The following is a 55,897-nucleotide window of genomic DNA, read 5'->3' on the forward strand; positions in this document are numbered from 1 at the left end:
GCCGGTGATCGAGGCGCGAAGCGACAGCTTGCCTCCGATCTTCGGCGCGGACAGGCCCTTCATGCCCTTCTCCAGCACGAAGCCGCGGATCTGGTTGTCGTGCTCGGCCGACTTGGCCCAGACCACGAACACGTCGGCGATCGGCGCGTTCGAGATCCACATCTTGCTGCCGGTCAGGCGGTAGCCGTCCGAGACCTTCTCGGCGCGGGTCTTCATGCCGGCCGGATCGGAGCCGGCATCGGGCTCGGTCAGCCCGAAGCAGCCGACCCACTCGCCGCTGGCAAGCTTCGGCAGGTACTTCTTGCGCTGGTTCTCGTCGCCATAGGCGTAGATCGGGTACATCACCAGCGAGGACTGCACCGAGTTCATCGAACGATAGCCGGAGTCCACCCGCTCGATCTCGCGCGCGACCAGGCCGTAGGCCACGTAGCTCGCGTTGGCGCAGCCATATTCCTCCGGCAGCGTGATGCCGATCAGGCCGAGCTCGCCCATCTCGTTGAAGATCTCGCGATCGGTCTTCTCTTCGAGATAGGCCTTGGTGACGCGCGGCAGCAGCTTGTCCTGGGCGTAGGCGCGGGCGGTGTCGCGCACCATGCGCTCGTCTTCGGTCAGCTGCTCGTCGAGCAGGAACGGATCGTCCCACTGGAAGGAAGCCGCAGCCGGCTTGTCCTTGGTCTGAGGGCGCACGCTCATGAAACGTCCTTTCGGGTCTGGTTCCGTCAAAAATTGCCCGACAAACTAAAGCGCCGCGGCAACAAGTGCAATTGCGTTGCAGATGCTCTGATCTGCGTGAATCCCGGGGACGCCGCGCAGCGCGCCCCAGCGTGACAGCGCTAGCTTTCCAGCTGCTCGTTGGCGACGATCTCGATGCCGAAGCCCGACAGACCCTTATAGTCGTGTACCGACGAGGTGAGATGCCGGATCGAGGTGACGCCGAGGTCGCGCAGAATCTGCGCGCCGACACCGACCTCGCGCCACTGGCGATTGCGGTCGGCTTCCGTCGCCGTCTCGTCCGGCAGCGGCGATACGGGGACGCCGGCCGCGCCGTCGCGCAAATAGACCAGCACGCCGCGGCCGGATTTCTTGAACTGCTCGAGCACGGCCGCCATACGCTTGTGGCCGGTAAACGTGTCCTTGACGATGTTCGGCTTGTGGAAGCGCGTCAGCACGTTCTTGCCGTCGCCGACGCCGTTGTAGACGAAGGCGACGTGGGCGATGGAATCGAACGGCGAGCGATAGGCATAGCCCTGAAGCGGCCCGATCGGACTCTCGGTGACGAAGGTCGAGACCCGCTCGATCAGCTTCTCGCGCGCCTGGCGGTAGGCGATCATGTCCGCGATGGTGACGTGCTTCAGCTTGTGCTGGGCGGCGAAGCGGGCAACCTGCTCGCCTTTCATGACGCTGCCGTCGTCGTTCATCAGCTCGCTGATGACGCCGACCGGCGGGAGCCCTGAGAGCTTGCAGAGATCGACCGCGGCCTCGGTGTGGCCGGAGCGCAGCAGCACGCCGCCGTCCTTGGCGATCAGCGGGAAGATGTGCCCGGGCCGGGCAAAATCGTTGGCGCCGGCGTTGGGATTGGACAGCGCACGGCAGCACGAGGCGCGCTCCTCGGCCGAGATGCCGGTGCCGCCGTCGGGCTTGTAGTCGATCGAGACGGTGAAGGCCGTGGTGTGGGCGGAGTCGTTATGGGCGACCATCGGGTCGAGCCGCAGCCGGCGTGCATCCTCGGTGGTGATCGGCGCGCAGACGATGCCGGAGGTGTGGCGGATGATGAAGGCCATCTTCTCGGCGGTGCAGAACGAGGCCGCAACGATGAGATCCCCCTCGCCCTCGCGGTCGTCGTCATCGGTCACGACGACGAGCTCGCCGCGGGCAAAGGCCTGCAAAACTTCCTGAACGGTATCGGGCATTTCCCAATCTCTATCGGTTATGGGCCGGAGGCTTAGCCGGAGTTGGGCCCAAGCGCTAGTGTCCTGGATGCAACCGCATATTCCGGGTCGCGGACCTGTCAACGGGTTCAGGCTTGCACCAGGGATACCAGCGATATAGGCGCGCCCGGGCCGGACGGAAGGTGGGCGGAGCATCTCGCGCCGCCGAATGGACCTATGCAGAACCCGGCGATAAGGTAGGCCACGATCAGCAGTTGCCGTGAGAGATGGGCGAGCAGGCCCAACATCCAGGCCAACGGAATGCAGGGAGTGATGACGCGGATGAGTTCGTGCATGCCGGATCGGTTCGTCTTGCCGCACCCCGGAGATCGCGTGCAGCGCGCCACGAGAGCGGTTCGCGGAGTGCGGATCGCGCTCTCGCTGATAGCCCTCCTCAGTCCGTTCGGGTGCGCTTTCCCGACACTCGCGCAGCCCAACACGACTATCGAGCAGACCTTCGCCGATTCGCTCACCGCGCTGCCGAAGGAGGACCTCGGCGTCTCCGGCGGCTTCTACGTGCCGGCCTATTCCAGCGTCGCGATGAGCCAGGGCAAGCTGCGGGTCGATTTCTCGGTGACGCTGAGCGTCCACAATGCCTCGGAGACGCAGCCGCTTGTCGTCAGGCGCATCGCCTATTTCGACACGGCGGGCAAGCAGCTGGAGAGCTATCTGAAGGCGCCGGTGGCGCTGAAGCCGCTCGCCACCGTCTCGATCTTCATCCCGACCGACGACGTCCGCGGCGGGACCGGAGCCAACTTCCTCGTCGACTGGGCCGCCACAGGCGAGATCGCCGAGCCGGTGGTCGAGGCCCTGATGGTTGGCGGCGTCGCCAATGCGCATTACGCTTTCATCAGCCAGGGCCGTCCGACCAGGACCGTCAGCAAGAAGTAAAGCAGGTTGAGGCGGCCCGGATCGGGGACGTCGATCGGCCGCTGCTTCGAGCGCGTGCTGTCGCGACCGCAGATTGAAAACACGAAAACACGAAAACAACCCCATGCACAGTAGCCGCGCCAGCAAAATCAATGTCTTATTGGCACCCGCGATGAAGATGCGGATTTTACGAATTTTGTTTGCCTCGTCGGGCAAAACACTGGCATGATGACATCATCGTAATCGCGGTGCCCGGTCGGCACCAAGCCGGCCGCTCAACAAAAAGAAACACGAGGAACGCTCCCATGCCATCCAGCTTCGATTTTGCGCCCCTGTTTCCCGCAGGGCTGCCGGCCCCTTCTGCGCGCTGGACGGGCCTCGCCAAATACAGCTTTGTCGGCGGCAATAACGACTCCGAGCAGGTACCACTCGACGGCTTGATCGAGGCCGCCAATCAGGCCCTGCAACGCGAGGGTCGCTCGCTCGCCACCTACGGGCTGGCGCACGGCCCGCAGGGCTACTTGCCCCTGCGCGAATTCCTGGTGACAAAACTGAAGCGCGATGCCGGCATCAGCTGCTCGGTCGACGATCTCATGATCGTCTCCGGCTCGCTCCAGGCACTCGACCTCGTCAACAACACGCTGCTGGCGCGCGGTGACACCGTGATCGTCGAGCAGGAAACGTATCAGGGATCGCTGCAGCGGCTGACGCGGCTGGGCATCAACACCATCGGCATTCCACTCGACGACGACGGCATGCGCATGGACGTGCTGGCCTCGACACTGGCCGACCTGAAGAGCCGCGGCATCCGGCCGAAATACATCTACACCATCCCGACCGTACAGAACCCGACTGGCAGCATCATGCCGGAGAGCCGGCGCGCCGAACTCTTGCGACTTTCGGCCGACTACGGCGTGCCGATCTTCGAGGACGATTGCTACGCCGACCTGGTCTGGTCAGGACAACGCCCGCCGGCGATTTACGCGATGAGCCAAAATGGCGGCGTGATTCATATCGGCTCGTTCTCGAAATCGATCGCACCGGCGCTGCGCGTCGGCTTCATCGTCGCGCCCTGGGACGTGATGTCGCGAATGCTGGCGCTGAAGACGGATGCGGGGTCCGGCGCACTGGAGCAGATGGTGCTTGCGACCTATTGCCGGCCGCATTTCGCGAGCCACGTGCCGGCGCTGACCATGGCGCTGCGCGCCAAGCTCGACACGCTGATGGAGGCGCTGAACGAGCAGTTCGGCACCGCCGCCGAGTTCGAAGAGCCGAAAGGCGGCATCTTCCTCTGGGTCAAGCTGCCCGACCAGGTCGATACGCTCAAGCTCTATCAGGCAGCGCTTGCCGCCGGCGTCTCGATCAATCCGGGACCGGAATGGTCGACCAACAAGGGCCATTCCGGCTCGCGCCTGCGGCTGTGCTTTGCGAGCCCCTCGCATCAGCAGATCCGCGAGGGCGTTGCCGTGCTCGCCGACGTCTGCCGCAAGGAGTTCGGCGTGCCGACCCGCAGCGGCAACATGGAGAAGGCGCGGGCCTAGTTTTTTACGCTGCCTGGGGCTGGCTGCCGTGGATGGCGGAGGCCAGCCGCAGCAACAGCACGATCGAGACGTTGCCCTTGCCGGTCTCGATCTGGGCGATATAACGCTCCGAAATCCCCGAACGGCGGGCGAGCTCGCGGCGCGACAGGTCACAGCGCATCCGCGCGGACCGCAGGCGTTCGCCGAGCTCGGCCAGAAACGCGGCCTCGGAATAAGGCGGCGCCACGCAGCTGCCCGGCAGCACCTCGCCTGCGAAATCCATCACTTGATCCAGCATCGCTCTCACCAATTTCGGCTTCCGGAAACGCCATTCTACCGGGGAAACGGCCGGCCTCATTGACGCGGATCAAATTCGTGCGTGATTGGCGGGCTGTGGTGGACGATCGCAGACGGGATGCTACAGTTTGAAATTCTTCGAGGCGGGGTCTTTCCGAACATGATGCGTTGTCCGAGCCGCCGGATCACGGCTGCGCTGCTGTGGTTTGCATTCCCGTCCGTGGCCCACGCCGAGACTCTCGCAGCAACCGTCGAGCGATGGGGTCTGCTCGGCTCATGGGCCGTGGATTGCGCGGCTCGTCCCGACCGCGACAAGGGCGCGCGGCTGACCTACGAGATCAGCAAGGACGGCCGCGTCATGTACCGGCGCAATTTCGGCGAGGCCACGGACGAGAGCGAGGTGGTCTCCGCAGCGGTCAACGCCGAAGGCCTGCTCAATTTGATGGTGTACTTCCCATCGCTGCATCAGACCCGCGAATTCGGATTGCTGCTTGCAACGGATGGCGGCCTGCGCGCGATCTACAACCGCAGCGAACGCGGCGCATATACGATCAAGGACGGCAAATACGTCAAGACCGGCGCGCCGACACCGCCGCAGCAACGCTGCGATTAACGATAGTTCTGATCCTGAATATCCATTCAGAATTCTCTTCCCGTTCCTCCGGAACGTTCACGCGAATGCGCGGTTTAAATTTGCATTCGATTGGAGGAGGACATCATGAAGAAGCTTGGTTATGTCGTTGCCGCTCTCGGTGCGCTCGCGGTTGCGGCGCCGACGCTGGCAAGTGCTGAGACTGTGATCGTCAAGCATGGCCATCACGGCCCGTACGGCGCCCGCGCCGAATTCCGCGAGCATCGCGACAATGGCTGGCATCGCGGCTGGCGCCATCACGACCGCGTCGTGGTGGTCAGGCACGGCCATCACCACATGGACTAATGCGCAACGCAAACTGGAAATGGCCCCTCACGGGGCCATTTCTACGCGTTCAAATCGGCGGAGACGACGACGGCATGTCCTCATCGATCCGCTACGTCCGCTCTACCTCCATTAGCGGCCAAACAGCGGACCTCGATCTACTTCGGCTATGGGCCAAAAAGGCGACATTGCGTTGCCGGGCTTCAGTCGCGTTGCCTGCCGTGTCTACGCAAGTCTTCGATCCAGCGAGCACGTTGCTTGTTGCCAGCAAGCGAGCGGCCAAAAGTGGTCCGTTCGCGATTTATAACTGTTTCAGGAATTCCAGGAGCGCATTGTTCACGTCTTTGGCGCGCTCTTGCTGAGTCCAATGACCGCAACCTTTCAAGACTATTGTCTCGCGCAGCGAGGGCACGAACTGTTTCAGGCCAGGGATGAGTTGGTTCCAATTCGGAGATCTGTAAACCCCGTCTCGGTCACCGACGACATAGAGTGCCGGGACCTGAACCTTTGCGCCCGACCATGGTGCGAGCAACTCCCAATTCCAATCAATGTTGCGATACCAATTCAAACCTCCTCTAAAGCCGGTGCGCTTGAACTCCTCGACATAAAATTCGAGGTCATTGTCCGTGAGCCACGCCGGCAATGATTGGGTTGTAGGCTTCCCATCAAGCCAACCACCGTCACTAGGAAGCATCGTGAGCGACGCTGGATTTTCAACCGCCGCATCGCCAGATAGGGCGAACAATGTTGTCTTGATTGCGTTGTGAACGTCCTTTTCGAGTTCCGCCTCGGCAACGCCCGGCGTCTGGAAATACAGTTGATAGAAGCGCTGCTTTTCGGTCCTCGGCATGACGGTGCTTGGTCGGTTGGGACCACGGGGCTGAAACGGTACGCTCAAGCCAACGACGGCCCTAAATCGATCCGGTCTAAACAGAGCGCAGCGCCAAGCGACCGGCGCTCCCCAATCATGTCCGACAATGACTGCTTGATCCGTGCCGATCGCGTCGAGCAAGCCAACCATGTCTCCGGTCAGATGCAATAGAGTATATTGATCGATCGCATCCGGTTTGTCCGTCTGCCCGTAACCACGCATGTCGGGCGCGATGGCGCGATATCCGGCGGCAGCGAGTGCTTCCAATTGGTGCCGCCACGAATACCAGCACTCAGGAAAGCCATGGCAGAGAAGCACGGTGGGGCCGTCCCCTGCTTCGGCCAGGTGCATTCGAATGCCATTTGTCTCGATAAATCGATGCGAGATCGTCATTGCCAACCTCCGTAAGATCCAGTCACATTGTGAGCTCCAGCCACAACCGAAGTGGCTCCGCCGACACCCAGTCGAACGGCGGACCGCCAAAACGACATGCTCTACGAATTTATTTTCGAGCCCGCACCGCGCCTTCGGCAGCATCAGCGCAAGGTCAGCCTCGGGTCACAAGCAGTAATGCTCCGATGAAGCATAGGATTTCTGCTTGCCCCGGAAAGCCGATATCGGCGCCTTCATGAGTACACGTTCTAGTCCCAGGCCGGCGCGAAGCCGGGATTGACGCAGCGCTTGTCCTTCGGCAGCGCGGCGATTGTCTTGCGATCGGCATCGTCGAGCGTGATCTTCAACGCGTCGAGATTGGCCTGCTGGCTCTCACGACGTGAGGCCTTCGGGATCGCGCCGACGCCGTTCTGGTCGAGCAGCCATTTCAGCGCGACCTGCGCGGCGCTGGCGTTGTGCTTGGCGCCGATCTCGGCGAGGACCGGATCGGTGGCGACGCGTCCCTGCGCGAGCGGGCAGTAAGCAACCAGCGGGATCGACTTCGCCCTGAGATAAGCCAGCACCTTCGATTGATCGAGCATCGCGTGATATTCGATCTGGTTGCAGGCGATCGGCGCCTTGACGTCCTCGACCGCGATCTTGAGCAGCGCCGTGGTGAAATTGGCAACGCCGATCGCCCGCGTCCGCCCCTCCTCCTTCAGCTTGATCAGGGTCTCGAATACCGCCCCCCAATTCGCCGATTTCGACGGCCAGTGCACGAGGTAGAGATCGACATGGTCGAGCCTCAGCTTCTTCAGGCTGGTGTCGAAGGCGCGGCGGATCGCATCTGGGCTGAGATTCTCGTGCCAGACTTTTGTCGTGACGTGCAGCTCGCCGCGCGGCACGCGGGCCGCGGCCAGCGCTGCGCCAATCGCGTCCTCGTTGGCGTACATCTCGGCGCTGTCGATGTGGCGATAGCCGATCGACAGCGCGCTCTCGACCGCGGCGCGGCAGGTATCGCCCTGCATGCGGAAGGTGCCGAGGCCGAGCTTGGGCATGCTGATGCCCTGTGTGTTCAGATTGTCCATGAAACAGGCTCCTGACGTATTTCAGCCCGCCGGATTCGCGCGGCGACGCCGCGTGAGCAGACTTTTCAGTGATGGAAAAGAGGTGGCGGGGACGCCCAATATAGCGCGGCAGGCGCGCGGCGGCCAATCACGAATGCTGTGCCACCACGGCCGGGCGTGCCTGCGGCTGCGGCGCGAGGTTGACGGACCAGAGGTCGCGATTATCGACGTCCTTCAAGGTCACGGTCATGACACCATCGCGGCCATCGATGTCGACGCGGCCGAAGAACTGCAAGCCGAAGCACGGCGCGAGGTTCTCGCCTTGCGCCGCGCTACAGCCGTTCTGGTACAGCGCAACCGGGCCAAAGGTGTTGTCGAGCTCGCCCGGGCCCCAGCTGCCGGCATGCAAGGGACCCGAGACGAACTCCCAGAACGGCTCGAAATCGCTGAACTCCGCCTTGTTCGGATCGTAGTAATGCGCGGCGGTGTAGTGCATGTCGGCGGTGAGCCAGACGATGTTGCGCACACCGGCGCGCTTGATCGATGCGAGAAGATCGGCAATCTCGTGCTCACGCCTGTCGGGCGGGCCGTCGCCGAGCGCGACCGCGTCCAGGCTGACCAGGCCGATCGGCAGATCGGCCGCGATCACCTTCCAGGTCGCGCGCGAGGCGGCGAGCTCGCGCTTCAGCCAGGCCAGCTGCTCCGCACCCAGAATCCAGCCGCGATGATCGTCGCCCTTGTTCCAGCTGTCGTCGCGATAGCTGCGCATGTCGATCATGAAGACGTCGAGCAGCGGCCCGTAAGCGATCTTGCGATAGACCCGGCCCTGGCGCGCGCCGACATCCCGGATTGGCATGAAGTCGAAGAAGGCGCGGCGGGCGCGCGCGACCAGCCGCGGCGTGCCGTCGTCCTCATAACCAGCCTCGTCGTAGCTGCCGGTGGGCGACCAGTCGTTGGTGACCTCGTGGTCGTCCCACTGCGCGAACATCGGCACCTCCGCGTGGAACGCGCGGAAATGCTCGTCGAGGTGATTGTATTTGTAGTTGCCGCGGAACTGCGCCAGCGTATGCGCGACCTCCGCCTTGTCCTCGGTCACCAGGTTGCGCCAGATCTCGCCGTTCGGCAGCTTCTGCTCGGACGGGATCGTGCAGTCGGCGTAGATGTGATCGCCGGAGTGGATGAAGAAATCGGGGCGGTTGTCGCGCATGGTGCGGTAGCTGCGATAACCGCCGCGCGAGATGTCGATGCCCCAGCCCTGCCCTGCGACGTCACCGGACCATACGAATGAGATCGACTGGCCCTTGACCGGCGCAGTGCGGAAATGGCCGACGCGGCTTTCGCCGGCGACGCCGCTCGCGATGTCGTCGAACCGCACGCGATAGAAGATGTCCTGCCCCGGCGGCAGATCGTCGAGCTGTAGCTGCGCGGTGAAGTCTGCGTCCGGCCGAGCGTCGCGCGATGCCGACGCGACGATGGTCTTGAAGCTTTCAACGGTCGAGCACTCCACCTGCATCCGCGCCGGCCGGTCGGCGCGCGCCCAGATCACGGCCGAGCCATCCGAGACGTCGCCGGACTGGAGGCCGCCCGCGATCCGCGGGCGATCGGCGGCACGGCTGATGGAGGGCTTTGCGACTGCGGCAATGGCGAGGCTGGAGGCGGAGCGGACCAGGAACCGTCGTCGGGTCCATGCGCGCGAGGCGCGGAGCGTTGCCATTCAGGAAACCTTCGTCGAATCGCGACGGAAGGTGCCTGCGCCGTTTGACTCCCGGCTTACGGTTTCTTGACTCTGGGCCTACGGTTTTACGACGCGAAGATGACGCGTTTGGATCGCCCTAGCGCTGCCAGTTGCAAATGCCGCCGGAGCGACATGGCCAGGTCTGGATGCGGGTATCCCTCGCCTGCGCATCCAGCGGATTGCCATGGCGATGGGCAAGCTTCGAACGGGCTGCGCCGCGCGGCTGCGTGCTCTTAGCCTGAGCAACCTTCGGCTCCGATACATGCACGCGCTCGGCTGCAACCTTCTTCGGCACGTCGACCGGCTCGACGCGCGCTTGCGCCTCATTGCCGCCCTTCGCCTCCAGCGCGACCGGCGCGAATTGCGTCTCGGGTCCGAGCCGCTTCGGCGACAGCACAGCCTTGGAGAGATCGAGGCCGAGATATTCGTCAGGCTTGTAGTCGTCAGCGCGCACGATGCTGCCGCCCGCGATCACGAGGGCAATGGCAACGGCACAAGGAACGCTTTTCAGGACCACGGACGCCTCCTGAAATTGATTTTTAAAGGGCTAATTTACCCCTATTTAGGAGGCGTCGCGCGCAATTCCAGCGGTCAATTGCCGCCGTGGTTAAGAAGTTTGGCGGTGTCAGGCGACCTTTCGCGTCGCACCCGTCCCATCCAGGAACCCCATCAGGCGGCCGCGGATGATCTGTTCCGCCTCGCTCATGATGCGATCGACGAGTTCCTTGCAGGTGGGGATGTCGTGGATCAGCCCTGCGACCATGCCGCAGCTCCAGGCACCGGCATCCATCTGGCCTTCCAGCATGATCCTGGGATAGACGCCCGCGACCTGGTCGTGGATGTCGTCGATCGTGAGCTGGTCGCCCTTGGCGTGCTCGATCTCGAGCAGACGCTCGACATTGGCGTTCTTGAGCACGCGCTCGGTGTTGCGCAAGCGCCGCATGATCAGGCGGGTGTCGAGCTCGGTCGCCGCGACCAGCGCATTCTTCACGTTCTGATGCACCGGCGCTTCCTTGGTCGCAATGAAGCGCGTGCCCATGTTCATGCCGGCCGCGCCCAGCGACAGCGCCGCGACCAGGCTGCGCCCGTCGGCCATGCCGCCGGAGGCGACGAACGGAATCTTCAATTCCTCCGCCGCGCGCGGCAGCAGGATCATGTTGGGGATGTCGTCCTCGCCGGGATGACCGCCGCACTCAAAGCCGTCGACGCTGACGGCGTCGCAACCGATGCGTTCGGCTTTCAGCGAGTGCCGCACCGAGGTGCATTTGTGGATCACCTTGATGCCGGCGGCCTTCAGCGCCGGCATGTAGGCTTCCGGGCTGCGGCCCGCGGTCTCAACCGCCTTGATGCCACCCTCGACGATGGCCGCGATGTATTCGGGATAAGGCGGTGCCGAGAAGGTCGGCAGGAAGGTGAGGTTCACGCCGAACGGCTTGTCGGTGATGTCGCGGCAGCGCGCGATCTCTTTCGCCAGCAGCTCCGGCGTTTTCTGCGTGAGACCGGTGATGATGCCGAGGCCGCCGGCATTGGAGACGGCGGCGGCCAACTCGGCGAAGCCGACGAAATGCATGCCGCCCTGGATGATGGGGTGCTCGATGCCGAACAGTTCGGTGATCGCGGTCTTCACTTCATTCGCCTCCCGGAATTTTGCCTAGGTTGGGATCAGTCTAGCCGGAGTTTTGCGCCGCGGTCACCATTTCTCTCCGAACGGGCGGATCTCCATCTCGAAGGTCCAGGCGCTCTTCGGCTGCTGATAAAGCTGCCAATAGGCGTCCGCCACCGACGACGGCGGCATCAGGAGATCGGGATTGTCGAGCGCCTCCTTGCCCCAGAGCTGCTCTCGGCGCTCCCGCACCCAGGCCGTATCGACCCCGGAGTCGATGATCAGATGGGCGACATGGATGTTCTTCGGCCCAAGCTCGCGCGCCATCGCCTGCGCCACCGCACGCAGGCCGAACTTGGCGCTGGCAAACGCCGCGAAGCCGCTGCCGCCACGCAGGGATGCGGTCGCACCGGTGAAGAAGATCTTGCCGCCACCGCGCGGCAGCATCAGCCGCGCCGCTTCACGGCCCGCAAGGAAGCCGGAATAGCAGGCCATCTCCCAAACCTTGCGAAACACGCGCTCGGTGGTGTCGAGGATCGGGAAGTTGACGTTGGCGCCGACGTTGAAGATGCAGACTTCAAGCGGCGCATGCTTGTCGGCGTCGTTGAGGAAGGCGATGACCTCTTCCTCCTTGCGCGCATCGAGCGAGCGGGCATGGATCTCGCCGCCGGCCGCCTCGATATCCTTCACCAGCGGCGCCAGCTTCTCGCCGTTGCGGCGGCCGGCGAAGATCGAAAATCCCTCGGCGGCGAATTTCTTCGCAATCTCGGAGCCGATGAAATCGCCGGCTCCGATCACAGCCGCTGTCGCGTTTCGCCTGGGCAAGATCGCCTCCTCCGGTTGAAGATGTGATTGAGCCGGAGGCTATAGTTCCGGAATAGAACGGTCAAATCCCCGCGAATTCAGTGGCCCCGCGGCGGCGCGCCGAGATTGATCGGGCGCAGCACCGCGGCAGTCGGAATCATCAGCACGGCGATGATTGCAAGCGTCCAGAACACGTCGATATAGGCCAGGAAGTCGACCTGCTGCTGCAAGGTTTGGCCGACCCAGGCCACCGCCTGCGCGGCCGCATCGCTCGCGTTCGAGCCTTGCGCCTGGAAAAAGCGCGTCATTGTATCGATGGTCTGCTGGTAGCCGAGATCGGACGGCGCGGCGTGCTCGATCAGGCGGCTCTGGTGGAATTGCTGGCGCTGAGCCAGGACCGTCTGCGCCAGCGCCACGCCCATGGAGCCGCCGATGTTGCGGGCGACGTTGATCAGCGCCGAGGCCTGGTTGGTCTTGTCGGGCGGAATACCGTCATAGGACGCGGTCGTCACCGGCAAGAACAGGAACGGAAGACCGATCGCCAGGAAGATGCGCGACAGCGCCGCATAGCCGTAGCTGATGTCGCCGGTCAATCCCGTCAGATGCCACATCGAGAACGCCACGACAGTGGCGCCGAACATGATGAGATATTTCGGCTGCACCGTACCGACGAGGCGGCCCACGACCGGCATCAGCACCAGCGTCGCGACGCCGCCCGGCGACAATGCGAGGCCGGCGAGCAGCGCCGTATAGTTCAGCTCGGTCTGGAGCAATTGCGGCAGAAGCTGCGTGGTCGAGATCAGCACCGCGCCGGTACCGAGCATGACCAGGAAGCAGGCGGCGAACTGGCGGCGGCCGAGCAGCCGGAGATCGATGATGGGCTCTTCGCGCGTCAGCTCCCACGGGATCAGCGCGAGCAATGATGCGGCAGAAAGCACCGCGAAGGTCACGATCAGGTTCGAACCGAACCAGTCGTTGCGCTGGCCTTCGTCGAGCACGTATTCGAGCGAGCCGAGCCCGATCGCGACCAGTGCGAAACCGACATAGTCGACACGCAGGCCCTTGCTCAGCAGCGCCGCCCTCTCCTCCTCCGCCCCCGACGGCTCCTTGACCAGCGTGCCGACCAGGACCAATGACAGGAGTCCCATCGGCACGTTGATCAGGAACACCCAGTGCCACGAATAGGTATCGGTGATCCAGCCTCCCAGCGTCGGACCGATCACGGGCGCGACCACGACAGCCACGCCGTAGATCGCAAAAGCCTGGCCGCGCTTATGCGGCGGAAAGGAATCCGCCAGGATCGCCTGCTCGCTGGTCGCCATGCCGCCGCCACCAAGGCCTTGCAGAATGCGGAACAGCACCAGCGACTGCAAATTCCAGGCAAAGCCGCACAGCAGCGACGCCACGGTGAAGGTCGCCACGCACATCATGTAGAAACGTTTGCGTCCGATCACCGTCGAGAGCCAGCCCGAGATCGACAGCACGATGGCATTGGCGACGAGATAGCTGGTAATGACGTAGGTGCTCTCGTCGATGCCGACCGCGAGCCCGCCGGCGATGTGGCGCAGCGCGACGTTGGCGATGGTGGTGTCAAGCACCTCCATGAAGGTCGCGATCGAGACCACGAAGGCAATGAGGTAAGGATTGTGTCCGCCGGCCGCCGAACGCTCCGGCGACCAGCCTCCGGCCGACGCGCCACCCTGCGCGACGTCCGTCATCGCACCCTGGTCCAGGGCACGACCGACATGCCGGGACCGATCGGCAGATCGGCCGGCCAGTTGTCGACCACGATCTTCACCGGCACGCGCTGCACCACCTTGACGTAATTGCCCGTGGCATTCTCTGCCGGCAGCAGGCTAAAGGCGGTGCCGGAGCCCGGCTGCACGGAATCGACATGGCCGGTCAGCTTGCGGCCCGGATAGGCATCGATGCGGATCTCGACCGGTTGACCCGGCCGCATATCGCTGAGCTGCGTTTCCTTGTAGTTGGCGACGATCCAGACGTCGTCGGGCACGAACATCATCAGACTCTGCCCGGCCGTCACAAAGGTGCCCTTGGAACCGCTCAGCTTGACGACGCGGCCCGATTGCGCGGCAACAACACTGGTGTACTGCAAGTTCAGCTTCGCCTGGTCGAGCTGCGCTTGCGACTGCTCAACCTGCGCCCTCGCACCTTCGAGCTGCGCTTGCAACGTCTTGATACCGACCTGCGCGGCCCTCACCGCAGTCTTGGCGCGCTCGGTATTGGCCTGCTGCGCCTGAAGATCGGAGCGGGTCTGCTGCTGGCGCTGCACGGTGCCGGCGCCCTTCTCGACCAGATCTTCCGCGCGATTGAACTCTTCCTGCGAGAATTGAAGCTGAGCTTGCGCCTGTTCGAGCTGCGCCTGGGCCTGCTTGATCTGCTCCTGCTGGGAATCGATCTGCGCCTCGATATTGGCGATATTGGCCTTGGAGACCTCGACCTGCGCCGCGGCCTGATCGACGGCGATGCGATAGTCGCGCTCGTCGATCCTGGCGAGGAGATCGCCGGCGTTGACATGCTGGTTGTCCGTGACCGGAATGTCGGTGACGTAGCCGCCGACTTTCGAGGCCACCGAAAAGCTGCGCGCCGCCACAAAGGCGTCGTCGGTGGATTCGTAGTGACGCATCTCGAGCCAGTAGAGCAGACCCCCGACCAGCGCGGCGATCAGCACGATCGCACCCACGGTCGCAAGCAGCCAATGCTCGCGAAACCGCTCGCGCAGCGACGGCTTGTCCGGCCGCCCCTTGGCGTCATGCGTCCGATCAGGAGACGTCCCTGGAGCGTCCTTCGCCCTTTGCGGCTGCTCCGCGGACGGCTCGCGCTTCCGGATTTGAGCATCCACGGTGCACACCTCTCTGGGGATTGGGCCGGCAGCACGCAACTTGAGCCGAACGTCGGTGACGCAGGCGTAACCTGCAGCACCAAGGCATCGTTCCGGACTTCGGGAGCACCGCTGCTATTCGGGAACGCGCGGCTCAAGAAAAGAAGCGCGGCGCTGTACGTACCGCGCTCGTCGGGTCGCTGCCGGCCAGCGCGTTTTCGTCATTTGCCCCTTTTCAAGGTTGCGTGAAGCTCCTACGCGAAGGGAACGCCGTAATAGGCGTTGATACCGCGTACGGCCGCGTCGTCACCCCAATTCCACTCGCTCTGCTCGCCATATTTCGGCGCGCTTTGCAGCTCCCTGGCGGTGATTCCTGTGACATAGCCACCGAGTTCGGTGTCGTATTTCAGCGACTGCCAGGGCAACGGATAGTGGTCGTTGCCGACGCCCAGAAATCCGCCGAAGCCGAGCACGGCGTAGGACACCTTGCCGCTGACCTTGTCGATCATCACGCGTTCGATCGAGCCGATCCTGTTGCGATCGGCGCCATAGACCGACGTTCCCTCGACCTTGTCGCTGCCGATCAGCCGGCCCATCTCGTTTCGGTCAAGCTCGCCTTGATTCATCATCTCTGCTCTCCACTCAGCCGATGCGTGGACCAACCGGGCCCGGAAATGATCGTTCCAAAGCGCGCTCCGGAGCGCCGCGCTAATGCGCCGCGCGCGACGACTCCTGTGGCATCAGGAATTCATACATTTCGGCGGCAGCCTGCAACTGCTCGATCCGCGCAGCGACGGACTCGCGCCGATGATCGTCCGGCAGGCTCGCAAGCTCATGCTCGAGGCGCAGCCTCTGCGCATCGAGACGTTGCTCGAAAGTGTGGGGTTCAGACCGTCTTCGCATCATCTGTCCTCGGGGGTTGCAGCCCCGGGCTGTTGGCCCAGCGCTCGATTTGATCGATCACCTTCTGGTGGCTCGGGCGCACCGGCTTGGGCGCCTCGGGCTCATCGGAAAGCTTGCGGGGCAACCTGACCTTGTCCGTCATGACCCATCTCCCTTTCCAACAAGATGCCTCCCTTTCCAATAAAATGCGCCACTCCAGGAATGGTTCAAGAAAATAACTTATTGATTTTACTTTACTTTTTTGATCACTTGGAGTTTTTGCCGACTCTTGTGGAACTCGCGCCAAATTCGGTCGTTGAGCAAACTACTCAAATTACTCAATTTGATTTGTGTGATCGACCATGAATGATCTTCGCGCCGAGCGCCTTCAGGTCATGCTCTCGCCAGAAGAGCTGGCCGCCGTTGACGATTTCCGGTTCAAGCATCGCATGCCGACGCGCGCCGCAGCGGTGCGCGAACTCCTCAAGTTCGGGCTCGCGGCGGCGGATGTTGATGCAGCCGCCGGCGTGAAGTCGAGCAGCTTCGGCGTGTTCGGCCGCGGACCTGAGGGGCACACGCAAGGTGACCCCGAAGGCGGCAACGAAAACTGATTCAAACCCGCTGATTCAAACCCGCTTGGGCTCACAGCAAAACGACCCCGGCACAGTGGGGTGCCAGGGCCGTCCTTGGAGATTGCTTCCGGAGCACCGGGGGCATGACAGCCGGAAGCAATCTGTCGACTCGTCGCGCGGGGATTCGTTCCTCGCGGGACATGTTCCCTGCTGCGCTAGCTATGTGCCGCGTGTACGGCCACTGATGCATTTTCCAGATGCACCTGCCGGACCGTCGTCACCGTCGCGAACGCGACTGAAACGCCAAAAGCGAGAATGAGCGAGAGAAGTGCCAGACGTGGAGCCATCGCAGAACCTCCTTCTGGATTCATGAAATCAACGCGATCGACTATTCCTGGATCATTGCTGATTGGCGCCGCCCATTCCGTGAGCAGCCTCACACGCCGACTTAATGACAACGAAAAGCAGCTACGCACCCTCCTTTTGGCGGATGCGGGTCGTCACGGGCGGGACCTCGCCGTCAAGCCAGTCCTGCTCCTTGGCCAAGGCCGTCCAGGCATCCGCCATGCGCGAATAGCGATTATAGGCGGGCCGCCCTTCCGCACGCTCGGCCAGCTGGAGGCAGTTGTCGGCGTTATCCCTGAAGATGTCAGACTGTTTCATGGTTAAGACGTGGGCACGGAACCCCCGTCCCGCAACCGCCCTTACCGGATCGTAACCCTGGCGGAAACTCCTCCGCCGATTGAAAGATTCCCGGAAACGACATGGAACCAATCGTTCCCCGCGCCGTTGGTTTGGCCGGGCTGAGCAAAGCAGGTTCCATTTTCACGCGCCGCAACCTTGGCGCTTGATTTGCGATTCAGCTGACGGTCTAGTTTGGTCAATGCGTCTCGCTGAGGATTCGGCGAGGCACCTGCGGGGGAATCATATGAGCGACCTCGATCCCGGAACTGCGTCGCGCTCCGGTCGTCGCGTCCCAAAGCCCAAAATCAACGGTACGTCAGAGCCGGACTCCCGGCAGGAATTGCTGCTCGCGCTGCAAGCCATGCGCAGCGGCGATTTCTCCGTTCGGATGAGCGGAGATTATCTCGGCATCGACGGCAAGATCGCCGACACCTTTAACGAGATCATCGCGGCCAACCAGCGCATGGCGCAGCAGCTCGAGCTGGTCGGCCAGGTGGTCGGACGCGAAGGCAAGACCCGCCAGCGCGTCAAATTCGGTCTCGCCTCGGGCTCCTGGGCCGACATGGAAGGCTCGGTCAACACGCTGATCGACGATCTGCTGTGGCCGACCCGCGAGGTGACGCGCGCGGTCGCGGCCGTGGCGCAAGGCGACTTGCTGCAAACCGTCAAGCTCGACGTCGACGGCCGCCCGCTGCGCGGTGAATTTTTGCAGTCGGCCAACATCGTCAACACCATGATCAAGCAGCTCGGCGTGTTCACCTCCGAGGTGACGCGCGTCGCGCGCGAGGTCGGCACCGAAGGCAAGCTCGGCGGCCAGGCTCAGGTGCCGGAAGTGACCGGCGTCTGGAAGGATCTGACCGAGAGCGTCAACTCGATGGCGAACAACCTGACCAACCAGGTTCGCAACATCGCCGAGGTGACGATCGCGGTCGCCAACGGCGACCTCTCGAAGAAGATCACCGTCGACGTCCGCGGCGAAATCCTCCAGCTCAAGGAAGCCATCAACACGATGGTGGACCAGCTGCGCTCCTTCGCCTCGGAAGTGACACGCGTGGCGCGCGAGGTCGGCACCGACGGCAAGCTCGGCGGCCAGGCCATCGTGCCCGGCGTCGCCGGCACCTGGAAGGACCTGACCGACTCCGTCAACGCGATGTGCGGCAACCTCACCGCCCAGGTTCGCAACATCGCCAACGTCACCACAGCCGTTGCGCGCGGCGACCTGTCGCGCAAGATCACCGTGGACGTGCGCGGCGAAATCCTGGAGCTCAAGGACACCATCAACACGATGGTGGACCAGCTCAACTCCTTCGCCTCCGAGGTGACGCGCGTGGCGCGCGAGGTCGGCACCGAAGGCAAGCTCGGCGGCCAGGCCCAGGTGCCGGGCGTCGCCGGCACCTGGAAGGATCTCACCGACAACGTCAACTTCATGGCGTCGAACCTGACCGCGCAGGTCCGCAACATCGCCGACGTTGCGACCGCGATCGCCGGCGGCGACCTCTCGAAGAAGATCACGGTGAACGTCTCGGGCGAGATCCTTCAGCTGAAGGAAACGCTCAACACCATGGTGGACCAGCTCAACGCCTTCGCCGGCGAAGTGACCCGCGTCGCCCGCGAGGTCGGCACCGAGGGACGGTTGGGTGGCCAGGCCAACGTGCTCGGCGTCGCCGGCACCTGGAAGGACCTGACCGAGAGCGTCAACTCCATGGCGTCGAACCTGACCGCACAGGTTCGCAACATCGCCGAGGTGACGACGGCGGTCGCCGGCGGCGACCTCTCGAAGAAGATCACCGTGGACGTGCGCGGCGAAATCCTGGAGCTCAAGGACACCATCAACACCATGGTGGACCAGCTCAACGCCTTCGCCGGCGAAGTCACGCGCGTGGCGCGCGAGGTCGGCACCGAAGGCAAGCTGGGCGGTCAGGCCGTGGTGCGCGGCGTCGGCGGCACCTGGAAGGATTTGACGGACTCCGTGAACTCGATGGCCTCGAACCTCACCGGTCAGGTCCGCAACATCGCCGAAGTCGCGACCGCGGTCGCCAAGGGCGATTTGTCGAAGAAGATCACCGTGAACGTGTCGGGCGAGATCCTTCAGCTGAAGGAGACGCTCAACACCATGGTCGACCAGCTCAATGCGTTCGCCGGCGAAGTGACGCGCGTCGCCCGCGAGGTCGGCACCGACGGCAAGCTCGGCGGCCAGGCCGACGTGCCCGGCGTCGCCGGCACCTGGAAGGATTTGACGGACTCCGTGAACTCGATGGCGGGCAACCTCACCGCCCAGGTCCGCAACATCGCGGAAGTCGCAACGGCGATCGCGGGCGGTGACCTGTCGCGCAAGATCACGGTGGACGTCCGCGGCGAAATCCTTCAGCTGAAGGACACGCTCAACACGATGGTCGACCAGCTCAACCGCTTCGCGGGCGAGGTGACGCGCGTGGCACGCGAGGTCGGCACCGAAGGCCGTCTCGGCGGCCAGGCCAACGTGCCCGGCGTCGCCGGCACCTGGAAGGATTTGACGGACTCCGTCAATTCGATGGCGGGCAACCTCACCGCCCAGGTCCGCAACATCGCCGAAGTCACCACCGCCGTGGCACGCGGCGACTTGTCCCGCAAGATCACCGTGGACGTGAAGGGCGAAATCCTCGAGCTGAAGAACACCATCAACACCATGGTGGACCAGCTCAACGCGTTCGCCGGCGAAGTCACGCGCGTCGCGCGCGAAGTCGGCACCGAAGGCAAGCTCGGCGGCCAGGCCGAGGTGCAAGGCGTCGCCGGCACCTGGAAGGATCTCACCGACAACGTCAATTTCATGGCCTCGAACCTGACGGCCCAGGTCCGCAACATCGCCGAGGTCGCGACCGCGATCGCCGGCGGCGACCTCTCGAAGAAGATCACGGTGGACGTGCGCGGCGAGATCCTTCTGTTGAAGGACACGCTCAACACCATGGTCGAGCAGCTCCGCTCCTTCGCCGCCGAAGTCACGCGCGTGGCGCGCGAGGTCGGCACCGAGGGCCGGCTCGGCGGCCAGGCCGTCGTGCCCGGCGTCGGCGGCACCTGGAAGGACCTCACCGACAACGTCAACCTCTTGGCCGCGAACCTCACCACGCAGGTCCGCAACATCGCCGAGGTGACCACGGCGGTGGCGCGCGGCGACCTGTCCCGCAAGATCACCGTGGACGTGAAGGGCGAAATCCTCGAGCTGAAAAACACCATCAACACCATGGTGGACCAGCTCAACGCCTTCGCCGGCGAGGTCACGCGCGTGGCGCGCGAGGTCGGCACCGAAGGCGAGCTCGGCGGCCAGGCCCAGGTGCCTGGCGTGGCCGGCACCTGGAAGGATCTCACCGACACCGTCAACTTCATGGCGGCGAACCTGACCGAGCAGGTCCGCGGCATCGTCAAGGTGGTGACCGCGGTCGCGAACGGCGACCTCAAGCAGAACCTCACCGTGAAGTCGAAGGGCGAGGTCGCCGCGCTTGCCGACACCATCAACAACATGACCGAGACGCTCGCGACCTTCGCCGATCAGGTGTCGTCGGTGGCGCGCGAGGTCGGCGTCGAAGGCCGATTGGGCGGTCAGGCCGACGTGCCCGGCGCGGCCGGCACCTGGAAGGACCTCACCGGCAACGTCAACTTGCTCGCGGCCAACCTCACCTCGCAGGTGCGCGCGATCGCGGAAGTTGCGACCGCCGTGACCAAGGGCGACCTCACCCCGTCGATCCAGGTCGATGCCCGCGGCGAGCTCGCCGAACTCAAAGACAACATCAACACGATGATCACGAATCTCCGTCTGACGACGGACGTGAACACCGAGCAGGACTGGCTGAAGACCAACCTCGCAAAGTTCACCAACATGCTTCAGGGCCAGCGCGACCTCGCCACCGTTGGCCGGCTGCTGCTGACCGAGCTGTCGCCGCTGGTGAACGCGCATACCGGCGTGATCTACCAGGTCGAGAGCGAGGACAATCCGCAGCTGCTGCTGCTCGCATCCTATGCCGGCGACGGTGTTTATCCCTACCAGCGCGTGCTGCAATTCGGCGAGGGGCTGGTCGGCCAGTGCGCGCTCGACAGGCGGCCGCGCGTGGTCGCCGAGATTCCGTCCGACGTGGTGCCGATCAACTCGGCGCTGATCCGCGTCGCGCCGAAGAACCTCGTGGTGCTGCCGGTGCTGTTCGAGGGCCAGGTCAAGGCGGTGATCGAGCTTGCTTCGCTTGCCTCGTTCACGACCTCGCAGATGACATTTTTGGAGCAGCTCACCGATTCCATCGGCATCGTGCTCAACTCGATCGAGGCGACGATGCAGACCGAAGGCCTGCTCAAGCAGTCGCAGCAGCTCGCCGGTGAGCTCCAGACCCAGCAACGCGAATTGCAGCAGACCAACGACCAGCTCGAGCAGAAGGCGCAGCAGCTCGCAGAACGCAACGTCGAGGTCGAGCGCAAGAACCAGGAGATCGAGCAGGCCCGCCGCGCGCTGGAGGAAAAGGCCACCGAGCTGGCGCTGACCTCGAAATACAAGTCCGAATTCCTCGCCAATATGAGTCACGAGCTGCGCACGCCGCTGAACTCGATCCTGATCCTCGGCCAGCAGCTCACCGACAACCCGGACGGCAACCTCTCGGCCAAGCAGGTCGAATTCGCCCGCACCATCCACGGCGCCGGCACCGACCTGTTGAACCTCATCAGCGACATTCTCGATCTCTCCAAGATCGAGTCCGGCACGGTGACGGTCGACGCCGAGGAAATCCTCACCGCCAATTTGCTCGAGACCGTCGGACGGCCGTTCCGGCACGAGGCGGAGAACCGCAATCTCTCCTTCAAGATCGACGTCGATCCGAACCTCGCACGCAGCATCGTCACCGACTCCAAGCGCCTCCAGCAGGTCCTGAAGAACCTGCTCTCCAACGCCTTCAAGTTCACCGGCGAAGGCGAAGTGCGGCTGAAGGTGGCCGGCGCGCTCGGCGGCTGGGGCACCGATCACCCGGTGCTGAACTCCGCGCCTGTCGTGATTGCGTTCGAGGTGTCCGATACCGGCATCGGCATTCCGCTGGAGAAGCAGAAGCTGATCTTCGAGGCATTCCAGCAAGCGGATGCCGGCACCAGCCGCAAATATGGCGGCACCGGCCTCGGCCTTGCGATCAGCCGCGAGCTCGCGAGCCTGCTCGGCGGCGAGATCCATCTGCGCAGCGCGCCCGGCAAGGGCTCGACCTTCACGCTCTATCTGCCGCTGAAATATTCCGGCCCGACGCTGGCGCCGCGCGCTAACCCAGCACCGCAGCAATACAACCAGCCTCCGGCGCTTCAGCCGGCGACTACGGCCCCCGACCGTGCCATCGAGCAATTGCCCGACGACCGGCTCAACCTCGAGCCCGGCGACAGCATCCTGCTGATCGTCGAGGACGATCCGCATTATGCGCGCGTGCTGGTCGATCTCGCCCGCGACAAGGGTTTCAAGGTCCTGGTCGCCGCGCGCGGCGCGGAAGCGCTCGAGCTTGCCAAGCAGTATCAGCCGCGCGCGGTGTCGCTCGACGTGTTCCTGCCGGACATGCTCGGCTGGACCGTACTGAGCCAGCTCAAGCACAATCCGCTGACGCGTCACATCCCCGTGCAGATCATCACGCTCGACGAGGACCGCCAGCATGCGCTGGCGCGCGGCGCCTTCTCCTTCGTCAACAAGCCGACCACGACGGAAGGCGTCGCCGCCGCGCTGACGCAGATCAAGGAATATGCGCGGCCGCGGCGCAAGCGCCTCCTGATCGTCGAGGACAACGAAGCCGAACAGCTCTCGATCCGGGAGCTGCTGCATCACGACGACATCGAGATCGTGACGACTGACACCGGCGCCGGTGCCCTCTCGACCTTGCGCGAGGCACCCTGCGATTGCGTGGTGCTCGACCTGCGGCTGCCCGACATGAGCGGCTTCGAGGTGCTCGATCAGATTCGCCACGACGAAGCGCTGTCGAACATTCCCGTGGTGGTGTTCACGGGCCGCGAGCTGTCGGCCGAGGAGGATGCGGAACTCCACACCATGGCACGCAGCATCGTGGTCAAGGGCGTGGAGTCGCCGGAGCGCCTGCTCGACGAGACCGCGTTGTTCCTGCACCGCGTGATCACGGAACTGCCGGTCGAGAAGCAGCGCATGCTGGAGAAGCTGAACAGTTCCGACGAGGACCTGATCGGCAAGACCGCCCTGCTCGTCGACGACGATGCCCGCAACATCTTCGCGCTGTCGAGCGTGCTGGAACGGCGCGGCATGAGAGTGCTGACGGCGACCACCGGCCGCGAGGCGGTGACGCTGGTCGAATCCAACCCGGAAATCGCCATCGTGCTGATGGACATCATGATGCCGCAGATGGATGGGTATCAGACCATCGGCGTGATCCGGGAGAACCCGGCCTTTTTGCGCCTGCCGATCATCGCGCTGACCGCGAAGGCGATGAAGGGCGACCGCGAGAAATGCCTAGAGGCAGGCGCGTCCGACTATCTCGCAAAGCCCGTCAACACCGACCAATTGCTGCTTGCAATCCGCATGTGGCTGCATCGCTGAGTGGGATCCACGAATGGACCATGAAAAGGTCAACATTCTCCTCGTCGACGACCAGCCCGCCAAGCTGCTCGCTTATGAGGTGATCCTGAAGGAACTCGGCGAGAACCTCGTGATCGCCTCGTCCGGCCGCGAGGCGCTGGAGGTGCTGCTCAAGACCGAGATCGCAGTGATCCTGGTCGACGTTTGCATGCCCGAGCTCGACGGCTTCGAGCTCGCGGCGATGATCCGGGAGCATCCGCGCTTCCAGAAGACCGCGATGATCTTCATCTCGGCCATCCAGGTCTCCGACATCGACCGATTGCGCGGCTACGAGATGGGCGCGGTCGACTACGTGCCGGTGCCGGTGGTACCGGAGGTGCTGCGCGCCAAGATCAAGGTATTCGCGGAACTCTACCGCAAGACCCGCGAGCTCGAGCGGCTGAACCAGGAGCTCGAGGACCGCGTCCGCGCGCGGACGGCGGAACTGGAGAACTCCACCTCGAAGTTGCGCGAGAGCGAGCAACGCCGCAGCATGGCTATCGCCGCCGGCAAGATGGGATCCTGGGACTGGGACTGGATCAACGGCGACTGGATGTGGGACGAAGGCCAGTACCGTATTTTTGGCGTGACGCCGGAGACCTTCAGCGTCGGCTCCGCAAACATCCAGGCGCTGCTGCACCCTGACGATGTCGATCAGTTCCGACAGGCCATCGCCGCATTCAACACCGGCGCGCGTGCCTATGAGGGGGAATTCCGCGTCAGCCGGCCCGATGGCGAGGTGCGCTGGTGCGTCGGCACGGCCGCGGCAACGGTGGACGAGAGCGGGCGTGTGGTACGCGTCAGCGGCGTGACCGTGGACATCACAGAGCGCAAGCGCGCCGAGGAGCGGCAGAACCTCCTGGCGCGTGAAGTCGATCATCGCGCCAAGAATGCGCTCGCCCTGGCGCAGTCGATCGTGCGCCTCACCCGCGCCGACGAGGTCAAGGCCTATGTCAACGCGGTCGAGGGGCGCATCAATGCGCTGGCGCGCGTGCACACCATCCTGTCGCTGTCGAGCTGGCAGGGCGCCGAGCTCTCCAGGCTGATCGAGGAGGAGCTTGCGCCCTATTCGCTCGGCGGTCAGATCAAGCTCGCGGGTCCCGAGGTGCAACTGCTGCCGGCGACCGCGCAGACGCTGGCGCTGGCGCTGCACGAGCTCTTCACCAACTCGGCCAAGTATGGCGCGCTCTCGACACGATCGGGACGGCTCACGATCGGCTGGCAGGCCGAGAACGACCTTCTGACGCTGACATGGGAGGAATCCGGCGGTCCGCTCGTCAGGACGCCGAAATCGCGCGGCTTCGGCACGCGAAGCCTGCTGGCGAGCGTCGAATCCCAGCTCGGCGGACAGGCGCAGTTCGATTGGCGTGCCGAAGGCCTGTTGTGCCGCCTCGAGGTGCCGTTGACGCGCAAGAGCGCGGCCACGTCGGCAGCGCAGGACAAGTTCGACGCCGGCGCCCCGCCTGAGCTCCAGCGCGCGTCGGGTTAACGCGACGCGGCTACTTTTAGTCGGTGCGTCGGTCGAGGTTCGTCAGCGACGCGACCTTCGAGCCACGCTTCCGTTCGTGCGAGATCGCGCAGCGCGGTGGCGTAACGGCGGGCCGCGCTACGCTCCGCGCCGCGCGGCAGCTTGCGGGCCTTGCGCAGCATGTCGGCCGCTGCATTGCGATAGGCCAGCGAGCGATAGAGAAAGACAACCTTGCCCATATCGAATGTTCCCGTGTTGTTGGTGTTCATCCTCGCAAGATCCGCATGAACCTCGAATGAAGCCCACCGTGACAAATCGTTCATAGCGGATGGAACCTGCAATCACCGGCCGCGTTTCATGCAACATCGAGGGGCGGTTCCATGCGTGCGAGAAAGTCGCCAAAAAAATCTCCAAGCCTGATCTCTTCCGCCGGCCTCATCAGGCTAATGACGCAGGCAATGATGGGCGCAGCGCTTGGTCTTGCCTTCACGCTCACGCTCATTCTGGCCAATCCTGCGATCGCGGAATTGGTGAACCATGGCGAAAGCGGGGCGGTCTTCGTCTTTGTGGTCTCGCTGGTGACGACATTTGCGATCGGTGCAGCGCTTACGGGCGTTGTGTTCATCCTCAACGAGGACAAGGAATCTTGAAGCCCGCGTGATGTACATGCGGCGCTTTGTTCGGAACTCCCGCGGCCAACGGCGGTTGGCTGCCTGCGTCAATTCAACTCAGGGAGTTCCCACGCATGAAGACGACCAAGCTCGCTCTCGCCGTGATGCTAGCAACCAGCCTCACAGCCGCGCCGTTTGCCGCGCAGGCCAAATCGCACAAGGCGAAGCACGACTCCTCGACCTCGTCTTCGCAGACGACGGGCGCCAACACCAAGTCCAAGGGCAGCGATGCCTCGGGCCAGGGTGGTTCTGGCCCCGGCTCCGATCAGGGCGGCACCATGTCGAACAACAAGGGCGCCACGAGCAACACCAAGTAGGCTCGCTGCAGTTCCCGAAGGGCCCCGCGACCGGCGGGGCCTTTTGCATTGCTGCGCGGTCAAGGCCACATGGTCGGCGCGCGGGTCAGGGCCTCCCGGCCGGCCCGCTTCAGATCGTCGACCGAGCAGCGCCCCGTTCGTGCCGCTTCGCGCAGTTTCTCGGCAACACGCTCGCGCGTCGTCACCTCCGACCAGGGAATGCCGGCACAGACTTCATCAAGCACCGCCCGCAGCAGGGCAGTCATTTCGGCATCCGGCATTCACGAGCTCCGGCATGTCGCGTTGTGCGACCGCTTTAGCTGCGTCGGATGTCAGTGATGTTAAGGCTTGCTGCCTGCGGAATTCGTCTTCACGAGATGGTCGAGCTGCGCCCGCTTGCGCGCGATCAGGAGCTGGGCCGCAGCGTCGTCGAGGCCCGCTCGCTGCAATTGGCGGATCGCGGAGCCAAGCTCGAGGAGCTCGGCGCGCAGTTTCAGGATCCGGTAGCTGTCCGGGTCGTCCTCCACCGCGCGCCTCCAAACCTCTCAGCGGAGCAAAACTCCCAAGGGAGGATGTCTCAGCGGCGCACCGCCAGGCGTGCCGGCCTGCTCTCGCTCTTCAGCGGACGCAGACGAACCCGGTCGCGGACATCCGGCAGCACGTCGCCACCGCCGGCCGCCTTCCACTCGCCAATCAGCAGGTTGATTTTCCGGCGCAGATCGATCTGCGCCAGGGCCTTTTCGGTGCAGTCGCGGTCGCGATTGACGAGGTCGCGCACAGCTGCCTCGATGGAGGCCATCTCCAGCCTCAAGGCACTGACTTTACGTCGGATTTCATTAATTCTGTTGTCCATGGCTTGTTAGAACAAAATAAGAACATATAGTCAAGTCACGATTCCAGGATGGAGAGCGGACATGCAGGTTCAGGGTAAATACGACGCCAAGGTTTTCCTGATGGAGCAGATGACCCGTGCGCAGGGGTTGAAGCTGAAACGGCTGAGCGAGGAGGCTTACCAGCCCGCGCAGTACGATCGGGATCTATCCTTCACTGAAGCGGCGCACCGCATCCAGGTGCTCGAGGCGGAGATTGAGCTGGCGAATTCGTTCTGAGCGCGTGCCGCGCAATCAGGAACGTTGCCTGCGTCATCCGGTTCTCTCCCCGGGCCAAGGGAGAGAGTTGATGGCACGCAAGGCAACGAAGCGCCGCTATTCGTCTAGCGCCGGCGACGATGTCGCGCGCGAGATGCGGCGCTACAAGAAGGGTACGGCGAAAAGCGGCCCCGGCGGCCGTGGCGGACGCGTGAAAAGCCGCAAGCAGGCGATCGCGATCGGCCTGTCAGAGGCACGCAAGAAGGGCAAGAAGGTCCCGGCGTCGAAACGGACGACGGCCAAGAAGTCTGCCAAGAAGAGGTCGGCGCGCAAATCCGCCAAGCGGTGACATTGGCCGGCGTCAGATCATGCTGCCCGGCATGAAGCAGCGGATCGAAATGCCAAACGCAGTCTTGACCGGCCAGACCATGGTGCGGCCGGCACGGTTCGGCTCAGTGATGACGGCATCATCGGGGACTTCGACCCACTGGCCATCGAGCCGCACCCGGTAATGCCCTTTGAACGATTCCCAATCGGGATCGGCCACAGCCACGCCATCCGCATCCGAGCAGCACGGACCGAGATGACTGCGCAGGCTGTCGAACCAGGGCTTCAGCGGCGAGTCGGCGTAGCGGCCGTCATCGCGCCCCAAGGCGCTTCCGGTCGACAGAACGAACGGCGCCACGAGCAGCGCGCACCTCAGCGAGAGCTTCAATCGATCCATGTCGGCACCGATCAATGCGAACCACCGGCCGGTTCCACAAGGCGGCCGGACGTCCGAAGTTCCACTCGGCGATTCACCTTGGCGTCTTCATTGCCGCCAAAGCGCAATACGCTACTCCTGAGTCTGGCCAGCGAACGCGGCTTTTTCGGACGAACCCGTCATCATTGCTGCCGTTAACGCGAATGTTATCGCCAGCCTGTGGGTATCTCGCAGGTGAGAACGAAAAAGGCGGCCCGCAGGCCGCCTTTTGGATTTGCGTCGACCAGTTCGGGCTTAGGCCAGCGGCACCGCGACGAACCGGGTCGCCTCGGCGCTCTTCACCTGCAACAACACGCTGTTCTTGCCGGACGATTTGGCCTGTGCGAGCTCAGAGCGGACGTCGCCGACATTGGCGACCGGCTTGCCGCCGACATTGAGGATGACGTCGCCGGTCTGGATGCCGCGCTGCGCGGCTGGTCCCTGCGGATCGACCTCGGTGACCACGACGCCCTTCTGGCCTGCGCCCTGGACGTCGCCGGCCGGCGCCAGGCTGAGGCCAAGGCGCGGCGTGCCCGGCTGCACCTTGCCGTCGTCGGACTTGCCGTTTCCTTGTGCCTGCCGCTCGTTCGGCAGCTCACCCAGCGCCAAGGTCACCGTCTTGCTCTCGCCCTTGTGGAAGACGTCGAGCTTCACCGACGTGCCCGGGGCCAGAGTCGCGATGGTGCGGGCGAGGTCGCGGGAGTCCTTCACCGCGTTGCCGTTGACGGCGGTGATGACGTCACCCGCCTCGATGCCGGCCTTGGCCGCCGGGCTATCCGCTTGCGGATTGTCGACGATCGCACCACGCGCCTCTTTCAGGCCGAGGCTGTCGGCGATGTCAGCCGTCACCGGCTGCACCTGCACGCCCAGCCAGCCGCGCGTCACTGCGCCCTTGTCCTTCAGCTGCGCGACCACGAGCTTCGCGGTCGTGGACGGAATGTCGAAGCCGATGCCGACCGAGCCGCCCGAGGGCGAGAAGATCGCGGTGTTCACACCGATCACATTGCCGTTCATGTCGAAGGCCGGACCGCCGGAATTACCCTTGTTGATGGGAGCATCGATCTGGATGAAGTCGTCATAGGGCCCGTTGCCGATGTCGCGGCCGCTGGCCGAGACGATGCCCGCGGTCACGGTGCCGCCGAGGCCGAAGGGATTGCCGACCGCGACCACCCAGTCGCCGATGCGCGGCTTTTGCTCGGAGAATTTCACGAACGGGAAGTTCGCCTTGCCCTCGACCTTGATCAGCGCGAGATCCGTCTTGGGATCGGTGCCGACCACCTTCGCGGTGTAGATCGTGCCATCATCCGTCGTCACCTGCACCGACTGGGCGTGATCGACGACGTGGTTGTTGGTCACGGCATAGCCATCAGCCGAGATGAAGAAGCCGGAGCCCTCGCCCGTGATCACCTGGTGACGCTGACGCGGCATGCCGTTCATCCCGCCCGGGAACTGCCGCGAGAACTGGTCGAACGGCGAATCCTCGTCGGAATCCATCCGGTTCTGTTGCAGCATCGCGCTCTTGTCGTTGTCCTGGTCGATCTTCACCCGCACCGAGATGACGGCGGGTTTGACCTTGGCAACGAGATCGCCGAAGCCCGGCGGCGTCGCAGCGGTCTCCGCGGCCTGCGCGGGCGAAATCAGGGAGGTCACGCCGAACGGCACGGACGCGGGCGAGCTGGCCAGCACGGCCACGCCAAGCGCGGCCACGGTGCCGAGCAACGCGAGCCGGCGCGGCTTCAGGATCTTGCGGGACGTGGTGGTGTTGTCGGAATTGACGCGGTCGTTCATGTCGGAATGTCCATGTTGGTGAAGGTGTCGCCTTGCACGCAACATGGACGCTCGCACCTTACGGTGTCCCGTCCACGCGATTAATTCTTGGCAAAGGTGCTGCGGCCGGCGGCCGCAGCGAGAAGTGTTGAAAGGAATGGCGAATAGAGCGCCTTAAGCCGCGGCGGGGGTCTCCCATGCCGCGGCTGCGAGAGCGTCCTCTTCGCGTTGCGCATTGCACGCGTCGAAATGCGCCTTTAGCGCGATCTCGGCGAGATGTTCGAAATGCTCGGCCTGACCAAGGAGCTGCCAGTTCTGGAGCGGCCGATAGGCCGCCTGCTGACGGCAGAGGGACGCCAGTGCACGGTAGCGACGTACGTTCTCCATGAGACCCTCCCTCGCATTCATTCGGCTTATTATCCTGATTTGCGTCAGGCCGATGGCGATTGTGCAAAACATTTGCTGCGCTCACGGCGCGCCTGATCGCAGTTAACTTTTGAGAAACACGTGCGCCGACTTTAGTTCCTATCGCGCCGACTTGCACGCGGAACTCAGCTTGATGGGGCGCAGGCCTAGGCTGAGAGGCGCCGCTCGACCGCGACACCGATCAGATCGAGATACCGCTCGATCAAATCGGGACGTCCCACGAGATAGCCCTGCACCTCCTCGCAGGCCTCGCGCTCCAGGAAGGCGCGCTGCGCTTCCGTCTCCACGCCTTCGGCGAGTACCGGGATGTTGAGCGCATGCGCCAGACTGAGGACCGCGCGGACGATCTCGGCCGATTGCGGCGTCGCCTCGAGGTTGGCGATGAAGCTGCGGTCGATCTTGATCTTGTCGAACGGGAACGACTGGAGATAGGACAGCGAAGAGTACCCGGTGCCGAAATCGTCCATCGCGATACGAATGCCGAGCGCTTTCAGCCGCCGCAGCAAGTTCAGCGCGCGGGTGAAATCGCCGATCAGCACACCTTCGGTGATCTCGACCTCGAGCCGGGTCGGCGCGAGCCCCGTCTCCAGCAGGATCTGGTGGATGGAGCGTTCGAGGTCGCCCGCCTGGAACTGGACCGGCGAGAGATTGACTGCGACCTGCAACGGCCGTGGCCAGGACGCCGCCTCGCGGCAGGCCTCGCGCAGGACCCATTCGCCGATCTGGATGATCAGCCCGTTCTCCTCGGCGAGCGGAATGAACTGGTCGGGCTGCACGAAGCCGCGTGTCGGGTGGTTCCAGCGCAGCAACGCCTCGAAGCCGATGACCTCGCCATCCATCCTCGCCTGTGGCTGGAAGTAGACAACAAGCTGGTTCTGCTCGAGCGCCTGCCGCAGATCGTGCTGCAACAACCTGCGGTCGCGCAACTCCTGATCCATCTCGGTTTCAAAGAAGCGGACCCTGCCCCTGCCCTCGCGCTTGGCGCGATAGAGCGCGGAATCGGCGTTCGCGAGCAGCGTCGCCGCGTCCACGCCGTCATCGGGGTAGACGGCAATGCCGGCGCTCAGGCCGACATGCGAGAGATAGTCGTCGACCTCGAGCTCGTTGCCGATCGCCTCGACCAGGCGTTCCGCGAGCGCCAGAACCTCTTCGCGGTAGACGTCATCGGGCATCAGGATCATGAACTCGTCGCCGCCGATGCGGGCGACGAAGGCGCCGTCGGCTTCCGCTGCGATACGATCTGCCGCCGCCCGCATCAGCATGTCGCCGACGGGATGGCCGAAGACGTCGTTGACCTCCTTGAAGCGATCGAGATCGAGGCTGATCACAGCAAAGCTGGTCGAGGCCTCCTGCGCCCGCTCCAGCCGTTCGCCCAGCGCCACGTTGAAGGCACTGCGGTTCGGCAGATCGGTCAGGACGTCATGATGGGCAAGATGACTGATCCGCTCCTGGGTCGTCACGCGCTCGGTGACGTCCTCGATCACGCCGACCAGATATTGCGGCTCGCCGGCACTGTCGGTAATCAGCATCTTGCGCGAATTGATGACGCGGTCGTGCCCCTTGACGCCCACTTCGAGCAAATGATCCTCGAGGAACATCGGCATGCCGCTGTCGACGACCCTGCGGTCCTGCTCACTGACCACGCGGGCGACGTCCGCCGGAAAGATCTCCTCCGGCGTCTTGCCCAGCATCTGCTCGCGCGGCAGGCCATAATAGTCCTCGCCGGCACGGTTGAGCAGAATGTAGCGGGAATCCTTCGCGCATTTCGCGAATACGGCGATCGGGATGTTCTCGACGATGGTATCGAGGAACTCACGCGTCCGTAGCAGGTCCTGCTCGACCTCATCATGCGTCTGCGCGCGCGCATCGGCCGACCGTTGACGGTCGCGGTCGTTGGCCTCGTAAGCCGCGCTGACGAGTTCGCCGAGCTTGACGATATCGACCTGGCCGTTGGCGTCGGTGGCGCAGCGAAGCTGCTCGGCGAGCAGGCGATGCATGGTCATGCCACCGCCCCGCACCGCGTGCAGGCCTCATGCCTGCCGAAAGATTCGATCCGCATCCCCGCGCTCTCTCGCGTTCCTAAACCGCAGATTGAAACGCTTAGCATTGCCCGGGCGTTAATCGCACTTTCGTCTCAGCGACGTTGGTTACCCCGGCATGAAGGGGGAAACCGCTTTGCGTGGAATCTTCCGTAGAACCCCGGATAAAAGTGGTGCACCTTGGGACAACAACCTCCAGTGCGCTTTGGAGCGCGACCCATCCGTAGTCTACCGGATGCGCGCAGTCTCGCCGGCACGCAGCAGCTGCGCGGAATTATCCTGCATCTTCGGAACTCGGCCAGCTTCGGCGGCGATGCGAATGGCCGCGATGTTGGCGGCATAGTCGGCGCTGCTGCCGCGGAACACGGCGGAACCCGCCACGAGCGTATCCGCCCCCGCGGCGGCAACGGCGGCGGCATTGTCGCGCGTGATGCCGCCATCGACCTCGAGCCGGATCGGCCGCTCGCCAATCATGCTCCGAATGCGCCCGATCTTCTCGATCTGGGATTCGAGAAAAGACTGGCCGCCGAAGCCCGGATTGACCGTCATCACCAGCACGAGATCGATGCGATCGAGCACATATTCGATGGCGCTCTCGGGCGTGGCCGGGCACAGGCTAACGCCGGCCTTCCTGCCGAGCGTGCGAATCGCCTGAAGCGAGCGGTCGAGATGCGGGCCTGCTTCCGCATGGACGGTGATGACGTCGGCGCCTGCCTTTGCGAACGCCTCGAGATAGGAATCGGTCGGGGCGATCATCAGATGCACGTCAAAGATCTTCGACGTCACAGGTCGGATCGCCTTGATGACGTCGGCGCCAAAACTGATGTTCGGGACAAAATGGCCATCCATGACGTCGCAATGAATCCAGTCGGCGCCGGCCGCGTCGATCGCCCCGACCTGCTCGCCAAGGCGCGCGAAATCCGCCGCCAGGATCGAGGGCGCAATGAGTATCTCTCTGGTCATGGCTTGGCACTCCGCGCATCGGCCCCGCCGCTGAAGACGCGGCTCGCCAGCACGTCGGCCGGGTCGATGGTTTCGAGATCCGCAACATCGAGCATCCGGTCGAGATCGGACATCAGGCGATCGGCCTGCCGCAGGCGGATGCGATCGACGGCGTTGCGGATCGAGCGGGCGTTGGAGAAGAACGGCTGGGTCCGTCGCAGCGCGATGTATTTTTCGAACGCCTCGCGCGCCGCGGCCGAGAAGCGGTAACCGCGCTCCCTGAGCATCAGCTCGGCGATGACCAGCAGCTCGGCCTCGGCATAATCCGGAAATTCGATGTGATGGGCGATGCGCGAGCGGAAGCCGGGATTGGAGGCGAAGAAGCTCGTCATGCGCTCGCCATAGCCGGCGAGGATCACAACGAGGTCCTCGCGCTGGTTCTCCATCACCTGAAGCAGGATCTCGATCGCCTCCTGGCCGTAGTCGCGCTCGTTGTCGGGCCGATGCAAATAATAAGCCTCGTCGATGAAGAGCACGCCGCCCATCGCCTTCTTCAATATCTCTTTGGTCTTCGGTGCGGTGTGACCGATATATTGCCCGACCAGATCGTCGCGCGTGACCGAGATCACCTGCCCACGCCGCACGAAGCCGAGACCGTGCAGGATTTTTGCCATGCGCAGCGCCACCGTGGTCTTGCCGGTGCCGGGATTGCCGGTGAACGACATGTGCAGCGTCGGCAGAGCAGACGCCAATCCCGCGCGCTGCCGGATACGCTCGATCAGCAGCAGCGACGCGATCTGGCGCACACGGCTTTTGACTGGCCGCAGCCCGATCAGCTCCTGCTCGAGCTGTTGCAGCGTATCGGTGATCCCGGCGATTTCAGCCTCCTTGCGGAGATCGAAATGGGTCTCGTTGGGCTCAGTGGTCGTTGCGTGGGGAACGTCGAGCATCGGCACCTCGAAGAAAAGAGCTTCGCCGCGGGGGGAAGCGGCGAAGCAGTGGTCCGCCAAGGATACGGAGCAGGGAGCGCTCCGCGCGGAGCAGAATGGTTATTGAGTGACGTGCGCGACCGGCTTTCGCACGGTGGTGTAGCGGATCACGCGGCCGCCCACCTCCTGCCGCACCAGCTCGAACTCGGCCTCCTGCGGCGGGCGGTTGACGAGGAACGAGATCCGCACTGATTCCCAGCCATGGCTTGAGTCAAATCCGCTGATGCGGATGTAGCTGTTACCATAGACCCGGCGGCACTCCGCGAGCTCCATCATCACACCGGCGGCGTCCTGGAGATCGAACATCGGCAGCCCCCACATCTCCCAATAGGTGCTGCGGGGATGCGGATCGTCGGTAAACTCGATGTTCACCGCCCAGCCTTTGACAAGGCAGTATTGCACCTGCTTAGTGATCTGGTCGTCGGTCAGATCCGGCAGGAACGAGAAGCAGCCCTGGGTGAGTTTCATCTTGCGTCTCCTCAAACGGTCTCGAGCGCCGTCGGCACGAAGTCCGGCGTGTCGGTGGATTGATAGTTGAAGGTGACGTCCTTCCAGACTTCGAGCGCGGACTTCAGCGGCGTGCAGGTCTGCGCCGCCTTGGCCAAAATCTCCGGGCCCTCGTGGACGTAGTCGCGTCCCTCGTTGCGGGCGAGGATCATCGCTTCCAGCGCCACGCGGTTGGCGATCGCACCGGCCGCAATGCCCATGGGATGGCCGATGGTGCCGCCGCCGAATTGCAGCACGACATCCTCGCCGAGCAGATTGAGCAGCTGGTGCATCTGGCCCGCATGGATGCCGCCGGAGGCGACCGGCATCATCTTGTTGAGGCTCGCCCAGTTCTGGTCGAAGAACAGACCGTGCTCCAACCTGGTCGGATTGAAGTCTTCGCGGCAGACATCGTAATAGCCGCGCGTCGTGTTGGGGTCGCCCTCGAGCTTGCCGACGACCGTGCCGGCATGGATGTGGTCGACACCGGCGAGCCGCATCCATTTGGCGATGACGCGGAACGACACGCCGTGGCTCTTTTGCCGCGTATAGGTCGAGTGACCGGCGCGATGCAGATGCAGGATCATGTCGTTGCGGCGCGCCCATTTCGCCATCGACTGGATCGCGGTGTAGCCGATCACGAGGTCGATCATGACGATGCACGAGCCGAGCTCTTTCGCGAACTCCGCGCGCTCGTACATGTCTTCCATCGTGCCCGCGGTGACGTTGAGGTAAGTGCCCTTCACTTCGCCGGAGGCCGCCTGCGCGCGGTTCACCGCCTCCATGCAATAGAGGAAGCGATCGCGCCAATGCATGAAGGGCTGCGAGTTGATGTTCTCGTCATCCTTGGTGAAGTCGAGCCCGCCCTTCAGCGCCTCGTAGACCACGCGGCCGTAGTTGCGGCCCGAGAGCCCGAGCTTCGGCTTCACGGTCGCGCCCAGCAGCGGCCGGCCGAACTTGTCGAGCCGTTCGCGCTCAACCACGATGCCGGTCGCAGGTCCCTGGAATGTCTTCACATAGGCAACGGGGAAGCGCATGTCCTCCAGCCGTAGCGCCTTGAGCGGCTTGAAGCCGAACACGTTGCCGATGATCGAGGCCGAGAGGTTGGCGATCGACCCCGGCTCGAACAGGTCGAGATCATAGGCGATGTAGGCGAAGTAAGAGCCTGGTGTGCCCGGCACCGGATCGACCTGGTAGCACTTTGCGCGGTACTTCTCCGCGGCGGTCAGGCGATCGGTCCACACCACCGTCCAGGTCGCGGTCGAGGATTCGCCGGCAACCGCAGCGGAGGCTTCGATTGGATCGACGCCCTCCTGCGGCGTGACGCGGAACAGCGCAATGACGTCGGTGTCCTTCGGCGTGTATTCGGGCTCCCAATAGCCCATGCGCGCGTATTCCATCGTGCCCGAGCGATAGCGCTCTTTGCCGCGGACCGTTCCTGCATGTGCATTCATGGCTCTCTCCTGCTTTTCTCTCTCTGAATGATTAGGCCGCGACCGACTCGCGCGCGCCGGTGCGCGGGTCGAGCTCGCCGGTGCGGTAGCGCCGTGCCATCTCGCTCAAGGGAACGATCTTGATCTTGCCGGCGTGGCCTGCCGTACCGAACTGCTCGAAGCGATCGCGGCAAAGCTCGCGCATCGCGTCCAGCGCGGGCTTGAGGAATTTGCGCGGATCGAACTCGGAGCGCGTTTGCGCTGCGACCTTGCGGAACACCGCGGTCATGGCAAGACGACAATCGGTATCGATATTGACCTTGCGCACGCCGCTCTTGATGCCGCGGACGATCTCCTCCACCGGCACACCCCAGGTCTGCGGCATCTCGCCGCCGAACTGATTGAACATGTCCTGGAGCGGCTGCGGCACCGAGGACGAGCCGTGCATCACCAGATGCGTGTTCGGCAGCCGGCGATGAATCTCCTCGACCACCCGCATCGCCAGAATGTCGCCGTCCGGCTTGCGGCTGAACTTGTAGGCGCCGTGCGAGGTGCCCATCGCGATCGCCAGCGCGTCAACTTTGGTCGCGCTGACGAAATCGACGGCCTGGTCGGGATCGGTCAGCAGCTGCTCATGGCTGACCTTGCCCTCGACGCCGTGGCCATCTTCCTGCTCGCCGCCGGCATGCTCGAGCGAGCCGAGCACGCCGAGCTCGCCTTCGACGGAGGCGCCAACCCAATGGGCGAGATCAACGACGCGACGGGTGATTGCGACATTGTAGTCGTAGTCGGCCGCGGTCTTGGCATCGGCCTTGAGCGAGCCGTCCATCATCACGGAAGTGAACCCATGGGCGATGGCGGAAGCACAGGTCGCCTCGTCATTGCCGTGGTCCTGGTGCATGCAAAGCGGAATGTCGGGATAGGTCCGCTCCAGCGCGTCGATCATGTGCGAGAGCATGATGTCGCCGGCGTAGCTGCGGGCACCGCGCGAAGCCTGGATGATGACGGGCGCGTCGACTTCGGCCGCCGCCTGCATGATCGCGATGCCCTGCTCCATGTTGTTGATGTTGAACGCAGGTACCGCGTAGCCGCAGGTCGCGGCGTGATCGAGCAACTGGCGAAGGGTGATACGGGCCACGAAGAGTCCTCCTGTTATTGCTTGCGAGCTCGGGCGATCGCCCGGCGGGCGGCTTCGGCGACGCTTTGCGGCGTGATGCCGAATTCGCGGTAGAGCACGGGCGCCGGTGCCGAGGCGCCGAAGCCGCGCATGCCAACGAATTCGCCATCGGCTCCGATCCAGCGATGCCAATCGCCAACGATGGCCGCTTCGACGCCGACGCGCGGCGCGGTACCGAGCACGCAGGCGCGGTAATCCTCCGGCTGCTCCTCGAACAACGCGAAGCAGGGTGCGGAGACGACGGCCGCGCGGACGTGTTCGGTCGCAAGCAGGCGCGCAGCCTCCAGCGCGATCGAGACTTCCGAGCCGGTCGCCATCAGCGTCACGTCGCGACCACCTTCCGGCGAGACGACGAGATAGGCGCCCCGCGCGACGCGGTTTCGGCCCCGCGCATCGCTGCGGAAGGTCGGCAAGGCCTGGCGCGACAGGCACAGCACGGACGGGCGATCTTCCGCCTCAAATGCGCAGTCCCAGGCTTCCAGCGTCTCCACGGCATCCGCCGGGCGGAACACGAGCAGATTGGGAATGACGCGCAACGCGGCGAGATGCTCGACCGGCTGATGCGTCGGGCCGTCCTCACCGAGCCCGATGGAGTCGTGAGTCATCACGTGAATGACCCGCAGCCGCATCAAGGACGCAAGGCGGATCGCCGGCCGGCTGTAATCGGAGAAGGCGAGGAACGTGCCGCCATAGGGAATGAAGCCACCATGCAGCGCGAGGCCGTTCATCGCCGCAGCCATGCCGTGCTCGCGGATGCCATAGTGGATGTAGTCGCCGGCGAACGCGTCGCGCTTGACCGGAGTTTGCGCCTTGGCGTGCGTCAGGTTCGAATGCGTCAGATCCGCAGAGCCGCCGACGAGTCCGGGGATCGTGCCGGCAATGCCGTCGAGCACCTGTTGCGAGGCCTGCCGCGTCGCAAGCTTCGGACGCTCGGTGGCAAAGCGCTCGCGCAATTTCGACGCGGCCAGTACATAGGCCTCCGGCAGCGCGACCGCCTTGCCCTCGACGAACAGATCGCGCTGCCCCGGCGTCGCGTCTTCGTAGCGATCGAGCCAGGCAAGACGATCGACCTGCCCGCGCTGCCCGATCATCCGCCACGTCTTCATGATCGTGACAGGCACCACGAAGGGCTGATAATCCCAACCAAGGGCCCGTCGCGCTGCCGCGGTCTGCTCGGTGCCGAGCGGCGCACCATGCGCCTTCTCGGTGCCCTGCCGGTCCGGCGCGCCGTAGCCGATGATGGTGCGGCATGCGATCAGCGACGGCTTTGCGCTCCCACGCTCCTCGGCAATCGCCTGCGCGACGGCTTCGGGATCATGCCCGTCGACACGACGTACCGACCAGCCGGATGCGGCGAAGCGTGCGAGCTGGTCATCCGATGTCGCAAGCGAGGTCGGCCCGTCGATGGAGATACCGTTGTCGTCAAACAGCACGATCAGACGACCGAGCCCGAGATGGCCGGCGAGCGAGATCGCCTCCTGGCTGATGCCCTCCATCAGACAGCCGTCACCGGCGATGACATAGGTGAAGTGATCGACGAGCCCATCGCCATGCCGCGCATTGGCCATGCGCTCGGCCAGCGCCATGCCGACGGCGGTCGCGATCCCCTGCCCCAACGGGCCTGTCGTGGTCTCGACGCCAGGCGTATGGCCGTGTTCCGGATGACCCGGCGTCTTGGAGCCCCATTGCCGGAACGCCTTGATGTCGTCGAGGCTGACATCGCCGCCGGTCAGATGCAGCAGCGCATAGAGCAGCATCGAGCCGTGGCCCGCCGAGAGCACGAAGCGATCGCGATCCGGCCAATTCGGGTGCGCGGAGTCGAACTTCAGGAAGCGCGAGAACAGCACGGTCGCGACGTCGGCCATGCCCATGGGCAGGCCGGGATGACCGGACTGCGAGATCTCGATGGCATCGACCGCGAGGAAGCGGACGGCATTGGCGAGATCGCTATGCGCGACGGCGTAGAGGTCTGCTTCGGCGTGGACGGAGATATTCATCGGATACTCTCCTTGTTCACTTCGAGCTGCGCTTGCGCTCGATCAGCTGCATGATCAGAGGCGTCAGGATCAGCTGCATCGCGAGATCAAGCTTCGCGCCCGGACACACGATCGAATTCGCGCGCGACATCCAGCTCTGCGGCAGCATCGAGAGCAGATACGGGAAGTCGATGCCGCGCGGATTCTTGAAGCGGATCACGACCATCGATTCGTCCGGCGTCGGGATCCAGCGCGCGATGAACGGATTCGACGTGTCCACCGTCGGAACGCGCTGGAAGTTGATGTCGGTCTCGGTGAATTGCGGGCAGATGTAGTGGATGTAGTCCGGCATCCGCCGCAGGATCGTGTCGGTAACCGCCTCGGTCGAGTAACCACGCGCACTGCGGTCGCGGTGCAGCTTTTGGATCCATTCGAGATTGATGACGGGCACGACGCCGATCTTGAGATCGGCGTAGCGCGCGACATTGACCTTTTCGGTGACCACGGCGCCGTGCAGACCTTCGTAGAACAGCAGGTCCGAATTTTCGGGCAGTCGCTCCCATTCGGTGAAGATTCCGGGCGCTACGCCATGCAGCGCGGATTCCTCGGCGTCATGAACGTAGTGCCGCGTCACGGCGGTGCCGGTCTCGCCATAGTCGCGGAAGGCACGCTCCAGCTCCTCGAACAGATTGGTCTCGGGGCTGAAATGACTGAAATGCTTGTTGCCGCGCTCGGCCTCCCTGGCCATCTGCGTGCGCATCTCGGCACGGTCGTAGCGATGGAACGCATCGCCCTCGATGTAGACGGCGTTGACCTTCTCGCGGAAGAATATCTGCTCAAACGTCCTCTTGACCGAGGTGGTGCCGGCGCCGGACGAGCCGGTGATCGAGATGATCGGGTGCTTGCGGGACATGAGCGACCTCCTCTCACAGCCGGAAGAAGCCGCGCCGCGCGAACAGCGGCGCGGAGACGCTCGCGACCAGCAGCGGATCACAGTGCAATTCCGCGACGCGCCGCACCTCGTTGCTCGATCCCATAATCAGCGGCACGCGCTGATGCAGGCTTTGCGCTGCGAGGTCGAGGATGCGTTCGCGCCCGGTCGAGGCGGAGCCGCCGGCCTGCTCGATGATCATCGCCATCGGGTGCGCCTCATAGGTGAGACGCAGGCGGCCGTCGCCATAGCCGGGCCGCGCGTCGGAGGGATAGAGGAACACGCCGCCGCGGGTGAGAATGCGATAGGCCTCCGCGACCAGCGAGCCGATCCAGCGCATGTTGAAATTGTGGTTCGCGGGCCCTTCGACACCGGCGAGGCATTCGTCGACGAAGGCGCGCACCGGCGGGTCCCAGTGCCGACGGTTGGACGCGTTGATTGCGAACTCTTCGCAGGCCTCTGATATTTGCACGCCGCTGCGCGCGAGGCGGAAGCAGCGGGCCTTGCGATCGAGCGTGAAGATGTCGACACCGTCGCCGAGGGTCAGCACCAGCGAGGTCTGCGGGCCGTAGGTGACGAAGCCCGCCGCGAGCTGCGCCGAGCCGCGTTGGTGGAAGGCGAGCGCGAGATCGTCCGGCGCCGGCAGGATCGAGAAGATCGTGCCGACGGTCATGTTGATATCGATGTTGGAGGAGCCGTCGAGCGGATCGATCGCGACGCAGATCTTGGCTTCGCGATCGCCGGTCTGCGGCTCGCGCATCTCCTCCGACGCCAGCGCCGCGATCGGTAGCTTGCTGAGGCAGCGGCGCAGGATCGCGTCCGCCTGCACGTCGAGATCGCGCTGCACGTCGCCGTCGCTGTTGCGGCCCGTCGTCAGGCCCGAGGCGTCCGCCAGTTCTCCCGTGCCGGTGAGGTCGGCAATCTCGATTGCCGCCGCCGCGATGGCGTCGACTGCGGCAGCCACGGCCAACGCGTGCGGCGCCGTCTCGGAATACCGTTGAAGGTGGTCGTCCAGCCTGAGTTGCCCGGTCATCTGCGTCCATCCCCTTGCTGGCGCCGCATCCATTTTCCCCCGGCGGAGGCAGGTGCGGTCGGTCCCAGCACGATGAGATTGACAGGGCCGGCTTAATAAGGAAAATTTCTATTCATAATGAGCGTCAAAGAATTTTCTTATAATGGCTCCGGCCACGCGGCGACCCAGCTCCGGCATCTCACGATCCGACAGCTCCGCTCGCTCGCGGCGCTCTCGGCCAAGGGCAGCGTCACCGCGGCCTCGACCCAGCTTGGGCTGACGCAACCGGCCGTGACGCAGCAGCTGCGGCAGCTTCAAGACCTCGCCGGCCTGCCGCTGGTGCAGCGGACCGGCGATGGCATGCTGTTGACGGAGGCTGGCCGAGAGGTGCTGGCGCTCGCCGAGCGCGTCGAGGCCGCCATCACGGACTGCCAGGGCGCGCTTGATCTGCTCGCGGGCAGGACCGGCGGCACGGTGCATCTCGGCGCGGTCTCGACGGCAAAGTATTTCGTGCCGCGCGCGATCGCGGCGTTCTCGAAGCGACATCCGAAGATCGAGATCAAGCTCAGCATCGGCAATCGTGAGGAGATCCGCGAGGCCATGCATGGCTACGATCTCGATTGCGCCGTGATGGGTCGGCCGCCGGCCGACGTCAGCGTCGATGTCCGTCAGCTCGGGCGTAATCCGCACGTCATCATCGCGCGCAAGGGGCACTGGCTGGAGAAGGATTCCGGGTTGAGCCTGACCGATCTCGTCCACGAGACCTTCCTCACCCGCGAGCCGGGCTCTGGCACGCGGACGCTGATGGAGGGCATGTTCCAGAAGTCGGATCTCGAGCCGATCATCGGCATGGAGATGAGCAGCAACGAGACCATCAAGCAGGCGGTGATCGCGGGCCTCGGCATTGCCTTCATCTCGGCGCACACGGTCGCGCATGAGCTCGCCGAAGGCCGCCTCGTCGTGCTCGACGTCGCCGGCCTGCCGATCGTCCGGCAATGGTATGTGATCCGCCGCAGCGACAAGGTGCTGCTGCCGCCGGCGCAGGCGATGTTCGATTTCCTGGGCTCGGAGGGCGCGAACTATCTGCCCGACGTGCCCGAGTTCGGCGCGCGATCGTCCGCGGCGGTCAGCTCATCAGCTTCATCGCGACCGTCGCCGCCAGAACGAGAATGATCTGAAGCAGGCGCTCTGTCGTGAAGATGCGGTTGAATGTCGTCATCGCTCGCCCCCGGCCATGGTTAACGATCAGGCAGCGAGCGGGGCGGCGTAATCCGGCCGCGTCGCGAAATAGGCTTCGAGCTCAGCCAGTGCGCGGGCTTCCCACTCGCTGGCCTGTTCCAGCAGCGACCAGCGCTGGCCCGGCCGAAACGCTGCGGTCTGGCGATAGAGCGATGCGATCCCGCGATAGCGGCGCACGTTTTCAAAGATGGCGTGACCATTCATTCGGCCGTTCATGTCGAAAACTCCCACGTCATTCCCGCGGAAGAAAATGCGGCCAAATCTTTTTTGAAAAGTTAGCGGCTTGGACCGAACGCGGCGATGGTTGCCGGACTGTTGCGGGAGGGCAACGCGCTCAGCCATTTATTGCGGATTCGTTGCCGCGCTCTCGCCCGATCGCTTCAGCCCGCCGCGACTGATAATCGCCATGGTCTCGCGACAGAGGTCGGCGAGGCCGATCAGGAGCACGGCGAGCAGGAAGAACAGGTTGATGGAATCCGCGTACGCGCTGGTCAACGGGCTGAACTCGAAGAAGGGCGGCATGAATGCCCACCACACCAGCGGTATGACGAGCAGCACGGCGAAGACGGCCGCCGGCGCACCGGCAAGAATGCCGACCACGAAGATGCTGGGCAGGAATGCCGCGAAATAGAGCTTTGCGCCGAGGGCGACGCACGCGCCTTGAACCACGGCTGACACCGCCACGATTGCAAAACCGAGCAGAAATGCCTGCCACGACCATGGCCGTACTCGCGGTACGCCGAACAGTTCCGGACGCCTCATTGGCCTCATTGGCCTCCCTCTGCCGCCCGTTAACCAGGCCCGATTGCGACCAAAGTACTACAGCCGCGCCGAAACCGCGAGGTGGAAATAGCCTTGGTTGGGGCTTGGTTAAGCCGCAGCGCACAATCACGCCGCGCCGTCACTCGGTGGCGGCGTAGAGCAAGCCCGCGACGGGCAAGGCCAGGCCGATCGCGGCGGCGAGCGTCCAGCCGCCGATGGCGAACGCCCAGGCGCCGAGCGCGGAGCCGGCGGCGCCGGCCGCGAAGAACGTCGCCATGTAGAGGCCGTTGAGCCGGCTGCGATGCTCGTGCCCGAGCAGGAAGATGGCGCGGAAGCCGAGCACCACATTGCCCTGCGCACCGAGATCGATCGCAATCGCGGCGACGACCAGGCAGGCGAGGTTGAGCATCGATCCGGCCGCGCCGATATAGCTCACGAGAAAGCCGAAGGCGGCAAGCAGCATCGCGACAAGGGTCGCGACACGGCTGTGGCCGCGGTCCGCGAGCCGTCCGGCGATCGGCGCCGAGAACACGCCGGCGACGCCGGCGAGCGCGAACAGCGCGATGCCGCGCTGGGTGAAGCCGAATTCGCGCGCAAGCTGGAGCGGGGCGACCGTCCAGAACAGCGTGAAGGCACTGAACAGGCTCGCCTGGTAAAGCGCGCGGCGCCGCAACAGCGGCGTGGTCCGCACCAGATGCGGCATCGACATCAGCAGCGCGCCGTAATGCATGCGCGCGACGGGATTGCGCTTCGGCAGCGTCAGCCAGAGCGCGGTTGCGAGCACGATCATCAGCGCGGCGGAGGCGAAGAACACCGCGTGCCAGGACAGCGCCGCGGTGACGAAGCTCGACACCGGCCGCGCCATCATGATGCCGAGCATCAAGCCGGTCGAGACGTTGCCGACGACGCGGCCGCGAATGGCTTCCGGCGCGAGATGCGCCGCATAGGGGATGATGATCTGCACCGCGACCGAGCCGAGCCCGATGAACAGCGCGGCGATCAGGAACGGCAGCGCATGGGTCGACAACGCCGCCGCAAGCAGCGCCGCGGCGCCGAGCGTGATGACGGTGCAGATCAGCAGACGGTTCTCGACGAGATCGCCGAGCGGCACGATGAACAGCAGCCCCGTGCCGTAGCCGATCTGCGTCATGGTCACGATCAGCCCGCTGGCTGCATGCGAAAGACCGAGCGCGGCGCTGATCGGCGCGATCAGCGGCTGGGCATAATAGATGTTGGCGGCGATCATGCCACAGGCCGCGGCCAGCACGAAGGTCAGTCGTTGCGACACCGCATCCTGCTCCGGCGCGGTCTCGATGGTGGCATTCATCGTCATTCCAAACTCTCCGACACTTCAAAGTTTCCGCATATAGGAAACGGTCATTTCCTAATTTGACAAATGTTCAGGCGAGCAGTTTCATTGCGACCTCGACCAGGCGCTGGCCGTCGAGCGGCAGGCGCGCCTTGCCGACGACGCGCAGGCCCTGCGTCATGCAGATCATCAGCCGCGCAGTGTCGTCGACCTCGACATGCTCCGGAATCGAGCCGTCGGCCTGTCCCTCGCGAATGAGGCCGGCGATGAAATTTTCGTTGGTCTTGAGCTGCGCGGTCACGCGCGCGCGAATCACCGGATCGACCGCCGACAGCTCGACCGCGCTGCCGACCACGATGCAGCCGCGGCGCCCCTCGCTGCCCTGGGAGTGCTCGACATAGGACAGCAGCACGTTGCGCAGCTTTTCGCGGCCATTCGCACCCCGCGCCGCCGCACCGCGGGTTTGCCCCCCGCGCACCGAAGCGTAACGCTCGAAGGCGGCGACGAATACGGCGTGCTTGTCGCGAAACGCCTTGTAGACGCTGCCGGTGGCAAGCCGCATCGCAGCGGTGAGGTCTCCGATCGAGGTGGCATGATAACCGCGCTCGCAAAACACCCGCACCGCCCCGTCCAGGGCGGTGTCCATGTCAAACTCCCGGGGACGGCCGGGCGGATGGGGAGCGGGCTCGGATTGGCGGACGGCTTTTTGCATTGCGGCATAATAGGGAATGATCGTTTCCGAATAAAGACACGTGGTTGTGATTGGGCTGTCATTGCGCGGGTGACGGTGATGGAGGGGCGCGCCGCCTCCACATCGTCGTTGCGAGCGCAGCGAAGCAATCCAAACTGCCGCCGCGGAAAGACTCCGGATTGCTTCGCTGCGCTCGCAACGACGGAGCATGAGGCAACAGCATCACTCATCCAGCTAGCACCTTGAATCGCAGACGCAGTTTCTCGTTCTCGCGGCGCAATTCGCCCGAGCTTTGCTTGGTCGCTCCACCCCCTATCCAAGAGGGCGCAGGGAAGGCCGGGTGCTGACCTCGCACCCGCGGTCTGCTGCGCGAAAAGGTAGCGCAAAAAGACCGCACAGCAGCATACAGGTGGTGCCAATCACTCGGCCTTCCCTGCGCGATGGTCGGACGGCTTATGCCGTGCTCTCCCGGGAGCCGAACTTTCCTTCTGGCCTCCCTCACCCCGCGAATTGACGATGCCGTCTGCCCGGTTGGGCTCGCGCACATCTCCGCGAAAGGCTTGACCGTAGCAACGACGGCCAGGACCACACGGTTTTGCCGTACGCACGGCCCGCCGTTTTCGCCGCAGTTTTCCCGGCCCTGTCGACGGAGCCGGAAACTTACAGGCGAGACGAGCCTTGCAGCGCCGTTCGTCCGCACGCGGTTTCGGGCTCACAGGGACTACCCGCCCTGCCCGCACCTCTCGCACCCGACGCTGCCCGCGTCCACCGCAAGCCCGGCTCGCAATCAAGACGACACGAGATCGCCCCTCAAGGATGAGCCGGGATACCGCGACACATACGCCAATTCCGAATTTCTGTAAAGTCGAATATTTTTATGCAGGCGGGTTGACAGGTTTTGCAGATGTTTTGCCCGTCGGGCAGCGTGAGACCCCGGATGGGACCCTGCGCTCAACGTCGTCCCGGTGAAGGCCGGGACGACGTTGGAGAAATGGCGTCGCAAACCACCACGCTCACCCCTTCGGCCGCACCGGGGATCCGTCCGCCATGGTGGCCACGCCCTTGCGCTCCACGATCATCCCGTAGGCTCGCGGCTGGCGGTGGATGTCGAAGTTGAAGGTGGTGCGCTTGTAGGAGTTGCAGAGATCGAGATCGCAGCGCGCCAGCGCCAGCTCGTCGCCCTTGGTCGTGCAACGCGCAATGATCTCGCCGGACGGCGCGACGATGCAGCTGCCGCCGATATGGTCGACGCCTTCCTCGATGCCGGCCTTGGCGACGCCGACCACGAAGGTGCCGTTCTGATAGGCGCCGGACTGCATCACCAGATGATTGTGGAACAGCGAGAGGTCGTCATGCTCCGGCGCGGGCGGATTGTGCACCGGCGTGTTGTAGCCGATCATCACCATCTCGACGCCTTGCAAGCCCATCACCCGGTAGGTCTCGCTCCAGCGGCGATCGTTGCAGATCGCCATGCCCATCACGCCGCCGAAGGCATCGACCACGCCAAAACCGGCGCCGGGCTCGAAATAGCGCTTTTCCAGATGCTGGAATTTGCGCCACGGCTCGTGCTCGGCGTGGCCGGGCAGATGGACCTTGCGGTATTTCGCGACGATCGCGCCGCTCTTGTCGACCAGAATGGACGTATTGTGGCGGCGAGTGACCCCAGCCTCGACCGTCAGCTCGGCATAGCCGAGGTAGAAGCCGATGCCGAGCTGGCGCGCGAGATCGAACAGCGCGCGCGTCTCCGGGCCCGGCATCTCACGCTCGAAGAACGCGTCGATCTCGGCCTGATCCTCAAAATGCCAGCGCGGAAAGAACGTGGTCAGCGCGAGCTCGGGATAGACGATGATGTCGCAGCCGTTCGCATGCGCCTGGCGCATCAATGCCATCAGCCGCGCTACGACCTCGGTCCTCGTCTCCGCTCTCGCGATCGGGCCAAGCTGGCCGGCCGCGACATTCACAAATCTCGCCACGCGTCTGTCCTTCGTCCTACGAATTGCGTCGAAGCCGAGCCTAGCGCGCCGCGCGCCGTACGCACAGCCTCGCTGCCCGGCACGATGCCCAACTGTGCGGCAGGTGAGCTTCCGCCAAGCGGAAAGTGCCGACGCCAAATTGTAATCTTGCGCGCCTACGCTCCCCCTCGAAGTCAATGCTTGATGCGGAGCAGACGACATGTCGAACCAGCTGGCTGTGGACGTCGAGGCGTTTTTCCAGACCTATTGCACAGCGTTCGAGGCGCTGGATACCGACGCCATCGCCGATTGCGTGGCGTATCCGAGCCACATCGTCTCGGACAGCGATGAAGTGACGTTGATCGCGATCGCGAACCGGCAGCAATGCCTGGCGACGATGAGCCGGGTCGTCGAGCTGCATCGCCAGCTCGGCGCGCCGTCGGGGCGCATCCACGATCTGTCGATCCTGGAATTGTCGCCACGGCTGGTGCAGGCCTCGCTGCGCATGGATGTGCGCGACCGCGCGTCGAACCCTCTCTATGATTTCCAGGCGACCTACAGTCTCGCAAAAATCGCCGGCGCCTGGCGCATCGTCGCGATCGCGCACAACCAGATCCCGCGGCTGTTGAGATGCATCGCGCAGCGTCAACCGAGCGCGGCGTAATCGGGAACTTTCGTTGCCAAACTGCAACGGTTCCCCACCGTCTAATGCCGGACAAAAGAAACGCCCATTCCGGCCACGAACCCTGCTCACAACGCCGTGAGGATTGGAGCCGTTTCCGATCCGATCGCAATGGGGCTCTGGATTCTTGTTTTGACGCGTTTTCTTCACGCGAACCGGTTTCCACTTCGCTCGAAAACGCTCTGCAGGGGAATGACGATGCGTGCACAACGCGTTTGGAAAGTGAATGGGGCCGCCAGCATCGGGCAGCTTCAATCCAGATTGGACGAGCTGAACAAGCGTCTCAGCCAATTGGAAAGCCAGCATCCTGACAGCTGGAAAATCGAAGAGCTGAAAGCGAGCGCGCTCGGCCTCTCGCGGGAGATCGACGACATCCGCTGCGCCGAGGCGACGGCGGCTTTGAGCGAGCTGCTGCGGAAGTAGACAGGCCCAATGATTCGGCGGGCCGGCAAGGAACCAACGTCCACCGCCGCCATTTCCATGCTGAGCATGGAGAAGAATCATGACCAGGCACCTGACGCGAGCCGATCTCGCGCGCGGCGTGGCCGGCGCAGTGTCCACGCTGGTCCTGTGCGCGACGGCGGCCTTCACCATCGCGCACCACTTCGCGCTGTGAGGATTTTCGCATGATGTCCGACCCCGAGGAGTCGGTGCGGCTGCAAGGTTTTGGCGAGATGACGTTGCGCACGGCGATCGCGACGCTGATGGCGCTCGCGCCGCGCGAGCGAGCGGAGGCGGCGATTTTTCGCGTGCGCGATGGGGCGCGGATCGCACGACGCGAGATCGCCGATCTCGCATCGGATTGGGGCATGACGCCGATGGCCGAAGTCAGATCTCCAAGACTGGTCCCAGAGCAGCATTGGCAGGACATCGTTCGCGGCATGGTCCGCGAAGCACCGCTGCCGTCGCTGGTGGTGGCGTTCTTGGTGGGCGTGCTGGTGGCGCGGCGGTAGTCCCGGCCAGTCGCAAGCCCGGCGTGAGGTGCACGGTCATCGAAATCCCGGTAGCTTGCGCAACAGATTTGCGCGCGGGATATCTTTGATGGCGAAGGCAGCGATTAGCGATCTTGAAGGTGGTGCAGACTTGTGCGCCTGGTTCGAGAGTGCCCCCTCATTCCATGATGCGACGTTGCGAGAGCTGGAGCTCCGCCAGGGCGCGCCAAGCTGCGTGGTCGTTCATGCCTTCCAGATGACGTCCGAAGTCGACGCACGCGGCTATTTCGTGCTGAAGAAGCACGTGGACGTCACGTTCACGATCTTCGAGTTGATCGAGGTCGAGCTGTCCGACTTCACGGAAGCCGGAATTATCTTCGCGCTCAGCATCGAGATTGATTCCGACGGCACGACGCTAAGCTTTGATTCCAGCTATGGCGTGCACGGCCGGATCAAGGCCAGGCGGGTCGTCGTCTCGTTCGAGCCGCACCCGACCGGTTCATCCTGAACCCGGACAAGCCATGCCGCGCGCACAGCCCGCCCTGCCCGGCCAAATCGGCCGTGGACCCGATCCGAAAATCGTTGCAAAAAGGCGTCCCGAGGCCTTGGCGGCCGGTCCGCCAAGCCTCTGGAAAACGTCAACTTTTGAAATAATGGTCGGAGTGGCAGGATTCGAACCTGCGACCCCTGCGTCCCGAACGCAGTGCTCTACCGGGCTGAGCCACACTCCGACAAGAGGCCGGCTTATAGCGTCGGGTGTGACGCACCGCAAGCGGCCGAGCTGAGGAATTTTGTCCCTGTGAAAACGGGTCTTGAAACGCTGATTTTGCCGGCCGGCGCGGCCGGTGCCGAGGCTGCGGCCCGAACGCTGGCCGCGGGCGGGCTGGTCGCGTTTCCGACCGAGACGGTCTACGGGCTCGGCGCGGACGCGGCGAACGCGACCGCGATCGCCCATATCTACAGCGCCAAGGGCCGGCCGGCCTTCAATCCGCTGATCGCGCACGTCGCCGATCTTGCCGCCGCCGAGCGGATCGGCCGGTTCGATGCGCGCGCCAGAAAGCTGGCCGAGACATTCTGGCCGGGACCGCTGACGCTGGTGGTGCCGAAGACGGAGAACTGCCCGGTGGCGGATCTTGCGACCGCCGGCCTCGACACGGTCGCGATCCGCATTCCCGACCACCCGGTCGCGCAGGCGATCCTGCGCGCCTTTGGCGGGGCCGTGGTGGCGCCGTCCGCCAATATCTCCGGGCATGTCTCGCCGACGCTGGCGGCCCATGTCGAGAGCGACCTTGCCGGGCGGATCGACCTGATCGTTGATGGCGGGCCGGTCGAGGTCGGCGTGGAATCGACCATCGTCGGGTGTTTCGAGGCGCCGATGCTGCTGCGGCCCGGCGGGCTTTCGCGCGAACGGATCGAGGCCGTGCTCGGCGCAGCCCTGGCGCGGCCGCCGGTGGAGGCGGAGAGCGACGACAGCCAGCCGCTGGCGCCGGGCATGCTGGCGTCGCATTACGCGCCGCGCGCGACAGTGCGGCTCAACGCGCGCGATGTGGCGCCGGGCGAAGCGCTGCTGGCGTTCGGCCCTGCGCGCCTGCCCGGCCTTGACGCTGCGTCGACTGTCATGAATTTGTCGCCCACGGCTGATCTCGATGAAGCCGCGGCCAATCTGTTCGGCTATCTTCGAGCGCTCGATGCGAAGGCCCCGCGGGCGATCGCCGTGATGGCGATCCCCGAAGAAGAACTCGGCGAAGCCATCAACGACCGGCTGCGCCGGGCTGCCGTGGCGCGGTAGCGCATGATCCGGAAAAGTGCGCAGCGGTTTTCCGACGAGATCATGCGCAAGAGATAGGAAGCGGAACGAAAGAAGACGAGATGAACATCAATCAATCCGCCACCCCTCCGCTTGCGCCCGAACTGATCGACCAATTCCGAAAGATCGTCGGCGACCGCCATGCGATCACGGATGTGGCCGACATCGAAGCTTACGTCACCGAGGAGCGCAATCTGTTTCACGGCCGCTCGGCCTTAGTGCTGCGCCCGGGCTCGACCGCGGAAGTCGCAGCGATCTGCAAGCTCGCCTCCGCGCACAACATCGCGCTGGTGCCGCAGGGCGGCAACACCGGGCTCGTCGGCGGCCAGACCCCGCACAATGGCGAGGTGGTGGTGTCGCTGCGCCGGCTCGACAAGATCCGCGAGGTCGACACCGCCTCCAACACCATGACGGTCGAAGCCGGCGTGGTGCTGCAAATCGCGCAGCAGAAGGCGGCCGACGTCGACCGGCTGTTTCCGCTGTCGCTCGGCGCGGAAGGCAGCTGCACCATCGGCGGCAATCTCTCGACCAATGCCGGCGGCACCGCCGCGCTCGCCTATGGCGTCGCGCGCGAGATGGCGCTGGGGCTCGAGGTCGTCCTCGCCGACGGGCGCGTGCTCAATTTGCTGTCGAAGCTGAAGAAGGACAACACCGGCTACAATCTGCACAACCTCTTCATCGGCGCCGAAGGCACGCTCGGCATCATCACCGCGGCGACATTAAAACTGTTTCCGAAGCCGCGGGCGATCGAGACCGCCTATGTCGGTTTGAAGTCGCCGGCGGCGGCGCTGAAGCTCTTGACCATTGCGCAGAGCGAGGCCGCGAATGCGCTGACGAGCTTCGAGCTGCTCTCGGAGATGGCGGTCGATTTCTCGGTCCGCCACGGCATCGACGTGCGCGATCCACTCGCCGAAAAGCATCCCTGGTACGTGCTGATGGAATTGTCCTCTCCGAGCGACGACGCCCGCACGCCGCTGGAGACGATTCTTGCCTGCGCCATGGAGGAGGAGATCGTCGACGACGCCGTGATCGCGGCCAACCTCACCCAGCGCAACAATTTCTGGAAGCTGCGCGAGGAGATGTCGGCGGCGCAGAAGCCGGAGGGCGGCTCGATCAAGCACGACATCTCCGTTCCCGTCGCCGCCGTGCCCGCCTTCATCGAGGAGGCGAACGCCGCCGTGGTGAAGCTGATCCCCGGCGCGCGGCCGGTGCCGTTCGGCCATCTCGGCGACGGCAATCTGCACTACAATGTCAGCCAGCCGATCGGCGCCAACACCGCGGATTATTTGGCGCGCTGGCACGAGATGAACGCTGTTGTGTTCGAGATCGTGCTGCGCATGGGCGGCTCGATCTCGGCCGAGCACGGCATCGGCGTGCTCAAGCGCGACGAGCTGCCCGAGGTGAAGGACAAGACCGCGATCGAGCTGATGCGCGCGATCAAGGCGATGCTCGATCCGCACGGCATCATGAATCCGGGGAAGGTGCTGTGAGCGTGTCTCTTACGATCGATGTGATTGCCGACGCCGATGTTGAGCCTCTCGTCGCGCTGTGGCAACGCTGCGGCCTGACCCGGCCCTGGAACGATCCGCATGCCGATATCGCGCTGGCGCGGCGGCGCGACAACTCGACGGTGCTGGTCGGCCGCGATGGCGGCGCCGTCGTCGCGACCGTGATGGTCGGCCACGATGGCCATCGCGGCTGGGTCTATTACGTCGCGGTCGACCCCGACTGCCGGAAGCGCGGGTTTGGCCGCGTCATCATGGCGGCGGCGGAAGACTGGCTGCGCACAGCCGGCATCGCCAAGCTCCAGCTCCTGGTCCGTCGCGAGAACGCGCAGGCCAGCGCGTTCTACGCCTCGCTCGGCTTCGAGGAATCCACCTCGGTGATGTTCCAGAAGTGGCTGGACGGCCGCGCTCCGACTTCTTAAAGTTTTGAGCATGATCTTTTCGGAAAACCGCTTCACACTTTTCCGGATCATGCTCTCGTTGTCACCCGGAAGACAGCAATGACCATTTCCGACCGCGTCCGCATCAAGGACGTTCGCGTGCTCTCGAACAATTGGACCATCCTGAAAAACACGACCCTCGAATACCGGCGCGCCAATGGCGAATGGCAGACGCAGAAGCGCGAAACCTATGAGCGCGACAACGCCGCCGCCGTGCTGCCTTACAATCTCGGCCGGCGCACCGTGATCCTGGTGCGTCAGTTCCGCCTGCCGGCGTTCATCCGCGGCTACGACGATCTCCTGATCGAGGCCGCCGCCGGCGTGCTCGACGACGCCACCCCCGAGGTGCGCATCCGCGCCGAGGCCGAGGAAGAGACCGGCTATCGCCTCCACGACGTCCACAAGGTGTTCGAGGCCTTCATGAGCCCGGGCGCCATCACCGAAAAGCTGCATTTCTTCGTCGCCGAGTACGAGCCGGAGATGCGGGTGAGCGAAGGCGGCGGCCTCGCGCACGAGGGCGAGGACATCGAGGTGCTGGAGCTCTCCATCGACGAGGCCCTGGCGATGATCGCGGACGGCCGGATCATCGACGCCAAGGCGATCATGCTGCTGCAATACGCGGCGCTGCATATTTTCAGGTAGGGTTGTTTTCCTTCCCCCCTTGTGGGGGAAGGTGGCGCGAAGCGCCGGATGAGGGGTATGTTTCCACGAATTCAGGTGAGAGTAGCCTCGCGGAGAGACACCCCTCACCCGTCTCGCCGCTATCGCGGCGAGCTTCCCTCTCCCACAAGGGGAGAGGGAAAGGAGCGCGACTCGCTCTATCGGCACTGCAATTCTGGCCTGCACGGCCCCTGCCCCCCGTTGAGCAACTCCAAAACTATCTCTAGTCTGGGCTTAACCAAGAACCAGGAGACGCGCCCATGTCCGCTCTGCGCGACGACGAATTCGGCTTTGCACCCGACTACGATGCTCCCGTCCCCTACATGCAGCGCACGCGGGACTATTACACCGCGATCGGCTACACCACGCCGTATCGCTGGGCGCACTACACCGAGGCGCCGTTCCAGCCGCTGAAGAAGCCGTTGTCGCAGTCTCGCGTGACGATCATCACCACGGCTGCGCCATACGATCCGACCAAGGGCGATCAGGGTCCGGGCGCCGCGTATAATGGCGGCGCGAAGTTTTACCAGGTCTATGACGGCGACACGGCGCTGCCGCACGATTTGCGCATCTCGCATATCGGCTACGACCGCAAGCACACCACGGCCACCGACAACGGCACCTGGTTTCCACTGCCGCAGCTGTTGAAGGCCAAAGCCGCTGGCCGGATCGGCGACGTCGCGCCGCGCTTCTTCGGCGCGCCGACCAACCGCAGCCATCGCGTCACGCTCGACACCGACGCGCCGGAGATTCTGGCGCGCTGTCTCGCCGACAAGGCCGACGTCGCCGTGCTGGTGCCGAACTGCCCGGTCTGCCACCAGACCACGGCGCTGGTGGCGCGGCATCTCGAGGCCAACGGCATTCCGAGCGTGATCATGGGCTGCGCCAAGGACATCATCGAGCACGCCGCGGTGCCGCGCTTTTTGTTCTCGGATTTCCCGCTCGGCAATTCGGCCGGCAAGCCACATGATTTGAGCTCGCAGGCGCAGACGCTGGAGCTGGCGCTCACGCTGCTGGAGAGCGCGAGCGGGCCGCAGACGACGATGCAATCGCCGCTGCGCTGGAGCGAGGACGCCTCCTGGAAGCTCGACTACAACAATGTCGCGCAGCTCTCGCCGGAGGAGCTGGCGCGGCGCCGCGCCGAATTCGACAAGCAGAAGGAGATCGCGCGCGGCAACCGCGCCGCCTGACGTCCTCCAATAACGATCATCGAGGGAGAGCGACGTGACGCGACCGTTCGAGGGCGTGAAGATCCTGGATTTCACGCAAGTGCTGGCCGGGCCCTATGCGAGCTACCAGCTCGCGCTGCTGGGCGCCGACGTCATCAAGGTCGAGCGGCGCGAGGGCGAGGACATGCGCCGCACGCCGCTCAGCCGCGAATGGGCCGAGCGCGGGCTCGCGCCGGCGTTCCAGGCCATCAACGGCAACAAGCGCAGCCTGACGCTCGATCTGCAGAAGCCAGAGGCGATCGCGATCGTGAAGAAGCTGGCAGCAACGGTCGACGTCGTCATGGAAAACTTTCGCCCGGGCGTGATGGACAAGCTCGGCATCGGCTATGAGGCGCTCTCCGCGGTCAATCCGAAGCTGATCTATTGCGCGGTGTCGGGCTTCGGCCAGACCGGCCCGGACCGGCTGCGGCCCGGCTATGACGGCAAGATGCAGGCGCTGTCGGGCATCATGGCCATCACCGGCCATCCCGAGACCGGGCCGACGCGCGCAGGCTTTGCGGTGTGCGACGTGCTGTCGGGCGCGACCGCGGCCTTCGGCGTGTCGAGTGCGCTCTACCAGCGCGACCGCACCGGAAAGGGGCAATTCGTCGACGTCTCCATGCTGGAGGCGACGATGGCGTTCCTGTCGGGGCAGATCGCGGACTGGTCGGTCGCCGGTCATCGCCAGCAGCTTTCGGGCAACCAGGCCGTCAGCCGCAAGACCACCGCCAATCTGTTCAAGGCGGGTGACGGGTACATCCTGCTCGCCGTCAACAACGAGAAGCAGTACCGCGCACTGATGGCTGCGCTCGGCCGTGAAGACACGCTCGGTGATCCGCGCTTCGCCGACTGGTTTTCGCGCAACGAGAACGAGCCCGCGCTGCGCGCGATCATCGAAGAGGCGCTGGCGAAGCGGCCTGCGCGCGAATGGGAGACGATTTTGGAAGATGCCGGCGCGCCCTGCGCCAGCATCTGGAAGGTCGAGGAGGTCATCGACCATCCGCAGATCAGGGCGCGCGGCGCGATCCAGGAGCTCGACACGCCCTACGGCCACCTGCGCTTCGCCGGCAGCGGCTTCAAGCTCGCCCATGGCGGTGGCAGGCTGGATCGCATGGCGCCAGAGCTGGGCGCGGATACCGACGCGGTGCTGGGTGAGCTGGGATTTGATGCGGCGGCGATTGCGGGATTGAGGGCGAGGGAGATCGTGTGAGGGCAGGGCAACAAACTCAGCTGTCGTCCCGGCGAAGACCGGGACCCATAACCACGAGATTGAGTTTGGCAAAGATTGCCCACCACCATCTCGCGTCACACTGCTCTCTGGGGGTATGGGTCCCGGCCTTCGCCGGGACGACGGTGTGTCTTACGGCCGCAGCTAAAACAAAGACCCCTGCCCGTCATCGGCGGACGCGGCAGAGGCCTTCCGTGCCGCCTTCTTCGGCCTCGCGGCCTCCGCCTCCATCTCCTCCGCGCTGATCGGAAGCAGCAATTGCGCGTCGTCATTGGCGACGCGGTTGACGCGGGTCGAAACCGCGTGCCAGGCGAAGTCGCCGATGCGTGGCGCGGTCATCAGCGGCAGCACCGCGTCGACCTCGTCGCCACGACTATCGAGCCAGCGCTCGAAATCGCGCGGGCTGATGGTCACGGGCACGCGGTCATGCAGTTCGGCGAGATCCCCGCCTGCCGCCGCAGTGACGATCGCGACCGTGTCGAGCTCCTCGCCGTTCGGCCCGATCCAGGTCTCGAAC

General features: G+C 64.4%; 59 protein-coding genes and 1 tRNA gene (2 of these 60 running past the window's edge). 22 read left to right on the plus strand and 38 right to left on the minus strand.

The window, feature by feature from the left end:
* Positions 1 to 693: the 5' portion of an acyl-CoA dehydrogenase gene (locus IC761_RS26175; protein ID WP_195799566.1), read on the minus strand. It extends 522 nt beyond the left edge of the window; 693 of the gene's 1,215 nt are visible here — the first part of the coding sequence; its start codon is at positions 691 to 693; the stop codon falls past the left edge of the window.
* A gap of 140 nt (positions 694 to 833) precedes the next feature.
* Positions 834 to 1,910, minus strand: coding sequence for a 3,4-dihydroxy-2-butanone-4-phosphate synthase (ribB, locus tag IC761_RS26180; RefSeq protein ID WP_195799567.1), 1,077 nt, complete (start codon positions 1,908 to 1,910; stop codon positions 834 to 836).
* Positions 1,911 to 2,291: 381 nt separating this feature from the next.
* Here ribB and IC761_RS26185 point away from each other — a divergent pair, with 381 nt between their 5' ends.
* Positions 2,292 to 2,819 carry a DUF3124 domain-containing protein gene (locus IC761_RS26185; protein WP_438265149.1) on the plus strand — a complete coding sequence of 176 codons (528 nt, stop codon included), beginning with the start codon at positions 2,292 to 2,294 and terminating at the stop codon, positions 2,817 to 2,819.
* Positions 2,820 to 3,103: 284 nt separating this feature from the next.
* Positions 3,104 to 4,339, plus strand: coding sequence for an aminotransferase-like domain-containing protein (locus IC761_RS26190; protein WP_195799568.1), 1,236 nt, complete (start codon positions 3,104 to 3,106; stop codon positions 4,337 to 4,339).
* 4 nt (positions 4,340 to 4,343) lie between these two features.
* Here the strand turns inward: IC761_RS26190 and IC761_RS26195 are convergent, their stop codons facing one another.
* Positions 4,344 to 4,616: a helix-turn-helix domain-containing protein gene (locus tag IC761_RS26195; protein ID WP_195799569.1), complete on the minus strand. Its 273-nt coding sequence runs from the start codon at positions 4,614 to 4,616 to the stop codon at positions 4,344 to 4,346.
* A 159-nt stretch (positions 4,617 to 4,775) separates the two neighbouring features.
* Between IC761_RS26195 and IC761_RS26200 the strand changes: the two genes are divergently transcribed.
* Both IC761_RS26200 and IC761_RS26205 read left to right on the plus strand, forming a co-directional pair.
* Positions 4,776 to 5,228 carry a hypothetical protein gene (locus IC761_RS26200; protein ID WP_195799570.1) on the plus strand — a complete coding sequence of 151 codons (453 nt, stop codon included), beginning with the start codon at positions 4,776 to 4,778 and terminating at the stop codon, positions 5,226 to 5,228.
* Positions 5,229 to 5,333: 105 nt separating this feature from the next.
* Complete coding sequence (locus tag IC761_RS26205) at positions 5,334 to 5,552, plus strand: hypothetical protein (RefSeq protein ID WP_195799571.1); 219 nt, start codon at positions 5,334 to 5,336, stop codon at positions 5,550 to 5,552.
* A gap of 280 nt (positions 5,553 to 5,832) precedes the next feature.
* Here the strand turns inward: IC761_RS26205 and IC761_RS26210 are convergent, their stop codons facing one another.
* From IC761_RS26210 to IC761_RS26260, 11 genes are all read right to left on the minus strand, one after another.
* A complete protein-coding gene (locus tag IC761_RS26210; RefSeq protein WP_195799572.1) occupies positions 5,833 to 6,795 on the minus strand; it encodes an alpha/beta fold hydrolase in 963 nt (320 codons plus the stop codon).
* 248 nt (positions 6,796 to 7,043) lie between these two features.
* On the minus strand, positions 7,044 to 7,862 hold the full coding sequence (locus IC761_RS26215; RefSeq protein ID WP_195799573.1) for an aldo/keto reductase: 819 nt from the start codon (positions 7,860 to 7,862) through the stop codon (positions 7,044 to 7,046).
* 127 nt (positions 7,863 to 7,989) lie between these two features.
* On the minus strand, positions 7,990 to 9,555 hold the full coding sequence (locus IC761_RS26220; protein ID WP_195799574.1) for an alkaline phosphatase D family protein: 1,566 nt from the start codon (positions 9,553 to 9,555) through the stop codon (positions 7,990 to 7,992).
* Positions 9,556 to 9,673: 118 nt separating this feature from the next.
* Positions 9,674 to 10,093 carry a hypothetical protein gene (locus IC761_RS26225; protein WP_195799575.1) on the minus strand — a complete coding sequence of 140 codons (420 nt, stop codon included), beginning with the start codon at positions 10,091 to 10,093 and terminating at the stop codon, positions 9,674 to 9,676.
* Between the two features lie 108 nt (positions 10,094 to 10,201).
* Positions 10,202 to 11,203 (minus strand): NAD(P)H-dependent flavin oxidoreductase, encoded by a 1,002-nt coding sequence (locus IC761_RS26230; RefSeq protein ID WP_195799576.1) that lies wholly within the window; start codon positions 11,201 to 11,203, stop codon positions 10,202 to 10,204.
* 63 nt (positions 11,204 to 11,266) lie between these two features.
* A complete protein-coding gene (locus tag IC761_RS26235; RefSeq protein WP_195799577.1) occupies positions 11,267 to 12,004 on the minus strand; it encodes an SDR family oxidoreductase in 738 nt (245 codons plus the stop codon).
* Positions 12,005 to 12,081: 77 nt separating this feature from the next.
* Entirely contained in the window at positions 12,082 to 13,701 is a 1,620-nt protein-coding gene (locus IC761_RS26240; RefSeq protein ID WP_195799578.1) for a DHA2 family efflux MFS transporter permease subunit, read from the minus strand.
* Entirely contained in the window at positions 13,698 to 14,846 is a 1,149-nt protein-coding gene (locus tag IC761_RS26245) for an HlyD family secretion protein (RefSeq protein WP_195799579.1), read from the minus strand. Before IC761_RS26245 ends, IC761_RS26240 begins: the two co-directional genes overlap by 4 nt.
* Positions 14,847 to 15,079: 233 nt before the next feature.
* Positions 15,080 to 15,454 (minus strand): PRC-barrel domain-containing protein, encoded by a 375-nt coding sequence (locus IC761_RS26250; RefSeq protein WP_195799580.1) that lies wholly within the window; start codon positions 15,452 to 15,454, stop codon positions 15,080 to 15,082.
* A 79-nt stretch (positions 15,455 to 15,533) separates the two neighbouring features.
* A complete protein-coding gene (locus IC761_RS26255; RefSeq protein ID WP_195799581.1) occupies positions 15,534 to 15,728 on the minus strand; it encodes a hypothetical protein in 195 nt (64 codons plus the stop codon).
* A complete protein-coding gene (locus IC761_RS26260; RefSeq protein ID WP_195799582.1) occupies positions 15,712 to 15,870 on the minus strand; it encodes a hypothetical protein in 159 nt (52 codons plus the stop codon). The genes IC761_RS26255 and IC761_RS26260 overlap by 17 nt, the downstream gene beginning before the upstream one ends.
* Before the next feature lie 199 nt (positions 15,871 to 16,069).
* Here IC761_RS26260 and IC761_RS26265 point away from each other — a divergent pair, with 199 nt between their 5' ends.
* Positions 16,070 to 16,318, plus strand: a complete 249-nt coding sequence (locus tag IC761_RS26265; RefSeq protein ID WP_195799583.1) for a hypothetical protein — start codon at positions 16,070 to 16,072, stop codon at positions 16,316 to 16,318.
* Positions 16,319 to 16,747: 429 nt separating this feature from the next.
* Here the strand turns inward: IC761_RS26265 and IC761_RS26270 are convergent, their stop codons facing one another.
* Positions 16,748 to 16,942 carry a hypothetical protein gene (locus tag IC761_RS26270; RefSeq protein ID WP_195799584.1) on the minus strand — a complete coding sequence of 65 codons (195 nt, stop codon included), beginning with the start codon at positions 16,940 to 16,942 and terminating at the stop codon, positions 16,748 to 16,750.
* Positions 16,943 to 17,207: 265 nt separating this feature from the next.
* Here IC761_RS26270 and IC761_RS26275 point away from each other — a divergent pair, with 265 nt between their 5' ends.
* Both IC761_RS26275 and IC761_RS26280 read left to right on the plus strand, forming a co-directional pair.
* A complete protein-coding gene (locus IC761_RS26275; protein ID WP_195799585.1) occupies positions 17,208 to 23,504 on the plus strand; it encodes a HAMP domain-containing protein in 6,297 nt (2,098 codons plus the stop codon).
* A gap of 13 nt (positions 23,505 to 23,517) precedes the next feature.
* Positions 23,518 to 25,011: an HWE histidine kinase domain-containing protein gene (locus IC761_RS26280; protein WP_195799586.1), complete on the plus strand. Its 1,494-nt coding sequence runs from the start codon at positions 23,518 to 23,520 to the stop codon at positions 25,009 to 25,011.
* Here IC761_RS26280 and IC761_RS26285 read toward each other — a convergent pair.
* On the minus strand, positions 25,008 to 25,259 hold the full coding sequence (locus IC761_RS26285; protein ID WP_246791319.1) for a hypothetical protein: 252 nt from the start codon (positions 25,257 to 25,259) through the stop codon (positions 25,008 to 25,010). The genes IC761_RS26280 and IC761_RS26285 overlap by 4 nt on opposite strands.
* A 189-nt stretch (positions 25,260 to 25,448) precedes the next feature.
* On the opposite strand from IC761_RS26285, the gene IC761_RS26290 reads away from it, so the two are divergent.
* Together IC761_RS26290 and IC761_RS26295 are read left to right on the plus strand one after the other, a co-directional pair.
* Positions 25,449 to 25,640, plus strand: coding sequence for a hypothetical protein (locus IC761_RS26290; protein WP_246791320.1), 192 nt, complete (start codon positions 25,449 to 25,451; stop codon positions 25,638 to 25,640).
* A gap of 95 nt (positions 25,641 to 25,735) precedes the next feature.
* Positions 25,736 to 25,978, plus strand: coding sequence for a hypothetical protein (locus IC761_RS26295; RefSeq protein ID WP_195799588.1), 243 nt, complete (start codon positions 25,736 to 25,738; stop codon positions 25,976 to 25,978).
* Positions 25,979 to 26,037: 59 nt separating this feature from the next.
* On the opposite strand, the gene IC761_RS26300 is transcribed toward IC761_RS26295, so the two are convergent.
* Genes IC761_RS26300 through IC761_RS26310 form a run of 3 tightly spaced genes read right to left on the minus strand, consistent with a single transcriptional unit; the run spans position 26,038 to position 26,756 of the window.
* Positions 26,038 to 26,238: a hypothetical protein gene (locus tag IC761_RS26300; RefSeq protein ID WP_195799589.1), complete on the minus strand. Its 201-nt coding sequence runs from the start codon at positions 26,236 to 26,238 to the stop codon at positions 26,038 to 26,040.
* Between the two features lie 60 nt (positions 26,239 to 26,298).
* The gene (locus tag IC761_RS26305; protein ID WP_195799590.1) at positions 26,299 to 26,484 is read right to left on the minus strand and encodes a hypothetical protein; all 186 of its coding nucleotides are present in this window, start codon (positions 26,482 to 26,484) and stop codon (positions 26,299 to 26,301) included.
* Between the two features lie 50 nt (positions 26,485 to 26,534).
* Entirely contained in the window at positions 26,535 to 26,756 is a 222-nt protein-coding gene (locus tag IC761_RS26310; protein WP_195799591.1) for a hypothetical protein, read from the minus strand.
* Positions 26,757 to 26,871: 115 nt separating this feature from the next.
* Here IC761_RS26310 and IC761_RS26315 point away from each other — a divergent pair, with 115 nt between their 5' ends.
* Complete coding sequence (locus IC761_RS26315; RefSeq protein WP_195799592.1) at positions 26,872 to 27,066, plus strand: DUF3072 domain-containing protein; 195 nt, start codon at positions 26,872 to 26,874, stop codon at positions 27,064 to 27,066.
* Between the two features lie 70 nt (positions 27,067 to 27,136).
* A complete protein-coding gene (locus IC761_RS26320) occupies positions 27,137 to 27,394 on the plus strand; it encodes a DUF6496 domain-containing protein (protein ID WP_195799593.1) in 258 nt (85 codons plus the stop codon).
* A gap of 12 nt (positions 27,395 to 27,406) precedes the next feature.
* On the opposite strand, the gene IC761_RS26325 is transcribed toward IC761_RS26320, so the two are convergent.
* The 12 genes from IC761_RS26325 to IC761_RS26380 all read right to left on the minus strand — a co-directional run bounded on the left by IC761_RS26325 (position 27,407) and on the right by IC761_RS26380 (position 40,986).
* The gene (locus IC761_RS26325; protein ID WP_195799594.1) at positions 27,407 to 27,769 is read right to left on the minus strand and encodes a hypothetical protein; all 363 of its coding nucleotides are present in this window, start codon (positions 27,767 to 27,769) and stop codon (positions 27,407 to 27,409) included.
* Positions 27,770 to 28,042: 273 nt separating this feature from the next.
* Positions 28,043 to 29,575, minus strand: a complete 1,533-nt coding sequence (locus IC761_RS26330; RefSeq protein WP_195799595.1) for a Do family serine endopeptidase — start codon at positions 29,573 to 29,575, stop codon at positions 28,043 to 28,045.
* 153 nt (positions 29,576 to 29,728) lie between these two features.
* On the minus strand, positions 29,729 to 29,941 hold the full coding sequence (locus IC761_RS26335) for a hypothetical protein (protein ID WP_195799596.1): 213 nt from the start codon (positions 29,939 to 29,941) through the stop codon (positions 29,729 to 29,731).
* 185 nt (positions 29,942 to 30,126) lie between these two features.
* Entirely contained in the window at positions 30,127 to 31,983 is a 1,857-nt protein-coding gene (locus tag IC761_RS26340; protein ID WP_195799597.1) for a putative bifunctional diguanylate cyclase/phosphodiesterase, read from the minus strand.
* 264 nt (positions 31,984 to 32,247) lie between these two features.
* Positions 32,248 to 32,982, minus strand: a complete 735-nt coding sequence (gene rpe / locus IC761_RS26345) for a ribulose-phosphate 3-epimerase (RefSeq protein ID WP_195799598.1) — start codon at positions 32,980 to 32,982, stop codon at positions 32,248 to 32,250.
* On the minus strand, positions 32,979 to 33,911 hold the full coding sequence (gene cbbX, locus IC761_RS26350; RefSeq protein ID WP_195799599.1) for a CbbX protein: 933 nt from the start codon (positions 33,909 to 33,911) through the stop codon (positions 32,979 to 32,981). Before cbbX ends, rpe begins: the two co-directional genes overlap by 4 nt.
* A 99-nt stretch (positions 33,912 to 34,010) precedes the next feature.
* Positions 34,011 to 34,418, minus strand: coding sequence for a ribulose bisphosphate carboxylase small subunit (locus tag IC761_RS26355; protein ID WP_195799600.1), 408 nt, complete (start codon positions 34,416 to 34,418; stop codon positions 34,011 to 34,013).
* An 11-nt stretch (positions 34,419 to 34,429) separates the two neighbouring features.
* On the minus strand, positions 34,430 to 35,890 hold the full coding sequence (locus IC761_RS26360) for a form I ribulose bisphosphate carboxylase large subunit (RefSeq protein WP_195799601.1): 1,461 nt from the start codon (positions 35,888 to 35,890) through the stop codon (positions 34,430 to 34,432).
* 31 nt (positions 35,891 to 35,921) lie between these two features.
* Positions 35,922 to 37,007, minus strand: a complete 1,086-nt coding sequence (gene fba, locus IC761_RS26365; RefSeq protein ID WP_195799602.1) for a class II fructose-bisphosphate aldolase — start codon at positions 37,005 to 37,007, stop codon at positions 35,922 to 35,924.
* A 14-nt stretch (positions 37,008 to 37,021) separates the two neighbouring features.
* Positions 37,022 to 39,043: a transketolase gene (gene tkt, locus IC761_RS26370; RefSeq protein WP_195799603.1), complete on the minus strand. Its 2,022-nt coding sequence runs from the start codon at positions 39,041 to 39,043 to the stop codon at positions 37,022 to 37,024.
* A gap of 16 nt (positions 39,044 to 39,059) precedes the next feature.
* Complete coding sequence (locus IC761_RS26375; RefSeq protein WP_195799604.1) at positions 39,060 to 39,935, minus strand: phosphoribulokinase; 876 nt, start codon at positions 39,933 to 39,935, stop codon at positions 39,060 to 39,062.
* A 13-nt stretch (positions 39,936 to 39,948) separates the two neighbouring features.
* Positions 39,949 to 40,986, minus strand: coding sequence for a class 1 fructose-bisphosphatase (locus tag IC761_RS26380; protein WP_195799605.1), 1,038 nt, complete (start codon positions 40,984 to 40,986; stop codon positions 39,949 to 39,951).
* Positions 40,987 to 41,103: 117 nt separating this feature from the next.
* Between IC761_RS26380 and IC761_RS26385 the strand changes: the two genes are divergently transcribed.
* The gene (locus IC761_RS26385; protein ID WP_195799606.1) at positions 41,104 to 42,138 is read left to right on the plus strand and encodes a LysR family transcriptional regulator; all 1,035 of its coding nucleotides are present in this window, start codon (positions 41,104 to 41,106) and stop codon (positions 42,136 to 42,138) included.
* Positions 42,139 to 42,210: 72 nt separating this feature from the next.
* Here IC761_RS26385 and IC761_RS26390 read toward each other — a convergent pair whose 3' ends face one another.
* The 5 genes from IC761_RS26390 to IC761_RS26410 all read right to left on the minus strand — a co-directional run bounded on the left by IC761_RS26390 (position 42,211) and on the right by IC761_RS26410 (position 46,939).
* Entirely contained in the window at positions 42,211 to 42,420 is a 210-nt protein-coding gene (locus IC761_RS26390; protein WP_195799607.1) for a hypothetical protein, read from the minus strand.
* A gap of 126 nt (positions 42,421 to 42,546) precedes the next feature.
* Positions 42,547 to 42,966: a DUF4118 domain-containing protein gene (locus IC761_RS26395; RefSeq protein ID WP_195799608.1), complete on the minus strand. Its 420-nt coding sequence runs from the start codon at positions 42,964 to 42,966 to the stop codon at positions 42,547 to 42,549.
* Positions 42,967 to 43,105: 139 nt separating this feature from the next.
* Entirely contained in the window at positions 43,106 to 44,299 is a 1,194-nt protein-coding gene (locus tag IC761_RS26400) for an MFS transporter (RefSeq protein ID WP_195799609.1), read from the minus strand.
* 67 nt (positions 44,300 to 44,366) lie between these two features.
* The gene (locus tag IC761_RS26405) at positions 44,367 to 44,987 is read right to left on the minus strand and encodes a TetR/AcrR family transcriptional regulator (protein WP_195799610.1); all 621 of its coding nucleotides are present in this window, start codon (positions 44,985 to 44,987) and stop codon (positions 44,367 to 44,369) included.
* Between the two features lie 992 nt (positions 44,988 to 45,979).
* The gene (locus IC761_RS26410) at positions 45,980 to 46,939 is read right to left on the minus strand and encodes an N-carbamoyl-D-amino-acid hydrolase (RefSeq protein WP_195799611.1); all 960 of its coding nucleotides are present in this window, start codon (positions 46,937 to 46,939) and stop codon (positions 45,980 to 45,982) included.
* A gap of 199 nt (positions 46,940 to 47,138) precedes the next feature.
* On the opposite strand from IC761_RS26410, the gene IC761_RS26415 reads away from it, so the two are divergent.
* The 4 genes from IC761_RS26415 to IC761_RS26430 all read left to right on the plus strand — a co-directional run bounded on the left by IC761_RS26415 (position 47,139) and on the right by IC761_RS26430 (position 49,040).
* The gene (locus IC761_RS26415) at positions 47,139 to 47,582 is read left to right on the plus strand and encodes a DUF6841 family protein (protein WP_195799612.1); all 444 of its coding nucleotides are present in this window, start codon (positions 47,139 to 47,141) and stop codon (positions 47,580 to 47,582) included.
* A gap of 210 nt (positions 47,583 to 47,792) precedes the next feature.
* Positions 47,793 to 48,023 carry a hypothetical protein gene (locus IC761_RS26420; protein ID WP_246791322.1) on the plus strand — a complete coding sequence of 77 codons (231 nt, stop codon included), beginning with the start codon at positions 47,793 to 47,795 and terminating at the stop codon, positions 48,021 to 48,023.
* Between the two features lie 203 nt (positions 48,024 to 48,226).
* Positions 48,227 to 48,553, plus strand: coding sequence for a hypothetical protein (locus IC761_RS26425; RefSeq protein ID WP_195799613.1), 327 nt, complete (start codon positions 48,227 to 48,229; stop codon positions 48,551 to 48,553).
* An 88-nt stretch (positions 48,554 to 48,641) separates the two neighbouring features.
* Positions 48,642 to 49,040, plus strand: a complete 399-nt coding sequence (locus IC761_RS26430; RefSeq protein WP_195799614.1) for a hypothetical protein — start codon at positions 48,642 to 48,644, stop codon at positions 49,038 to 49,040.
* Between the two features lie 146 nt (positions 49,041 to 49,186).
* On the opposite strand, the gene IC761_RS26435 is transcribed toward IC761_RS26430, so the two are convergent.
* Positions 49,187 to 49,263: transfer RNA gene (locus IC761_RS26435), tRNA-Pro, on the minus strand.
* A gap of 68 nt (positions 49,264 to 49,331) precedes the next feature.
* On the opposite strand from IC761_RS26435, the gene IC761_RS26440 reads away from it, so the two are divergent.
* From IC761_RS26440 to IC761_RS26465, 6 genes are all read left to right on the plus strand, one after another.
* The gene (locus tag IC761_RS26440; protein WP_195799615.1) at positions 49,332 to 50,321 is read left to right on the plus strand and encodes an L-threonylcarbamoyladenylate synthase; all 990 of its coding nucleotides are present in this window, start codon (positions 49,332 to 49,334) and stop codon (positions 50,319 to 50,321) included.
* 80 nt (positions 50,322 to 50,401) lie between these two features.
* The gene (locus IC761_RS26445) at positions 50,402 to 51,829 is read left to right on the plus strand and encodes an FAD-binding oxidoreductase (RefSeq protein ID WP_195799616.1); all 1,428 of its coding nucleotides are present in this window, start codon (positions 50,402 to 50,404) and stop codon (positions 51,827 to 51,829) included.
* Positions 51,826 to 52,266 carry a GNAT family acetyltransferase gene (locus IC761_RS26450; RefSeq protein WP_195799617.1) on the plus strand — a complete coding sequence of 147 codons (441 nt, stop codon included), beginning with the start codon at positions 51,826 to 51,828 and terminating at the stop codon, positions 52,264 to 52,266. The genes IC761_RS26445 and IC761_RS26450 overlap by 4 nt, the downstream gene beginning before the upstream one ends.
* Positions 52,267 to 52,344: 78 nt before the next feature.
* Complete coding sequence (locus tag IC761_RS26455; RefSeq protein ID WP_195799618.1) at positions 52,345 to 52,926, plus strand: NUDIX hydrolase; 582 nt, start codon at positions 52,345 to 52,347, stop codon at positions 52,924 to 52,926.
* 278 nt (positions 52,927 to 53,204) lie between these two features.
* On the plus strand, positions 53,205 to 54,134 hold the full coding sequence (locus tag IC761_RS26460; RefSeq protein WP_195799619.1) for a glycine reductase: 930 nt from the start codon (positions 53,205 to 53,207) through the stop codon (positions 54,132 to 54,134).
* Between the two features lie 34 nt (positions 54,135 to 54,168).
* Positions 54,169 to 55,362: a CaiB/BaiF CoA transferase family protein gene (locus IC761_RS26465; RefSeq protein ID WP_195799620.1), complete on the plus strand. Its 1,194-nt coding sequence runs from the start codon at positions 54,169 to 54,171 to the stop codon at positions 55,360 to 55,362.
* Positions 55,363 to 55,524: 162 nt separating this feature from the next.
* On the opposite strand, the gene IC761_RS26470 is transcribed toward IC761_RS26465, so the two are convergent.
* A protein-coding gene (locus IC761_RS26470; RefSeq protein ID WP_195799621.1) for an SOS response-associated peptidase crosses the window boundary here: on the minus strand, positions 55,525 to 55,897 show its 3' portion. 386 nt of this gene lie beyond the right edge of the window; the window shows 373 of its 759 coding nt (coding positions 387–759); the start codon falls outside the window, past its right edge; the stop codon is at positions 55,525 to 55,527.

It is taken from the genome of Bradyrhizobium commune, assembly GCF_015624505.1.
Taxonomy (GTDB): Bacteria; Pseudomonadota; Alphaproteobacteria; order Rhizobiales; family Xanthobacteraceae; genus Bradyrhizobium; species Bradyrhizobium commune.

Coding starts and splice junctions, on each gene's coding strand:
- IC761_RS26250 (WP_195799580.1), bottom strand. CDS start 15,454: ATGATGAATCAAGGCGAGCTTGACCGAAACGAGATGGGCCGGCTGATC.
- IC761_RS26260 (WP_195799582.1), bottom strand. CDS start 15,870: ATGACGGACAAGGTCAGGTTGCCCCGCAAGCTTTCCGATGAGCCCGAG.
- IC761_RS26205 (WP_195799571.1), top strand. CDS start 5,334: ATGAAGAAGCTTGGTTATGTCGTTGCCGCTCTCGGTGCGCTCGCGGTT.
- IC761_RS26330 (WP_195799595.1), bottom strand. CDS start 29,575: ATGAACGACCGCGTCAATTCCGACAACACCACCACGTCCCGCAAGATC.
- IC761_RS26425 (WP_195799613.1), top strand. CDS start 48,227: ATGATGTCCGACCCCGAGGAGTCGGTGCGGCTGCAAGGTTTTGGCGAG.
- IC761_RS26240 (WP_195799578.1), bottom strand. CDS start 13,701: ATGACGGACGTCGCGCAGGGTGGCGCGTCGGCCGGAGGCTGGTCGCCG.
- IC761_RS26390 (WP_195799607.1), bottom strand. CDS start 42,420: ATGAACGGCCGAATGAATGGTCACGCCATCTTTGAAAACGTGCGCCGC.
- IC761_RS26430 (WP_195799614.1), top strand. CDS start 48,642: ATGGCGAAGGCAGCGATTAGCGATCTTGAAGGTGGTGCAGACTTGTGC.
- IC761_RS26400 (WP_195799609.1), bottom strand. CDS start 44,299: ATGACGATGAATGCCACCATCGAGACCGCGCCGGAGCAGGATGCGGTG.
- IC761_RS26290 (WP_246791320.1), top strand. CDS start 25,449: ATGATGGGCGCAGCGCTTGGTCTTGCCTTCACGCTCACGCTCATTCTG.
- rpe (WP_195799598.1), bottom strand. CDS start 32,982: ATGACCAGAGAGATACTCATTGCGCCCTCGATCCTGGCGGCGGATTTC.
- IC761_RS26385 (WP_195799606.1), top strand. CDS start 41,104: ATGAGCGTCAAAGAATTTTCTTATAATGGCTCCGGCCACGCGGCGACC.
- IC761_RS26380 (WP_195799605.1), bottom strand. CDS start 40,986: ATGACCGGGCAACTCAGGCTGGACGACCACCTTCAACGGTATTCCGAG.
- IC761_RS26310 (WP_195799591.1), bottom strand. CDS start 26,756: ATGGCCTCCATCGAGGCAGCTGTGCGCGACCTCGTCAATCGCGACCGC.
- IC761_RS26270 (WP_195799584.1), bottom strand. CDS start 16,942: ATGAAACAGTCTGACATCTTCAGGGATAACGCCGACAACTGCCTCCAG.
- IC761_RS26405 (WP_195799610.1), bottom strand. CDS start 44,987: ATGCAAAAAGCCGTCCGCCAATCCGAGCCCGCTCCCCATCCGCCCGGC.
- IC761_RS26280 (WP_195799586.1), top strand. CDS start 23,518: ATGGACCATGAAAAGGTCAACATTCTCCTCGTCGACGACCAGCCCGCC.
- IC761_RS26220 (WP_195799574.1), bottom strand. CDS start 9,555: ATGGCAACGCTCCGCGCCTCGCGCGCATGGACCCGACGACGGTTCCTG.
- IC761_RS26445 (WP_195799616.1), top strand. CDS start 50,402: ATGAACATCAATCAATCCGCCACCCCTCCGCTTGCGCCCGAACTGATC.
- IC761_RS26300 (WP_195799589.1), bottom strand. CDS start 26,238: ATGCCGGATGCCGAAATGACTGCCCTGCTGCGGGCGGTGCTTGATGAA.
- IC761_RS26335 (WP_195799596.1), bottom strand. CDS start 29,941: ATGGAGAACGTACGTCGCTACCGTGCACTGGCGTCCCTCTGCCGTCAG.
- IC761_RS26315 (WP_195799592.1), top strand. CDS start 26,872: ATGCAGGTTCAGGGTAAATACGACGCCAAGGTTTTCCTGATGGAGCAG.
- IC761_RS26355 (WP_195799600.1), bottom strand. CDS start 34,418: ATGAAACTCACCCAGGGCTGCTTCTCGTTCCTGCCGGATCTGACCGAC.
- IC761_RS26295 (WP_195799588.1), top strand. CDS start 25,736: ATGAAGACGACCAAGCTCGCTCTCGCCGTGATGCTAGCAACCAGCCTC.
- IC761_RS26325 (WP_195799594.1), bottom strand. CDS start 27,769: ATGGATCGATTGAAGCTCTCGCTGAGGTGCGCGCTGCTCGTGGCGCCG.
- IC761_RS26395 (WP_195799608.1), bottom strand. CDS start 42,966: ATGAGGCGTCCGGAACTGTTCGGCGTACCGCGAGTACGGCCATGGTCG.
- IC761_RS26415 (WP_195799612.1), top strand. CDS start 47,139: ATGTCGAACCAGCTGGCTGTGGACGTCGAGGCGTTTTTCCAGACCTAT.
- IC761_RS26215 (WP_195799573.1), bottom strand. CDS start 7,862: ATGGACAATCTGAACACACAGGGCATCAGCATGCCCAAGCTCGGCCTC.
- IC761_RS26210 (WP_195799572.1), bottom strand. CDS start 6,795: ATGACGATCTCGCATCGATTTATCGAGACAAATGGCATTCGAATGCAC.
- IC761_RS26375 (WP_195799604.1), bottom strand. CDS start 39,935: ATGTCCCGCAAGCACCCGATCATCTCGATCACCGGCTCGTCCGGCGCC.
- IC761_RS26265 (WP_195799583.1), top strand. CDS start 16,070: ATGAATGATCTTCGCGCCGAGCGCCTTCAGGTCATGCTCTCGCCAGAA.
- cbbX (WP_195799599.1), bottom strand. CDS start 33,911: ATGCTCGACGTTCCCCACGCAACGACCACTGAGCCCAACGAGACCCAT.
- IC761_RS26360 (WP_195799601.1), bottom strand. CDS start 35,890: ATGAATGCACATGCAGGAACGGTCCGCGGCAAAGAGCGCTATCGCTCG.
- IC761_RS26455 (WP_195799618.1), top strand. CDS start 52,345: ATGACCATTTCCGACCGCGTCCGCATCAAGGACGTTCGCGTGCTCTCG.
- IC761_RS26285 (WP_246791319.1), bottom strand. CDS start 25,259: ATGAACACCAACAACACGGGAACATTCGATATGGGCAAGGTTGTCTTT.
- IC761_RS26190 (WP_195799568.1), top strand. CDS start 3,104: ATGCCATCCAGCTTCGATTTTGCGCCCCTGTTTCCCGCAGGGCTGCCG.
- IC761_RS26255 (WP_195799581.1), bottom strand. CDS start 15,728: ATGCGAAGACGGTCTGAACCCCACACTTTCGAGCAACGTCTCGATGCG.
- IC761_RS26200 (WP_195799570.1), top strand. CDS start 4,776: ATGATGCGTTGTCCGAGCCGCCGGATCACGGCTGCGCTGCTGTGGTTT.
- IC761_RS26420 (WP_246791322.1), top strand. CDS start 47,793: ATGACGATGCGTGCACAACGCGTTTGGAAAGTGAATGGGGCCGCCAGC.
- IC761_RS26275 (WP_195799585.1), top strand. CDS start 17,208: ATGAGCGACCTCGATCCCGGAACTGCGTCGCGCTCCGGTCGTCGCGTC.
- ribB (WP_195799567.1), bottom strand. CDS start 1,910: ATGCCCGATACCGTTCAGGAAGTTTTGCAGGCCTTTGCCCGCGGCGAG.
- tkt (WP_195799603.1), bottom strand. CDS start 39,043: ATGAATATCTCCGTCCACGCCGAAGCAGACCTCTACGCCGTCGCGCAT.
- IC761_RS26340 (WP_195799597.1), bottom strand. CDS start 31,983: ATGACCATGCATCGCCTGCTCGCCGAGCAGCTTCGCTGCGCCACCGAC.
- IC761_RS26195 (WP_195799569.1), bottom strand. CDS start 4,616: ATGCTGGATCAAGTGATGGATTTCGCAGGCGAGGTGCTGCCGGGCAGC.
- IC761_RS26460 (WP_195799619.1), top strand. CDS start 53,205: ATGTCCGCTCTGCGCGACGACGAATTCGGCTTTGCACCCGACTACGAT.
- IC761_RS26320 (WP_195799593.1), top strand. CDS start 27,137: ATGGCACGCAAGGCAACGAAGCGCCGCTATTCGTCTAGCGCCGGCGAC.